The organism is Pseudomonas sp. PME37.24/025 (assembly GCF_055556615.1).
Map to the genome: position 1 here is coordinate 1 of NZ_JBVHNK010000017.1, position 57,671 is coordinate 57,671.

40 protein-coding genes and 2 pseudogenes (1 of these 42 running past the window's edge) are annotated in these 57,671 nt (G+C 59.1%); 28 read left to right on the forward strand and 14 right to left on the reverse strand.

Going from position 1 to position 57,671, the window contains the following annotated elements; all coding sequences use genetic code 11:
- Positions 1-126 precede the first annotated feature (126 nt).
- Complete coding sequence (gene fdhA / locus ACZ3HH_RS26005; protein ID WP_367371581.1) at positions 127-1,326, reverse strand: formaldehyde dehydrogenase, glutathione-independent; 1,200 nt, start codon at positions 1,324-1,326, stop codon at positions 127-129.
- Between the two features lie 448 nt (positions 1,327-1,774).
- On the opposite strand from fdhA, the gene ACZ3HH_RS26010 reads away from it, so the two are divergent.
- Positions 1,775-2,479 (forward strand): TetR/AcrR family transcriptional regulator, encoded by a 705-nt coding sequence (locus ACZ3HH_RS26010; protein WP_465808936.1) that lies wholly within the window; start codon positions 1,775-1,777, stop codon positions 2,477-2,479.
- On the forward strand, positions 2,472-3,245 hold the full coding sequence (locus tag ACZ3HH_RS26015; protein ID WP_465808938.1) for a pyrroline-5-carboxylate reductase family protein: 774 nt from the start codon (positions 2,472-2,474) through the stop codon (positions 3,243-3,245). Before ACZ3HH_RS26010 ends, ACZ3HH_RS26015 begins: the two co-directional genes overlap by 8 nt.
- Before the next feature lie 66 nt (positions 3,246-3,311).
- Here ACZ3HH_RS26015 and ACZ3HH_RS26020 read toward each other — a convergent pair.
- Positions 3,312-3,467, reverse strand: a pseudogene (locus tag ACZ3HH_RS26020) (VOC family protein); the annotation flags it as partial.
- Positions 3,468-3,505: 38 nt separating this feature from the next.
- Positions 3,506-5,542 carry an oxidoreductase gene (locus tag ACZ3HH_RS26025; protein WP_465809094.1) on the reverse strand — a complete coding sequence of 679 codons (2,037 nt, stop codon included), beginning with the start codon at positions 5,540-5,542 and terminating at the stop codon, positions 3,506-3,508.
- 360 nt (positions 5,543-5,902) lie between these two features.
- On the opposite strand from ACZ3HH_RS26025, the gene ACZ3HH_RS26030 reads away from it, so the two are divergent.
- Positions 5,903-6,892: an isopenicillin N synthase family dioxygenase gene (locus ACZ3HH_RS26030; RefSeq protein ID WP_465808940.1), complete on the forward strand. Its 990-nt coding sequence runs from the start codon at positions 5,903-5,905 to the stop codon at positions 6,890-6,892.
- Positions 6,893-7,140: 248 nt separating this feature from the next.
- Here ACZ3HH_RS26030 and ACZ3HH_RS26035 read toward each other — a convergent pair whose 3' ends face one another.
- A complete protein-coding gene (locus tag ACZ3HH_RS26035; protein WP_465808942.1) occupies positions 7,141-7,980 on the reverse strand; it encodes a pirin family protein in 840 nt (279 codons plus the stop codon).
- 109 nt (positions 7,981-8,089) lie between these two features.
- On the reverse strand, positions 8,090-8,473 hold the full coding sequence (locus ACZ3HH_RS26040) for a DoxX family protein (RefSeq protein WP_465808944.1): 384 nt from the start codon (positions 8,471-8,473) through the stop codon (positions 8,090-8,092).
- A 136-nt stretch (positions 8,474-8,609) separates the two neighbouring features.
- Between ACZ3HH_RS26040 and ACZ3HH_RS26045 the strand changes: the two genes are divergently transcribed.
- A complete protein-coding gene (locus ACZ3HH_RS26045) occupies positions 8,610-9,521 on the forward strand; it encodes a LysR family transcriptional regulator (RefSeq protein WP_465808946.1) in 912 nt (303 codons plus the stop codon).
- Between the two features lie 346 nt (positions 9,522-9,867).
- Here ACZ3HH_RS26045 and ACZ3HH_RS26050 read toward each other — a convergent pair whose 3' ends face one another.
- The 4 genes from ACZ3HH_RS26050 to ACZ3HH_RS26065 form a co-directional block, all read right to left on the reverse strand.
- Positions 9,868-10,824, reverse strand: a complete 957-nt coding sequence (locus ACZ3HH_RS26050; RefSeq protein WP_465808948.1) for a 2-hydroxyacid dehydrogenase — start codon at positions 10,822-10,824, stop codon at positions 9,868-9,870.
- A 33-nt stretch (positions 10,825-10,857) separates the two neighbouring features.
- Positions 10,858-11,616, reverse strand: coding sequence for an SDR family oxidoreductase (locus ACZ3HH_RS26055; protein WP_465808950.1), 759 nt, complete (start codon positions 11,614-11,616; stop codon positions 10,858-10,860).
- A gap of 42 nt (positions 11,617-11,658) precedes the next feature.
- The gene (locus tag ACZ3HH_RS26060; RefSeq protein WP_465808952.1) at positions 11,659-12,351 is read right to left on the reverse strand and encodes a fumarylacetoacetate hydrolase family protein; all 693 of its coding nucleotides are present in this window, start codon (positions 12,349-12,351) and stop codon (positions 11,659-11,661) included.
- A gap of 114 nt (positions 12,352-12,465) precedes the next feature.
- Positions 12,466-13,815 carry an MFS transporter gene (locus ACZ3HH_RS26065; protein WP_367371569.1) on the reverse strand — a complete coding sequence of 450 codons (1,350 nt, stop codon included), beginning with the start codon at positions 13,813-13,815 and terminating at the stop codon, positions 12,466-12,468.
- A 584-nt stretch (positions 13,816-14,399) separates the two neighbouring features.
- Between ACZ3HH_RS26065 and ACZ3HH_RS26070 the strand changes: the two genes are divergently transcribed.
- Positions 14,400-15,332, forward strand: coding sequence for a helix-turn-helix transcriptional regulator (locus ACZ3HH_RS26070; protein WP_465808955.1), 933 nt, complete (start codon positions 14,400-14,402; stop codon positions 15,330-15,332).
- Positions 15,333-15,572: 240 nt separating this feature from the next.
- Here ACZ3HH_RS26070 and ACZ3HH_RS26075 read toward each other — a convergent pair whose 3' ends face one another.
- On the reverse strand, positions 15,573-16,487 hold the full coding sequence (locus ACZ3HH_RS26075; protein WP_429426891.1) for a LysR family transcriptional regulator: 915 nt from the start codon (positions 16,485-16,487) through the stop codon (positions 15,573-15,575).
- Between the two features lie 267 nt (positions 16,488-16,754).
- Between ACZ3HH_RS26075 and ACZ3HH_RS26080 the strand changes: the two genes are divergently transcribed.
- The 5 genes from ACZ3HH_RS26080 (at position 16,755) to pgm (ending at position 23,058) form a co-directional block, all read left to right on the forward strand.
- Entirely contained in the window at positions 16,755-17,777 is a 1,023-nt protein-coding gene (locus ACZ3HH_RS26080; protein WP_465808958.1) for a zinc-dependent alcohol dehydrogenase family protein, read from the forward strand.
- Positions 17,778-17,966: 189 nt separating this feature from the next.
- Positions 17,967-18,215, forward strand: coding sequence for a hypothetical protein (locus ACZ3HH_RS26085; protein WP_465808960.1), 249 nt, complete (start codon positions 17,967-17,969; stop codon positions 18,213-18,215).
- A 127-nt stretch (positions 18,216-18,342) separates the two neighbouring features.
- Positions 18,343-19,833 (forward strand): hypothetical protein, encoded by a 1,491-nt coding sequence (locus tag ACZ3HH_RS26090; RefSeq protein ID WP_465808962.1) that lies wholly within the window; start codon positions 18,343-18,345, stop codon positions 19,831-19,833.
- Positions 19,834-19,900: 67 nt separating this feature from the next.
- Positions 19,901-21,301 (forward strand): aminotransferase-like domain-containing protein, encoded by a 1,401-nt coding sequence (locus ACZ3HH_RS26095; protein WP_465808964.1) that lies wholly within the window; start codon positions 19,901-19,903, stop codon positions 21,299-21,301.
- Positions 21,302-21,411: 110 nt separating this feature from the next.
- Positions 21,412-23,058, forward strand: coding sequence for a phosphoglucomutase (alpha-D-glucose-1,6-bisphosphate-dependent) (pgm, locus tag ACZ3HH_RS26100; protein ID WP_460146014.1), 1,647 nt, complete (start codon positions 21,412-21,414; stop codon positions 23,056-23,058).
- 207 nt (positions 23,059-23,265) lie between these two features.
- On the opposite strand, the gene ACZ3HH_RS26105 is transcribed toward pgm, so the two are convergent.
- Positions 23,266-23,961, reverse strand: a complete 696-nt coding sequence (locus ACZ3HH_RS26105; protein ID WP_465808967.1) for a pirin family protein — start codon at positions 23,959-23,961, stop codon at positions 23,266-23,268.
- Positions 23,962-24,240: 279 nt separating this feature from the next.
- On the opposite strand from ACZ3HH_RS26105, the gene ACZ3HH_RS26110 reads away from it, so the two are divergent.
- The 3 genes from ACZ3HH_RS26110 to ACZ3HH_RS26120 all read left to right on the forward strand — a co-directional run bounded on the left by ACZ3HH_RS26110 (position 24,241) and on the right by ACZ3HH_RS26120 (position 29,571).
- Complete coding sequence (locus ACZ3HH_RS26110) at positions 24,241-26,715, forward strand: UvrD-helicase domain-containing protein (RefSeq protein ID WP_465808969.1); 2,475 nt, start codon at positions 24,241-24,243, stop codon at positions 26,713-26,715.
- A gap of 301 nt (positions 26,716-27,016) precedes the next feature.
- Positions 27,017-28,393, forward strand: coding sequence for a pyridoxal-phosphate dependent enzyme (locus ACZ3HH_RS26115; RefSeq protein ID WP_465808971.1), 1,377 nt, complete (start codon positions 27,017-27,019; stop codon positions 28,391-28,393).
- Positions 28,390-29,571 carry a cystathionine gamma-synthase gene (locus ACZ3HH_RS26120; RefSeq protein WP_465808974.1) on the forward strand — a complete coding sequence of 394 codons (1,182 nt, stop codon included), beginning with the start codon at positions 28,390-28,392 and terminating at the stop codon, positions 29,569-29,571. Before ACZ3HH_RS26115 ends, ACZ3HH_RS26120 begins: the two co-directional genes overlap by 4 nt.
- 229 nt (positions 29,572-29,800) lie before the next feature.
- On the opposite strand, the gene ACZ3HH_RS26125 is transcribed toward ACZ3HH_RS26120, so the two are convergent.
- Positions 29,801-30,076 carry a DUF1652 domain-containing protein gene (locus ACZ3HH_RS26125; RefSeq protein ID WP_465808977.1) on the reverse strand — a complete coding sequence of 92 codons (276 nt, stop codon included), beginning with the start codon at positions 30,074-30,076 and terminating at the stop codon, positions 29,801-29,803.
- 280 nt (positions 30,077-30,356) lie between these two features.
- Here ACZ3HH_RS26125 and ACZ3HH_RS26130 point away from each other — a divergent pair.
- From ACZ3HH_RS26130 to ACZ3HH_RS26180, 11 genes and pseudogenes are all read left to right on the forward strand, one after another.
- A pseudogene (locus ACZ3HH_RS26130) lies at positions 30,357-30,444 on the forward strand (DUF4440 domain-containing protein); the annotation flags it as partial.
- Positions 30,445-30,892: 448 nt separating this feature from the next.
- Positions 30,893-32,350 (forward strand): serralysin family metalloprotease, encoded by a 1,458-nt coding sequence (locus tag ACZ3HH_RS26135; RefSeq protein ID WP_465808979.1) that lies wholly within the window; start codon positions 30,893-30,895, stop codon positions 32,348-32,350.
- Between the two features lie 67 nt (positions 32,351-32,417).
- The gene (locus tag ACZ3HH_RS26140; RefSeq protein ID WP_465808981.1) at positions 32,418-32,840 is read left to right on the forward strand and encodes an AprI/Inh family metalloprotease inhibitor; all 423 of its coding nucleotides are present in this window, start codon (positions 32,418-32,420) and stop codon (positions 32,838-32,840) included.
- 211 nt (positions 32,841-33,051) lie between these two features.
- Positions 33,052-34,839, forward strand: coding sequence for a type I secretion system permease/ATPase (locus tag ACZ3HH_RS26145; RefSeq protein ID WP_465808982.1), 1,788 nt, complete (start codon positions 33,052-33,054; stop codon positions 34,837-34,839).
- Positions 34,836-36,185 (forward strand): HlyD family type I secretion periplasmic adaptor subunit, encoded by a 1,350-nt coding sequence (locus ACZ3HH_RS26150; RefSeq protein ID WP_465808984.1) that lies wholly within the window; start codon positions 34,836-34,838, stop codon positions 36,183-36,185. The genes ACZ3HH_RS26145 and ACZ3HH_RS26150 overlap by 4 nt, the downstream gene beginning before the upstream one ends.
- Before the next feature lie 2 nt (positions 36,186-36,187).
- Entirely contained in the window at positions 36,188-37,552 is a 1,365-nt protein-coding gene (locus ACZ3HH_RS26155; RefSeq protein WP_465808986.1) for a TolC family outer membrane protein, read from the forward strand.
- A 276-nt stretch (positions 37,553-37,828) separates the two neighbouring features.
- Positions 37,829-40,786, forward strand: coding sequence for an autotransporter serine peptidase EprS (gene eprS, locus ACZ3HH_RS26160; protein ID WP_465809096.1), 2,958 nt, complete (start codon positions 37,829-37,831; stop codon positions 40,784-40,786).
- 213 nt (positions 40,787-40,999) lie between these two features.
- On the forward strand, positions 41,000-44,095 hold the full coding sequence (locus tag ACZ3HH_RS26165) for an autotransporter domain-containing protein (RefSeq protein WP_465808988.1): 3,096 nt from the start codon (positions 41,000-41,002) through the stop codon (positions 44,093-44,095).
- Positions 44,096-44,118: 23 nt separating this feature from the next.
- Positions 44,119-45,816 carry a polyurethane esterase gene (locus ACZ3HH_RS26170; protein WP_465808990.1) on the forward strand — a complete coding sequence of 566 codons (1,698 nt, stop codon included), beginning with the start codon at positions 44,119-44,121 and terminating at the stop codon, positions 45,814-45,816.
- Positions 45,817-45,915: 99 nt separating this feature from the next.
- On the forward strand, positions 45,916-47,769 hold the full coding sequence (locus ACZ3HH_RS26175; protein WP_465808992.1) for a polyurethane esterase: 1,854 nt from the start codon (positions 45,916-45,918) through the stop codon (positions 47,767-47,769).
- A 211-nt stretch (positions 47,770-47,980) separates the two neighbouring features.
- Entirely contained in the window at positions 47,981-48,355 is a 375-nt protein-coding gene (locus ACZ3HH_RS26180) for a hypothetical protein (protein ID WP_465808994.1), read from the forward strand.
- Between the two features lie 189 nt (positions 48,356-48,544).
- Here the strand turns inward: ACZ3HH_RS26180 and ACZ3HH_RS26185 are convergent, their stop codons facing one another.
- Positions 48,545-48,769: a YgdI/YgdR family lipoprotein gene (locus ACZ3HH_RS26185; protein WP_465808996.1), complete on the reverse strand. Its 225-nt coding sequence runs from the start codon at positions 48,767-48,769 to the stop codon at positions 48,545-48,547.
- A 224-nt stretch (positions 48,770-48,993) separates the two neighbouring features.
- Between ACZ3HH_RS26185 and ACZ3HH_RS26190 the strand changes: the two genes are divergently transcribed.
- The 3 genes from ACZ3HH_RS26190 to ACZ3HH_RS26200 all read left to right on the forward strand — a co-directional run bounded on the left by ACZ3HH_RS26190 (position 48,994) and on the right by ACZ3HH_RS26200 (position 54,954).
- Positions 48,994-50,646 carry a VRR-NUC domain-containing protein gene (locus ACZ3HH_RS26190; RefSeq protein ID WP_465808998.1) on the forward strand — a complete coding sequence of 551 codons (1,653 nt, stop codon included), beginning with the start codon at positions 48,994-48,996 and terminating at the stop codon, positions 50,644-50,646.
- Complete coding sequence (locus ACZ3HH_RS26195; protein WP_465809000.1) at positions 50,643-52,910, forward strand: ATP-dependent DNA helicase; 2,268 nt, start codon at positions 50,643-50,645, stop codon at positions 52,908-52,910. Before ACZ3HH_RS26190 ends, ACZ3HH_RS26195 begins: the two co-directional genes overlap by 4 nt.
- Before the next feature lie 121 nt (positions 52,911-53,031).
- Positions 53,032-54,954, forward strand: coding sequence for a hybrid sensor histidine kinase/response regulator (locus ACZ3HH_RS26200; protein ID WP_465809002.1), 1,923 nt, complete (start codon positions 53,032-53,034; stop codon positions 54,952-54,954).
- A gap of 151 nt (positions 54,955-55,105) precedes the next feature.
- On the opposite strand, the gene ACZ3HH_RS26205 is transcribed toward ACZ3HH_RS26200, so the two are convergent.
- The gene (locus ACZ3HH_RS26205; RefSeq protein ID WP_465809005.1) at positions 55,106-56,254 is read right to left on the reverse strand and encodes a MalY/PatB family protein; all 1,149 of its coding nucleotides are present in this window, start codon (positions 56,252-56,254) and stop codon (positions 55,106-55,108) included.
- Positions 56,255-56,700: 446 nt separating this feature from the next.
- Between ACZ3HH_RS26205 and fdnG the strand changes: the two genes are divergently transcribed.
- A protein-coding gene (fdnG, locus tag ACZ3HH_RS26210) for a formate dehydrogenase-N subunit alpha (RefSeq protein WP_465809007.1) crosses the window boundary here: on the forward strand, positions 56,701-57,671 show its start. 2,095 nt of this gene lie beyond the right edge of the window; 971 of the gene's 3,066 nt are visible here — the first part of the coding sequence; its start codon is at positions 56,701-56,703; the stop codon falls past the right edge of the window.

The following is a 57,671-nucleotide window of genomic DNA, read 5'->3' on the forward strand; positions in this document are numbered from 1 at the left end:
GCTGCGCCTTTTTCCCGTGTTCATTACGTCCTCCTGAGAATGGGTCAGAAGGTGTAAACCTTATTCAGGACGGGACACGGCGATAAAAAAGGGCAGCTCAAAGCTGCCCTTTTCCCAACCTGCTCCTTAGGCGGCGCTAAACAGCTTGTGCGGATCCATGACGAATTTCTTCGGCACCCCGGCATCGAACTCGTGGTAACCGCGCGGCGCGTCGTCCAGGCTGATCACCTGCACGCCAACGACCTCGGCAATGTTGATCCGGTCCCACATGATCGCCTGCATCAGCTGACGGTTGTACTTCATCGTAGGGGTCTGGCCGGTGTGGAAGCTGTGGGACTTGGCCCAGCCGAGGCCGAAACGGATGTTCAGGCTGCCATGCTTGGCGGCTTTGTTGACCGCGCCCGGGTCTTCGGTGACATACAGACCGGGGATGCCGATATTGCCGGCGACCCGCACCACACCCATCAGCGCGTTGAGCACATCGGCCGGGGCCTCGTGCTGCGCGCCGTCATGGCCGTGGCCACGGGCTTCGAAGCCGACCGCATCGACCGCACAATCGACTTCCGGCTCACCGAGCAGGTTGGCGATTTGCTCGTGCAGCGGAGTGTCCTGGGTCAGGTCGGCGATCTCGAAGCCCTGGGCCTTGGCATGCGCCAGACGCAGCGGATTGACGTCACCGACGATCACCACCGCCGCACCCAGCAAACGGGCGGAGGCGGCAGCAGCCAGTCCGACCGGACCGGCACCGGCGATATACACCGTGCTGCCAGGACCGACACCGGCGGTCACCGCGCCGTGGTAGCCGGTCGGCAGGATATCGGAGAGGCAGGTCAGGTCGCGGATTTTCTCCATGGCCTTGTCGCGGTCGGGCAGCTTCAGCAGGTTGAAGTCGGCATACGGCACCAGCACGTATTCGGCCTGGCCGCCAACCCAGTCGCCCATGTCCACATAGCCATAGGCACCGCCGGGGCGCGCCGGGTTGACCGTGAGGCAGACGCCAGTGTGCTGCTCTTTGCAACTGCGACAACGGCCGCAGGCGACGTTGAACGGCACCGAGACCAGGTCACCGATCTGCACGTTCTCCACGTCACGACCCCTCTCGATCACCTCGCCGGTGATCTCATGGCCAAGCACCAGCCCGACCTGGGCCGTGGTCCGGCCACGTACCATATGCTGGTCGGAGCCGCAGATATTGGTCGAAACCACGCGCAGGATCACGCCATGGTCGATGCGCTTGCCGCGCGGGTCTTCCATTTTCGGATAGGGGATGGTCTGCACCTCGACCTTGCCTGCGCCGAGATACACGACACCACGATTACCAGACATGCTTTCACCTCGCTTTTGTTGTTGTGAGAACACGGCCCTCGTACTGCGAAGGGGGGCCGCGGCCTTACAGTGCGGCGGTATATGTCTTGCGTTTGCGCGTGAATGTAGATCGGCTGGAAGTTACCTTCCAACCACGCGTGATTAGCAGTCATCGTATCGATCCTACGCCTGGTATCAGCACTCTGCGAGGGCATTTAGCACCCACCCGATCATGGATGCGAGCGCTGCTGCCTGTGATTATTAACTTAACGCCCAGGCTGCCCAGTCGCTTCGCAATCGCAATGCCAATGCACTTTTTCAATCAGTGAGTTGATTCGGGTCATTGACGGCGTGCTCACTTGATTTGGCGATCGAGCGTCTCGAAAATGTACGCCCATGTACATGCCGTGTACGCCAAAGATCCTGGGGTGTACAGTGTCGAAGAATTTTCAAATAAAGGTGCACCCGAATGTCGCAGACAGGAAGGGCGAAAACCAAAGCGCAGGACGCAGGCTGGCGAGGCTCCGTCGATGGTTGGCTGGACGCCGCCTACGAAGCTCTTAAAGAGTCGGGTGTGGATGCTGTGCGGGTGATGCCGCTGGCCAAACGCTTGAATTTGTCTCGTACCAGCTTCTACTGGTTCTATGAAGATCGAGAGCAGCTGCTCGCCGCGCTCCTGGCTCGATGGCGGGACAAGAACACCGGCGGTATGGTCAGCCAATGTGAGAGCTATGCAGAAAGTATTTCAGAAGCGATTCTCAACGTCTTCGAGTGCTGGCTGAACCCTGAGTTGTTCGACTCGCAGTTCGAATTTGCCGTGCGCAGTTGGGCGCTGCAATCGGACGAGGTCAAAGCTGAAATCGCTTTAGCCGATGAGGCGCGGATGAATGCCCTGGCCGCGATGTTCCGACGGTTTGGCTACGACGCCGAGGGGGCCGATGTTCGAGCCAGGACGATCTACCTCACGCAGATCGGCTACATCTCCATGAAAACCAATGAAGATATTGTCGTACGATTTCGACGGATTCCTCAGTACGTGAGCGTGTTCACCGGCAAAGTACCGAAGCGGCGCGAGCTGGACCGCTTTTATGGAAAGTTCGGCTACGCGGAAAAAGAGCCCGGCGTTTTCGTTCCCTTGGTCGATACATTCGAGGAGTCCACTGCCGATGAATAAAACCCTGGGCATCATCGGCGGCACCGGCTGGCTCGGGCGCGCAATCGCCGAGGCGCTGCTCGATAGCGGGTTCATCAGGCCTGACCGTTTGTTGATCTCGAACCGCTCAGGCGTCAGTACCTTCGAGCCAGGTGTGAAGCTGTTGGCCGACAACCAGCAGTTGGTGGACCTGAGCGATCTGGTCGTGCTGTCCATCCGGCCGGAGCAGTTTCGCGAACTGCTGATCAACGCCCGCGGCAAGGTAGTGGTTTCTCTGATGGCCGGCGTTCCGGCGGCAGCCATCAGCGCGGCAACCGGTGCGGATGTAATAGTGCGGGCCATGCCGAATGCGGCCGTGGAAATCAGGCAGTCGTTCACGCCCTGGTACAGGGTCGGAAACCTTGTTGAACACGACCGCCAGTGGGTGCAGCGGCTGTTCGAGTGCGTAGGTTCGGCGGACGAAGTGCCTGATGAAGACTGTATTGATTACCTCAGCGCGTTGTCCGGGACTGGGCCGGCCTTCCCGGCAATGTTGCAAATGGCACTGACTAATCAGGCGGTGGCTGCGGGAATTCCTCTTGCCATCGCGCAGCGCGCTGCACAAGGCGTAGTGGTGGGGGGCGGCCAGATGCTTGCCAGCCGCGATCCGCGGCAAATGATTGAGTCGTTGATGGCTTACCGTGGCGTGACGGCAGCAGCGCTGCAGTCGATGGCTGATCAGAACATCGAGTCGATTGTGGGACGAGCGGTGCAGGCAGGCGCTGATATTGCCCGCAAAGGCATGTAGCCGAAGAGATAAGCAATGAAGGCCCTTTGAAGGGCCTTCTTTGTTTTAGGCGTCAGACGGTTGAGATTATTCGGCCTTGAAGCAATAGACAGCCAGTTTGTTGCCATCCAGGTCCCGAGCGTATGCGGCATAGGCATTTTCAGCCCAGTTACGCGAACCCGGTTGGCCTTCACAGGTGCCACCGGCAGCGAGTGCAGTTTCGTGGCATGCATGTACCGCAGCTGGCGAGCCGCCGTTCCAACAAAAATGGAGGTTCGGATTCAGATTTCTTTCACCAGGCGCAAAGCGTCGTAGATGGCCGCGTGGGTGTTGCGAGCAGACACGGCGTCGCCGATCCGGAACAGCTGGAAGCGTCCTTCTGGATGGGTGACGATGTTCTGTGCCGTGCCGGCGATCAGGTCATGCTGTTCTACCGCGCCGCCATTGGTGGAGAGAGGACGCAGGTCGAAGTACAAGTCGTCCAGGGGAAGGGTGCCGTGGTTGACGACCACCTGATCGACCACGCGCTGCTTGTGAACCTTGCCGTAATCGCTGCCAAAGGTTGCGACGAGCCCGCCATCACGTTTTTCCACGGTATCGACCCGGTAGGTGACGGTGAAGGTGACGTCCAGGTCCTGCAGGCTGCGCATGTAGGGCACCAGGTTCATGGCCATCACTTCAGGTGCAAACGAGCGATCAGGGGTGACGATTTCGACTCTCGCACCGCTTTGCGCGATGACCTCGGCAGCCTGCAGGGCAGCATGATCCCCCGCATCGTCGAAGATCAGTACGTTGCGACCGGGCTTGATGTCGCCGGAGATGATGTCCCAGGTTGAAACCACGAGTTCGTTGCCTTTGCTGAGTACCTCGGTATCCGGCAGGCCGCCGGTCGCAACGATAACCACGTCAGGCTCAAAGGCTTGCACAGTGTCAGCTTCGGCCCAGGTGTTGAAGTGAAACTTCACCCCGAGCCGTTCGCATTGCGCCATGCGCCAATCAATGATGCTGATCATCTCGCGACGACGTTCGCTCAACGCAGTCAGACGAATCTGCCCGCCAGGTTGGTCAGCCGCCTCAAGCACCGTCACGTCATGGCCGCGCTCACCGGCGACTCGCGCCGCTTCCAGCCCGGCAGGGCCGGTACCGACCACCAGCACCTTGCGCTTGACGGCGGCTTTGGGAATGTCATGAGGCATGGTGGTTTCCCGGCCGGTCGCCGCGTTGTGAATGCAGTAGGCGGCGCCGCCCTGGTAGATGCGATCCAGGCAATAGTTGGCGCCCACGCACGGGCGAATGTCTTCTTCGCGCTTCTCGATGATCTTGCGCACGATGTGTGGATCGGTCATGTGCGCGCGGGTCATACCCACCATGTCCACTTTGCCCGAGGCGATCGCGTAGCGCGCTGTGGCCACGTCGGGAATCTTCGCCGCGTGGAAGGTCGGGAAGCCTGTTGCCGAACGGATCTCGCCGGCGAAGTCGAGGTGGGGTGAGTTGCGCATACCCTGAATCGGGATGACATCGGTCAGGCCTGCGTCCGTATCGATGTGCCCGCGTACCACGTTCAGAAAATCGACCAGCCCGCTGTCCTTGAGCATATGGGAAATCTGCATGCCCTCGCTGGCATTGAAGCCCCCGGGTAATTCTTCGTCACCGGTGTAGCGAACCCCGAGCAGAAAATCTTCGCCGACCCGCTGGCGGATGCCGCGCAGGATGTCGAAGGTAAAGCGCATGCGGTTTTCCAGTGAGCCGCCGTAAGGGCCGTCGAGGTCATTGGTCAGCGGCGACCAGAATTGGTCCATCAAATGCCCGTAGGCCTGAAGTTCCAAACCATCGAGACCTGCCGCCTTCATGCGCTCCGCGGCGTCCACATAGTCCTTGATGATCCGCTCAATGTCCCATTCCTCCATTTTCTTCGGGAAGGAGCGGTGTGAAGCCTCACGACGGTGTGACGGCGACACCACCGGTAACCAATCGGCCTTGTCCCAGCGGGTACGGCGGCCCAGGTGAGTCAACTGGATCATCACCGCCGCACCGTGTTCGTGGCATTCGTCGGTCAGGTCCTTCAACCAACCGACCACTTCATCCTTGTAGGCGAGCACATTGTTGAACACCGGCGGGCTGTCTCGGGATACGGCAGCGGAGCCGGCAGTCATGGTCAGGGCGACACCGGCTTTGGCGCGCTCCACGTGGTAGGCGCGATAGAGATCCTTGGGCATGCCGTCCACAGGGTAGGCCGGTTCATGGGATGTAGTCATGATCCGATTTCTGAGGGTCAGATTCTTGATTTTATAGGGTTGCAGCAAGGGATCGCTGGACATCGTGGTGCGCTCCAAAGTGGGCTTCATCAGGCTCGATGACTTAAAATTAGGATAAATGTACACTGGTGTCAACGACTGATGACACAGGTGTACATTTTGCTTGCGTGCCAAAAAATCCAGGATTAACATCCGTCAAAGCCCGGGCTGATTGGATTCGTACGCGCCTGGCTCCCATCGCATTGAGCGGTCAGTGCCCGCGGCGTGATGAAAGTGCGCGCAGCGGCAAACCGCACTCGTTGAGGCGGGCGTGAAAGTGGGTGTTATAGGTGATGGTTCAGATGTGACTCAGGGGATTGAAGAGGGCACAGTCGTGCTTTCTTAATCTTCTGCCTTATTGATATTTCGGAAAGGAGAGCATAGGTGGCAGAGTTATTTGATATTCGCTTGGCTAGCAAACAGACAGCTTTCACTGAAATTCCAGTCATAGATATATCGTCGCTTATAAACGGCGAAAATCCGCTGAAGGTGGCAAGCCAAATAGGTGATGCATGCGAAAAGGTAGGGTTTTTTTATATAAAAAACCATGGCATTGACCAACAATTAATAGATGAGATGTATGCGCTTACCAAAAGTTTTTTCAAGCTTCCTTATGAGGAGAAGAACAAACTTAATGTCGTGAATTCCGGGCTCACGTTACGCGGCTATATTCCAATGTACGCGGAAAACGTAGACCCTGCTAATACCCGAGATTTCAAAGAGTGTTTTGATTGCGGAGCTCATTACGATGAGGTCTCTCCATTCTTTGGCCCTAATCAAATGCCGTCTGTGCTGCCGCAATTCGAGACGGTTGCCGAAGATTATCATTCCTCAGTATTAGCGCTCGCGCGAATGCTTATTGGCGGGATCGCGCTGAGTTTGGGTTTAGCACAAGATTACTTTGAACATCTTCAGCGTAAGCCCATCACTATTCAGCGAGTTTTGCGTTACCCGCCCCAGATAGGAAGGGTTTCCCAAGAGGAGATTGGTATCGGGGCACACACGGACTACGGTTTCTTGACTGTCTTGTCTCAAGATGCAGTTGGCGGTTTGCAAGTCAGGAACCGTGCAGGGGAATGGGTTACTGCACCTCCCGTTGAAGGCACGTTTATCGTCAATATTGGTGATTTGGTTCAAACCCTCACCAATGATCGCTACACCTCGACAATGCATCGTGTCATCAATACCAGCGGCTTGGAGCGTTATTCAATACCGTTCTTTATTGATTTGGATTTCGATGCGGTTGTTGAACCTGTGCCAACCTGCGTGAGTGAGACTTTACCCGCGAAGTATGAAGCGTACACATGTGGCGAACACAAATTTAAGCGATTTGTTGATAGCTATGCGCATCTGAAAGAAATCGAGAAGGTGTAATCACTGTCAGCGGGAGAAGCGATGTGGCTCGGCAGAACGCCGAGCCTATAGAAAAGACCTAAGCGATTTTTACATTCATCGTGATTCTATACTCGACGCCCGGTGGGCGTCGGTGCATCGCCTTCACCGGCCCGGCTTCGCTGGGGACAAAAGCAGGTCGAGATTGCTCGTGGTCATGATGTCTCTCGTAGGGACTGATAGGTGAGGGGTGATTGTCGAAACGTTTCTCGCCCGGGTTCGAGCAGCCGCTAGTTAAGTCGTCCTTGCTGTCGCAGGCGTGCGCCAATCCGCTGTATTTCGGATTCACCCTGCGCCAAAGCCGTTTCGCTCGTGTGCACCGAGTAGTGCCCCGTGACCAGATCGTGCGGATGCTTCACCGCTGAGCCCATCACGAATGAGCAGTCGCCGTGTGCGACAAAGTCGATGTGTTGCTCGGTCTCTTCGAAAATGGCAAGTTCGCCAGGACTAATCAGGCCTCCTGCGTCCAGGTGTCCTGCATTAACCGCGAGCCAGGCCACGGTGTGACCGGACGGCGGGGAGTATCGCCAGTGCTCGCCGTCCTTCAAATTAACGGCGAGATAGTTCATGTCACTTGGCGCTTCAATCAAGCTTTGCGCGTCGCCATATCGCCCCAGGAGCACGCGTACGGGTCCTGATTGCGGAACTTGGGAGGGTGCAAGATAGGTGCTCAGCGCAGGGGCGTTTTCCAGCGACGGCGGCAGAGCCACCCAGAGCTGGAAACCCTGCATAAAGGACTTGCCGATCAGCGTCGCGTCGTGCCAAACACCGTTGCCGGCGCGCATCCACTCGAGACCTCCAGCAAGCAATACACCTGTCGCACCAGCGGTGTCTTCATAGGCGACTTCGCCTTCGGTCATGAAGGTAACCGTCGCGATCCCGGAGTGCGGGTGCATGCCGAAACTCGACTGGCCGCGACTGGCGTTCATACTGAAAATATCAAGGAAAATGAAAGGTTTCAGACGCTCACCCAGATCACCCGGGCTCATAAGCCGGGTTATCGGGCCATGGGTGCTGCCTTTGGTGCGATGGGTGATAGCGCGTTGCTGCGCTACGATGTTGCTGGTCATGTGTTTTCTCCATGCCGATGTGCACGGCGTACCGGGGCCCGAACCGACGGGGAGGGGGAAGTCATAAGTTGTACCGAAGAGTTGACCGAGTTCATCAGAGACACTCCGCTTAGTCCTCTGCACTGAACAGTGAGAGAGGGCGCAATTGCCAGGCTACAAACGCAGACAGCGCGGCCAAAACCATCGCGGGCGTGGGGTTGCCGCCAATCAGCAGAAGGTGCGTAGCCGCCCCGCAGATCATGGTCATTGTCAATATCAGACCTGCGAGAAACCCCGTGGTACGTTTCAGTAGTAACAGGGCGCCGATTACCTCGACGGCACCGGTCAGATACCTGAACCATTGGCCTATGCCGATGGCTTCGAATACTTGAATCATTTGCGGTGCTCCGGCCAGCTTGGCGATGCCAGCCACAGCGAATGCCAGAATCAGGAGCGCACGCACGCCCCAAACGATTCGACGGTGAGCAGAAGCACGAGAAGTGGATGTAGTCATGGAGCGAGGTCCTTTCTTCGAGGGAGCAGTTGAGGGCTAACAGCAGCCATGCCGGAAAGATAAGCGACTATTGATTGCTTGATTAGATGGCATAATTGGGTTGGACCAATCCATTTAACGAAGTAGTGCATACAAGATGCTTGACCTGAACGACGTCGCCTTGTTTGTTCAAGTGGTGCGCAACGGCAGCTTTGCCGAGACGGCACGGCAGCTTGGAATGCCGTCGAACACCTTGAGCCGGCGAATTCAGCAACTCGAGGCTCAGCTCGGCACGCGGCTGCTACAGCGCTCGACACGCAAACTCACACTGACCCATTCGGGCGAGCTGTTTCATGAGCGGTGTTTTGGCGCGGTAGAGGGCTTGCTCGATGCCGGACAGCAATTGATTACAGGTAGCCAGCAACCAAGCGGCACCGTGCGCGTGGCGGCGATGGCTGATTTTTTCGACTTTTTCCCCATGGAGTGGGTGGCTGAATTCCTGGCCAGGCACCCTCAAGTGCGACTGGATTTCGTGCTAAGTGATGCGCGTGCCGATTTGATCGCCGAACGGATTGACATTGCATTTCGAGGCGGCACTTTGCAGGACTCGGGATACGTCGGTCGACAACTGCTTGGAGCAGGCAATGAACGGTTGGTAGCCAGTCCTGATTACCTCAGTAAACGAAGCGCACCTGTCACGCTAAAGGACTTGGAAAATCACGACTGCGTGAGTTTTGCTCACCCCAGCGCAATTACGACGTGGCGTCTTATGGGGCCCGACGGTGTTGAGGAAGATATTCAGATTACCAGCCGTTTCAATGGCAACACTGCTCAAGCTTTGCGTAAGGCCACTTTGGCTGGGTTAGGTATTGCGTTGCTGCCGCCCACCCTGACTAATCTCGATCTTCAGGCTGGCCGATTGGTGTCTGTGCTCCCGCATTACTATCGCACTGGATATGGTCTGCACTTGCTTTACTCCAGTCGCAAACATTTGCCCTTGGCAGTGTCTGCATTCATCGAGTTGGTGATGAAGAAGCTGAAAGAGCAGACATTCCCGGCGAACGTATAACGATGCAAGGGGGGGATCGCTGGATCGTCGCTTAGCCACACAAACGCTGGCTGGAAAATAGCAAAACCCTACCTCCCAGCCAGCGTTGCATTCACCGTTTCAGGAGATTGACTCAGATCCTCTGGCGCCTTAAAGACTCTCAGGGTCGCCAAAGAACATTTTGACTTGTCTCTAGGACGGTATTATCAGGCCGAGAAAGTTTTGGTTTGCCCCCACTTTTGCCTCCAGCCGCAACCGGTGTGCGAGCGTTCGCGACTGGCGATTTCTGACCGGTTCCAGTATGGATCTGGCTGGCTTTCAGTGCACCTCCATCGAGGAGACGCAAGGTCCCCTCGGTAGCCACCCTTCAGTCAGTCACAGAACCCTGCGGTATTCTCCCGGCGAAACTGTCCACCAGGCTCGCCACCACCATCTCGCCCATCAGCGTGCGGGTCTGCAATGTCGCACTCGCGCGATGGGGCTGCAGCACTACGTTCTCTTTACCAAACAGTGGCTCGGGCACGTTCGGTTCATCGACAAACACATCCAGCGCCGCACCCGCGATCTCACCGGCGGCAAGCGCTGCCACCAGATCGACCTCGTTGACCAGCTTGCCCCGCGCCACGTTGATCAGATACCCACTTGTACCCAACGCTTGCAGCACTTCGGCATTGATGATGGCTTCAGCCTTGTCGGCAGCGGCGGCGAGAATCAGCGCGTCACTGTTGGCCGCGAGTTGCTTCAGATCGGCAACGAAGGTGTGGTTCACATCGCTCATTGGCTGCAAATCGGTGTAACTGATCGGGCAGCCGAACGCTGCGGCCCGGGTCGCCACGGCACGGCCGACCCGGCCCATGCCGACGATGCCGATGCGCATGCCGGACACCTGACGCGCCAACGGCAGCGGGGCCAACGGAGTCGGGCTATGGGGCCATTGCCCCGAACGCACGTAACGATCACTGGTACACAGACCACGGCACACGGCAATCAACAAGCCGATGGCCAGGTCGGCGACATCTTCGGTCAGCGCGCCGATGGTCGCGGTCACGCGGATCCCGCGATCCCTGGCGTAAGCCAGGTCGACCGCATCGGTGCCCACGCCGTTGACCGCCACCACTTCCAGTTTTGGCAGTTGAACCATGAGTGCCTGGCTGATACCGGTATGGCCGCCGGTGATCACCCCGCGAATGTTCGCGCCGTGCGCCTGCAAATAAGCCGGCTTGTCGGCCTGCTGGAAGTAACGTCTGACGGTAAACAGCTCATCGAGCCGCGCGTTGATTTCGGGGATCAGGATCGGGCTGAGCTGCAAGACTTCTGGCTTCATGTAAACCTCGTGTAGCGGAATAAAAAGGCCGGTTCAACCGCGACCGGCAAACGGCATGGCGCTGGCCATGACGGTCATGTTCAAGACGTTCGCCTCCAGCGGCAGAGCGGCGATGTAGCGGACGGCATCGGCCACGTGCTTGACATCTACCATCGGCTCCACGGCGATGGAGCCGTTGGCCTGGCGCACGCCTTTGGTCATGCGCACCGACATCTCGGTGAGGGCGTTGCCGATGTCGATCTGGCTGCAGGCGATGTTGAATTCGCGCCCGTCCAGGGCGAGGGATTTGGTCAGTCCCAACACCGCGTGTTTGCTGGCGGTGTAGGCGCTGCTGAACGGGCGAGGGGTATGGGCTGAGATTGAGCCGTTATTGATGATGCGTCCGCCCTGTGGCTGCTGCCGGCGCATCAGCCCGAAGGCGCCACGGGCACAGAGGAAAACACCGCTCAGGTTGGTGTCGATCACGTTTCGCCACTGCTCGAACGTCAGCTCATCGAGCGGCACGGCAGGGGCGTTGACTCCGGCGTTGTTGAACACCACGTCGAGGCGTCCGTATACCTCGGTGATGGTGGCAAATAGCGCATCGACACTGGCCGGGTCGCGCACATCGGTGGGCACCGCCAACGCTTCGTGTCCCTCGCTGAGCGCCAACTCGACCAATGCCTGCAATGGCTCCGGCCGGCGTCCGGCCAATACCAGGGTGAAGCCGTCGGCCATCAGAGCCAGGGCCACGGCGCGACCGATTCCGCTACCGGCGCCGGTCACCAGGGCCACTTTCAAAGGACTGTTCATGTTGTTATTTCCTTCCTCAATTCACGAGGGCGTATGCCGGGTTCAAGGTCGCTGACTGACGCGCATTTCCAGTTGGCCGATGCCATCGATCCCGGCGTTGATGATGTCGCCGGGTTGCAGCACATCGACGCCTGCCGGGCTGCCGGTCATGATCAGGTCACCGGCCCGCAGCGCCACCGACTGCGAGATGCGGCTGATGATTTCACTCACCGACCAGATCTGGCTGTCGAGGCTGTCGCGCTGGCGCTCTTCGCCGTTGACGTTCAGCCACAAGTCGCCGTCCGGGTGTCCGGCGCGAGTGACTGGCACGATGGCGGTCATCGGCGCGGCGCCGTCGAACACCTTGGCACCTTCCCACGGCAAGCCATTGCTCTTGGCCGCGCGCTGTACATCACGACGAGTCAAGTCAAGCCCGGCGGCGTAGCCCCAGACATAAGCCAGCGCCTGACTCTGCGGAATATTGGCGCCACCTTCACCAATGGCGACGACCAATTCGATTTCGTGGGCAAACTCTTCGGTCAGCGGCGGGAACGCCACTTCACCCAACGCATCCACCACGTTGCTCGCCGGTTTCATGAAAAACACGGGCGGCTGGCGGGACTGGCCCTGGGTGTCTGGCCAAGGGTAGTTGCGGCCGACGCAAAATACCCGGCCAACGGGGAAACGCTGCTGGCTGCCGGCAACTGGCAAGGTCACGGGTAAATCCGGAGTGAAAACGTATTCGGTCATAGTCATTTTTGTCGTGGTCCTGTTGGAAGCATCAGCCTACGGCGGCTTCGTTTTGCGAAGTTGGACGAAAGCCGCCTCGTGTTGGAGAAAAACGCTTTTCGGCGCTCATGTTTTCCGGACTTAGCGTGCCTTGAGCTCGATGCGATACAAGCGACCGAGCAACAACGAATAGGACAGGGTGCCAATCAGTGCCACGCCGCCAATGAACCAGAAGGCGTAGGCAAACGAGCCCGTCGCGTGGACGATGGCGCCAATCACGATCGGAGTGACGATCCCGCCGATGTTGGCGGCGAGGCTGGTGATCCCGCCGGTCAGTCCGATCAGTTCCTTGGGCGCGACTTCCGATACCGCCGCCCACGATGACGAGGCGATGCCTTGGGCGAAGAAGGCAATGGTCAGCACGGCAATGCAGATCACGTTCGAGTCGGTGAAATTCACCAGGACGATCGACATGCCCAGCATTGATCCGACCACCAAGGGCAACTTGCGAGCGAAGGACATCGAATAGCCTCGGCGGATCAGCAAGTCGGAGACGATGCCGGCCAGCAGAATGCCGACTGTTGCGCCCACGAACGGCAGCACAGCGAAGATCCCGGCCTTGATCATGGTCAGCTTGCGTTCTTCAATCAGGTACGTCGGGAACCAGGTCAGGAAAAAGTACAACGCCGAGGTACTGGCGAACTTGCCGATGCAAATCGCCCAGATCTGCCGATAGCTGAACAGCTCGGCGATCTGCCGCCAGTTGAACTTGGTGCGTTCCTGACTGCTCTTGACCAGTCCGCCCCCGGCTTCGATGTACTTCAGTTCTTCCTGGCTGACGTTCTTGCAGCTCAGCGGATCGCGGTACAAGTAGAGCCAGATCACACCGAATACAATGCCGAGAATCCCGGTGCTATAGAACACATGGCGCCAGTCATAGGTCGTCGCCAGCCATAACAGCACGCCGGTAAACAGTGCCGTGCCCAGATATTGGCCGCACACGTAAATGCTGCTGGCCAGGCCTCGTTCGCGGGCCGGGAACCACACGGTGACCGCTCGGCTGTTGGCCGGAAACGCTGGAGCTTCCATGGCACCGACAGCCAGTCGCAGCCCGAACAGCGAAGCGAATCCTGTGGCAAAGCCTTGGCACACGGTGACCGTCGACCAACTGATCAGCGACACCCCGTAAGTGAACCGGGAACCGAAGCGATCGGCGATGAACCCGGCGGGGACCAAGGCCAGTGCGTAGGTCCAGGCAAACGCGGAAAAAATCAGGCCCATTTCGATCTTGTCCAGGCCCAGATCCTTGGCCATGAATGGTGCGGCAATCGAGATGTTTACGCGGTCGATGTAGTTGATGATGGTTGCAATCAGCAGCAACGACAGCATGAACCAGCGCCGACGTGTCGGCAGGCGCTGAGACAGTGCGGCGTCCCGGGCGCCGACGCTCACCGACGGCGCGGTGGACGGGGAGGTTTGCGAATTCGACATGAGTAGACCTTTTTATTGTTAGTAGAATCGAGATGTTTGCGCGCAGCCGAAGCCGTTGCCTCCAGTGTCGGGGCAGAGCAATTGCTACGTGAACGAGAGACGCGGACAGCCGGTGTCAGGCGCTCAGATACGCCTTCGGTCAGAGGCGTTCGGGGGAGGGATCGCGAGGGGAAAAAGCGGGTTCATGGGGGCGCACCTTTTGATTGTTTTTGGACGGGTCGGGCTGCATTGGCTGTCAATGTGGTCGTACAACCTTTAGAAATCAACGGAGGCGTTAGATCGTTTTTCCTCCTGAAAACAGCCGTTAATGGAGGTGTCCAAGAAAAATCGAATCACCAATTTCTACTGTTCTATTCAATATTCTTAATATCTATTTGTTTTTTATAGGTTAATTAATTTTTTGTGAGCTTCTTTTTTTTGGACAGTCGACGGAGCACACACGGATACAATTAATTTCAGGATTATCGTAGTCATCCTATGATGTGTTGATATCAACCATGTCCGCCTACACAATCACCCACGTCGCCGCCTGCCTTCCGGCGTGATGACAGCCTGTCCATGTGCCTGCCGAGGATCCTCAGGAGATGTCGTCACCCAGTCGAGTGCCCACCTATGTCATGCAGCAACGCAGCGAATTGACGGACTTCTACATCCGCGACAAAAAGGGTCGGCGCGCCGAAACCAGTCCGCATCGCCACGAGTATTTCCAGATCCAGGTCAACCTTGGTGGCGATACCGTGCAGCACATCGGCAACGTCGAACGACCGTTTCCGCGCAATACGCTGGCCTTCATCCTGCCACATCGCGTGCACGTGATTCCGCATCCGGCCGACAGCAACTTCATGGTGATCAATTTTTCCCAGACCTTCCTGCTGCCGCATTTGCAGTGTGACCCGATGGATCTGGAGGAAGTCTCGATTCTGCTGGCGCCGGAGTTGTCACCGTTCCGCTTTCAGGAGCATCTGGATTTCATTCTGGCCGATGAGGATTTCAGAAAAGCCTGTGGCTTGATCGAACAGATGCGAGTGCTCGATGAAAACCGTCAGTTCGGTACCCGCGAGATGCTCAAGGGCCTGCTGCTGCAATTGGTGGGGAGTGTCTGCACCCTGTATGCCGAGCCGCTGAAACGGTTGGCTGAAGAGAACGCCGCTGAAGTCAGTCGACGCGACGCATTGAGCCGGATGTCCGAATATTTGCGCAAAAACATCACCGACCCCGACCTCAACCTGATCAAGGTTGCTGCCGCGACCTACCTGTCACCGACGTACCTGACGCATTGGTTGCGCAAGGAAATCGGCAAGACCTTCACCGAGCTGGTACTCGAACGCCGGATGCACGCGGCGCGCAATTATCTGCTCAATGGAACAAGGCCGGTGGGGGAGGTTGCGAGGTTGTGCGGCTTTGCCGACGAGGCTTATTTTTCGCGACGCTTCCGCCAGATCCACGGCCAGCCACCTGGACAATTCAGGCGTCAGCAGCTCAATCCTGATACGCCGCAATCGCCGTCGAATACGTGATTGGGTGGGTATTTTATTAAACGGCGCGACTGTTTCGACTGCGCCAGAACTGGCCCGGCGTAGCGCCCATGATTGACTACATAGCCAACCGCCAACATCCGGTCGTCCGCAATTTTTTTAGTACACAGTGTTTGCCCCCGATAACGCCCCCAAAAGAGGCGCCGGGTAGCCCGGGTCATTGATCGGAAGCAGTGGACTTTTCACCTAACGCCCCTTGAATAATGACGCGACCGTCCACTTTCAGAGACTCTCAGGGTCGCCAAAAAACATCTGAATCCGCGACCTTAACCAACGCTCCCCCGGGTCATTATCCTGCGACCCGCGCCAAGTCATATGCAACTCAAAACTGCGCACCGGCAACGGCGGATCTTCAGCCCGCACACCGCCAGCCGCCGTCAACGCTTCAGCCGTGTAATCAGGCACGGTCGCAACAATATCGGTGCCACTGATGAGCGTACTGAGCCCATTGAACTGTGGCACAGCCAGCACCACATGCCGTTTGCGCCCCAGCTTCTCGAGCTCCTCATCTATAAAGCCGCTCAGGTCGCCCGCGAATGAAACCAACGCGTGGGGGCGGGCGCAGAAGTCATCCAGACTCAACGGCCCCGGCACCGTGTCGGCTCGCAACAGTTTCGGCATGCTGCGACGCAGTACTTTGCGCTTGGCGTTGGCCGGCAGGTCGGCGGTGTAGCTGACGCCGATGGATATCTCGCCCGAGGCCAGCAGGCTCGGCATCAGGATGTAGTTGGCCCGACGCACCACCAGCACGATCCCCGGCGACTCCGCGCGCAGCCGCTTGAGCAGCATCGGCAGCAGCGCGAACTCGACATCATCCGACAAGCCAATGCGGAACACCGCGGTGCTGGTTGCGGGGTCGAATTCCGCCGCACGACTGACCGCGGTGGAAATCGAATCCAGGGCCGGCGAGAGCAGGGCAAAGATTTCCACCGCCCGGGCGGAAGGCTCCATGCTGCGGCCGGTGCGCACGAAGAGCGGGTCATCGAACAGCCCGCGCAGGCGCGAGAGTGCCGCACTGATGGCCGGTTGGCCGAGGAACAATTTTTCCGCAGCGCGGGTCACGCTGCGTTCGTGCATCAGTGTTTCGAAAACGATCAACAGGTTCAGGTCGACACGACGCAGGTCATTACGATTCATCTGGAGTCCTGGCAGATTCAGCAAACTTGACGTGAGCGACCATATGAGAACAATGGCCGGCATGAATCTTACGGGCAAAGGCTGGTACTCTGCACAGGGTAATTCAGTTTTTTCTGAAAGGCGCTTCGGTTTTTACGGCATTGGATGATGTCGCCGTCGCTGCGGAATCAATGACAGGCATGTCGACTATTAATAGCCACTGATGGTCTTGGGTAGAAAGCCCAGATAGAGTTCAGGGCATTAGAGGTTTCTTTGACGAGGTTTGCGATGTCCCGCACGATCCGTTTTCACAAGTTTGGTCCAGCCGAGGTGCTCAAATGCGAAGAGCATGCGGCAGCCCTGCCTGCGCCGGGCGAAGTGCAGGTGCGCGTCGAAGCGATTGGCATCAGCTGGTACGACATTCTCTGGCGCCAGAACCTGGCTTCATCCCATGCTCGTCTGCCTTCTGGCCTCGGTCATGAAATGGCCGGCGTGGTCACGATGGTCGGCGAAGGCGTCGATGACCTGGCCGTTGGTGACAAGGTCGCCAGCTTTCCGGCCGAAAGCCCCAACGACTACCCGGTCTACGGCGAACAGATCGTTCTGCCGCGCTCGGCGCTGACCCGCTATCCGGATGTACTCAGTCCGATCGAGGCCAGCGTGCACTACACGCCGCTATTGATCGCTTATTTTGCCTACGCCGACCTGGCGCGAGTCAAACCCGGGCAATTTGCCCTGGTGACCGACGCCAGCCACTGCGCCGGGCCGTCGTTCGTGCAACTGGGCAAAGCCCTCGGTGTGCGAGTGATTGCCGCGACCAAAACCGCGGATGAGCGTGAGTACCTGCTGTCCCTCGGCGCCGAGAAAGTCATCGTTACCGAGGAAGAAGATCTGCTCATGCGGATCAACAAAATTACCGACAATCGCGGTGTGGATGTTGTGTTCGATGGCCTTGGCGGGCCGCAGATGTCGCTGCTCGGCGATGTGCTCGCGCCTCGCGGCAGCCTGGTGCTCTATGGCCTGCAAGGGGGTAACCAGACGCCATTCCCGGCCTGTGCGGCGTTCCAGAAGAACATTCAGTTTTTCGTGCACTGCATCGGCAACTTCACCGGCAAGCCGGAACTGGGCATCGTCCAGGATCAGGCTGCACTGCAACGTGCCCTGCGCGACATCAACCAGTTGACCGCGGACCGTGTGCTGCTGCCGCTCAAGACTCGGGTCTTCCCGTTTTCCGAGTTTGTTGAAGCACACCGCTATATGGACGAATGCCCATGCCGCGAACGGGTCGCCCTTCAGGTCGAGCCTGCGTAAGTCCTTCCTCTGCAAGAGTCCGTGAGATCACGGACTCTTCTGCTGGCAGTTACTCCCAAATGAGACGTCCATCGATCTGTCGATGGGCCGGTTCAGCAACTGAACTGGTTTTTGCTCTCAATCTGTATCTTCTAATCGTTATATAAGCCCTGATAATTGCGTGATTACTTTCATCTCAAGGAAAGAGTCATGGCCGAGTATCAGGCTGAAACTCCTCAGTGTGCGATGGCAATATATGCTCAACAAATAATGCAGCACCGCTCAGTTGTCTTACATTTATTGGCAACTTCTTTCTTTATTTCCTGTGCTAAGTGTCTGTGGGACGCTGTCGGAAATTTCCTAGGAAATCGCGTGGGAGCGCAAGGCGCCCATTCTGCCGGGCGTTGCGGCAATCTTGATCTTCTTGGGGTGCCCGATAGATCCAATTATTTCAAATAATTACACAGCGCTTAAGTGCTAGCATTTGAACAACAATCCCGGCACTCCATTCATGACAGATAACCTGTTGCGCACTACACCTCGTTGTTTGCGTGGCACTGAACTTATGAGCTACAGGTAAATAATGATGACCGCTACCCATGATCAGGCAATGAACTATGTTTATCAGCAAATGTTGCAGCGTTTGCTGGGTTTTTTCTCTCGCGCCGAGCGCACGGCATTGCAATTGCTGATTCAGCGCCTGGTGATGTCCGCAGGAGGTTTGGAGCGTATTGGCGATTACAAAGTGCTGGCGATCCAGTCCGGGTCTCGCGACAGCTGCTACACCCTGGCGCTACTGCGCGCCGCGCAACTGAGTATCGCCAGTAGGGCTCCGGCGACGTTTCAATTGCGAGTGGCGACCTTACGCTTGAACGGTACTGCTTCGACGGCCCTGGAAAATATTCATCGCAGCTGCTGTGCGTTGTTTCTCTACGACGATCCCCGGGTCGAAGTGTTGATGGTCGATAATCGTGAAGTCCTGCCGTTCAACCATCTGGCGCCGATTTCGGACGCCGGTCGCGAGTCGAATCGGCTCAATCTGCTGATGGTCGGGCACCGCCGTGCCTGGGACGGGCCGCTTGATCTGTGGGATGACGGGTACCTGGCGACCGGCGAGTTTTACGGACAAATCGCCCGCTGGGACAAGGGGGTTGATGCATTGATCAGTAGCGATACGCCCCGTCGGCAGAAGCAGTTTCTCGAGGGATTGAATCGTGCGGCGGCCAAAGCCGGGCTCAAGGCACCGGACCATCATGAAACGGGCTACGAGTGTCTGTTCGCGCGACTCGATGAACTGGGCAGCGATTGCTACCGCGAGTTTTATCCTGAATCTGCCCAGGCTGCGTGGCGTCCCTGCGATCGTTTTGAAGCCTGTCGCCGCACGACCTTCATTGATATTCACGACATGTTGGTCAGTAATCTGGAAGATCGCTGGCCCCTGCTCACCGATTTCCTCGGGTTCCAACCTGACGAGTTGTCGGCTCAGCTCAGTGATAACGACTACGTCAGTCTTTCGATATCCGCGCACCTTCGTGGCTTGCAGGCGTGCTTTGTACACGGTCGCACCTACGAGAGGGGCCTCGGCGAATACCTGCAGCGGGCGCTGGTGATGATGCGTCGTAAACGCGTTCCAGAGCGCTTTTGCGAACAGGCAATGGAGACCTTCGGCAACCCGATGACAATGACCGACCAGCGCGCATTGGCGGCGGCCCAAGCACAAAAGAACCTCGGTTTGAGCGAGGCTCAATTGGTGTGTCTGCTGTTCGCCCCTTTTGCCGATAACGGCGCGGCGCTTGAGCATTTTCTTCGTCAATGCCATCCCGGCATGCTCGTGGCGTTGCCGGACTTGCACCGGGCAATGCAGGGCGGTCCGGCTCCCGAGCAGGTTCTGCAGTGGATGGTCGATGTCAGCGGATTGCCCGTGAGTCTGATCGGTACGCTTTACCGCATGGGTCCGGTGGTTCGGGATGAGGGCAGGGGGCTTGGCATGGAAAACGGCGACGTGGGTGTGCAAGCTGAAACCATGGAACCCGATAGTGGAGCGACCGTGGCTGGCGAATGGTCGACGGGCCGGTGAAAGTGCCAGGCTTGACGGATTCAGCAAGGATGCGTCACGACGTTCGTAGCCTGTTCGGCCGTTACCCATGAAAGGAGCACGGGATACCGATTTTGCCTACCAGGCGGTCTACCGTTACCTGACTAACCTGATCAATGAGCCGGGCAGTGACGTGCAAGTGCGCCTGCCTTCATTGCGACAGTTGGCGCACCGCCTGAGCGTGTCGATTTCAACCATTCAGTACGCCTACTCGCTGTTGGAGAAGGAAGGGCGCGTCTATTCGGTGGCCAAGTCCGGCTATTACGCACTCCCCGTGTCCTCAATCGGCATACCCGGCAGTGGCAAGGACCTGCTCGAAACGGTTTATGTCAATGCCAGACGTCCCGGCATGCTGGTGTTGAGCGCCGATGAACCGGCGTTACTACAACCCCTGGATAGCCCGTTACTGCTGTTGGAGAGAGAACTGCTGCGTCAGTATCCGCGCCAGCCACAACCTTCTTCGCAACCCTGTGGCGAACTGGAACTGCGCACAGCTCTCGCGGCCCGTTACACCACTTCGCCGACCCGTTGCTGGCATGCCGATGATGTTTATATCGGCGCCGACCTGCGGGGAGTCCTGGAAATATTGATCGCCGTGCTTGGTCTCAAAGATGCTGTGGTGGTGGTCGAATCGCCGTGCGACTGGGTGATTCTGCGCCTGTTTCAAGACGCGGACGTGCAGGTGATCGAGCTGCCGTTGCAAGCCGATGGGGGGCTGGATCAGGAGCGATTGAAGGAACTGCTTGAGACCGGGCAGGTGCGACTGGTGATGCTTTCGTCGGGGTTGAACATGCCCCGCGGCAGTGTGGCGCCTGACAGCAACAGGCAATCCACCGCACGGTTGCTGGAACGACATGGCAGTTGGGTGCTGGAAAACGATTGCTATAGCGAGCTTGAATTCGAGCCGAATGGCCTGCGGTTTCGCGATCTGCTGGATCCGGATCAGCTGATTGTGTTTTCCACATTCGAGAAATTCATCGGGTCGGAGGCGCCCTTCGGCTATCTGATGTCGCGACAATTGCGTGCCAAATTGCAACGGCACTTTCTGCTGCGTGCGTTTCGCTTGTCGTTGATTCGTCAGAAAGCCATTGCGCGGCTGTATAGCAACGGACGCATCGATCAACACCTGCTGGTGTTGCGTCGACTGCTCAAGGAACGCATGGTGCAGATGACTCAGTTGCTTGAAGAGCGCCTGCCCGATGCGCTGCACTTCGTCGAACCCCAGGGCGGGGCGACGATCTGGATCCGCTCGTTGCGCCAGGTCGATGTGCATCGAGTGTTCGAGCGTTTGCTCAAGCAGCATGTGGTGATTGCGCCGGGAGAATTGTTCAGCTTGCAGGGCCTGCACGGGCAGCATTTGCGCCTGAGTCACACCTTCGGTGGTCATCATGACCTCGCCGACGCACTGGGGCTTTTGGGGGATGCCTTGCGTCTGGAATCGCTCGACTGAGTCGAGGTGCAAACCCTCCTCGGAACCTGACAATCGATAACATCGCGCCAGAGGCAAACTGTCAGTAAACTGCGTTCTATTCCCGAACCACTCTCTCTCAGAGGTTTTGCATGACACTCAGTCCTTTTGCGGGCAAACCGGCACCGGCAGAACTGTTGGTCGACATCCCGCGACTGGTAACGGCCTATTACACCGGCCAGCCCGATGCAGCCATTTCTACCCAGCGTGTCGCCTTCGGCACGTCCGGACACCGAGGTAGCTCGTTCGACCTGAGTTTCAACGAATGGCACGTTCTGGCCATCAGCCAGGCGATTTGCCTGTACCGCGAAGCCCAGGGCATCGACGGTCCGCTGTTCGTCGGGATCGACACCCACGCGCTGTCCACGCCGGCCGGCGCCAGCGCCCTGGAAGTCCTGGCGGCTAACGGCGTGACGGTGATGATCGCCGAAGGCGACGAGTACACGCCGACGCCGGCCATTTCCCATGCGATTCTTTGCTACAACCGTGGGCGCACTTCGGGCCTGGCGGACGGCATCGTCATCACACCGTCTCACAACCCGCCACAAAGCGGTGGCTACAAGTACAACCCTACCAACGGCGGCCCAGCCGATACCCACATCACCAAGTGGATCGAAGCCAAGGCCAACGAGCTGCTGGCGGCCAAACTCGCCGGCGTCAAACGCATCAGCTACGAGCAGGCGCTGAAGGCCAGCACCACTCATCGTCACGATTACCTCAACACCTATGTCGCCGACCTGATCAACGTGATCGACTTCGACGCCATCCGCGATGCGAAGCTGCGTCTGGGTGTCGATCCGCTGGGCGGAGCAGGGGTGCGCTATTGGTCGGCAATTGCCGAACACTATCGCCTGGACCTGGAGGTGGTGAATAAAGAAGTTGATGCAACATTCCGTTTCATGACCGTCGACTGGGACGGGCAGATCCGCATGGACCCATCGTCCAGCCATGCCATGCAAGGTTTGATCGGTCTGAAAGAGCGTTTCGACGTGGCCTTTGCCTGTGACCCGGATCACGACCGCCATGGCATCGTGACCCCGTCCGGCGGTTTGCTGGCACCCAACAACTACCTCGCGGTGTCGATCGATTACCTGTTCCAGAACCGTCCACAGTGGCGCGCCGATGCGGCCGTGGGCAAAACCGTGGTCAGCAGTGGCTTGATCGATCGCGTTGCCAAGCGTCTGGGCCGTCGCCTGTACGAAGTGCCGGTCGGCTTCAAATGGTTTGCTGATGGCCTGTTCGACGGTTCCCTCGGTTTTGGTGGCGAAGAAAGTGCTGGCGCGTCGTTCCTGCGCAAGGACGGCGGTGTCTGGTGCACCGACAAGGACGGCTTGATTCCAGCATTGCTGGCCGCCGAAATGACTGCTCGCACGGGCCGTGACCCAAGCCAGGCCTATCGCGCATTGACCGATGAGCTGGGCGAACCTTTCTCGGTGCGGGTCGATGCCAAGGCAAACCCTGAGCAGAAAGCGCTGCTGAGCAAACTGTCGCCAGACCAGGTCACCTCCACTCAACTGGCGGGCGAAGCGATCCAGAGCATCCTCAGTCATGCACCGGGTAACGACCAGGCCATCGGCGGTCTGAAAGTCATGACCGAGAACGGTTGGTTCGCGGCACGTCCGTCGGGCACTGAGGATATCTACAAGATCTACGCCGAGAGTTTTGTCAGCGACGACCACCTCAAGCAGTTGGTGGCGGAAGCTCAGACACTTGTGGATGGCGCGATTTCTGCGAAGTGATTGAGGTCCCTGTGGCGAGGGAGCTTGCTCCCGCTGGGGCGCGAAGCGGCCCCAAATCGATTGGCGAGGTGTAACAGCTACACCGTGTCGGTTGGATTACGACTGCTTCGCAGCCGGACGGGAGCAAGCTCCCTCGCCACAAATGAAAAATGAAAAAAAGGGGCAACCATCAACGGTCGCCCCTTTTTTTGCCTCGCATTTACCGCCTCAAGCCACATCCACCAACACAATCTCACTGTCCTCAATCGCGGTCACGCGCAACACCTGCTCATCGGCAATTGCGACACCGTCTCGAGCTTGTGCACGCAAGCCATTGACTTCAATGACCCCAGTGGCTGGAACCAGATAAGCACGACGACCGCTGTCCAGGTGATACTCCGCGGATTCACCGGCCTTCAGATTCGCCGCCACCAGACGCGCATCGGCGCGAATATGCAGGCTTTGATCGTCGCCAGCCTTGCCGCTGGCCAGGGTCACGAAACCTTCGCGCTCACCTTTAGGGAACGGCTTGGCACCCCACGACGGTGCCGAACCGGCTTCGTTGGGGATGATCCAGATCTGAAAGATCCGGGTCTCGGTTGTTTCCAGGTTGTACTCACTGTGGGCGATCCCGGTGCCAGCGCTCATGACCTGCACATCACCCGCTTCGGTGCGTCCTTTGTTGCCGAGGTTGTCTTGGTGGGTAATAGCGCCTTCTCGAACGTAGGTGATGATTTCCATGTCGCGGTGCGGGTGTTGCGGGAACCCGGTACCGGGGGCAATCACATCATCGTTCCATACCCGCAGGTTGCCCCAGTTCATGCGTTTGGGGTCGTGGTACTCGGCGAACGAAAAGTGGTGATGGGCATCCAACCAGCCATGGTGTGCGCCGCCCAGCGAATTGAAAGGTCTGAGTTCAAGCATGATCGTCTCCTGAAAAGGTTCGTCATGGGGCAGAACGCCTGAGCCACAGACGAGAACCGGTGGTTGATGGCGAGCATGATCTATCAGTCATTCATCGATAAAAAGCGTAAAAAATGCCTTAATACAATCGAATTAGTTGATATCAAATAACCTCGAAACATTCTCATCCAGCCTTCAATTCATCGCATAAGCCAATGACCTGTAAGCATTTCACTAGAACTCAACGGCAAATGCAGACACCATAGCCCTCAACAGCCTCACACTCTGGAGTCCGTCAGCGTGCCGCAACACACCCCCGATCTTCCCCCCGAACTTCGTCCCTTGGCCGAAATGCCGCTGCTCAAGCGCCTGGCCGCCCGGTTCTTTGGCCACGGCCTTACCCGTCTGCGCGCGCAACACCGTGCATCCTGGCTGCACGGGCAAGCCGACGGTTTTCGCAGCGGCCACAGCGCCGGTGTGGAGTACGGCTATAAGGAAGGCAAACTCGAGGGGCTGGAGGAAGGTCGGCAGGTTCTGTTGATTCGCGACTCGCGCTCAACCGAGCATCGACCGCCCAACGTCGATGACAATCTGTTCGACGATTGGCGTCTGCCATTGAGTGCTGAACTGAAGAAGCGCATGAAGGCTGACGTGGCGCGGCTGCTTCCCGCGCATGCCCAACCGAGCGCCGCCCAATGGAAGATGATTTTCAGCGACACACCCTCGACCTCGGTGATCGCCGGTGCGGGCGCGGGCAAGTCGACTACCCTGGTGCTGCGAATCCTGCTGCTCAGTCATTACCTGGGGTTTGAGTTGAGCTCGATGACCGTGGTGACTTTCACCCGCGAATCGCGCAAGGACTTCATCAACAAGCTGATCGAGCTGTTTGCAGTCTGGGGCCGGGGAATCAGCCTTAAAGAAGCGCGCGATCTGGTGCGCACTTTCCATTCACGCATCCTGCCGATGGTTCGCAGTCTGCCGGGTTTCGAGCGGCTACAAGCCTTCGAAAACCTCAGTCACCGAGTGCAAAGCGGCGACGAGGAGGTCGACAGCAACCCCTTTGACCTGCGCATCAACGACGCCCAGCGCCAGCAACTCAACGCGTGCTATCACAGCCTGCACACTCGCGATGAGCGTTTTCGCGAACTGATCAAACCTTTGTCTCGTCACGCCTTACAGCTCAAGGAGCTGGAGCGTGATCACCCGGACGTACAGAAACGCATGGCGGTGACTGAACTCGCCGCCATGCGCGATGAAGAACTGTGCGACACAATTGAAGACCTATGGTTTCGCGCCGGTGCCTGGCCGATCAAGGGCATCGAGCCGAATCGTCAGACCTTCGATATCAACGGTTCGACCTTTCATTGCCACGGCTACATTCCGACGCTCGACGCCTGGGTGGTGCTGGGTTTCGATCCCCGGGAAAATCCCCAGGTCAGTCGTCCGAATGCCAAGCTTTCAGTGCGCGCAGAATGGGCGGTAAAGCGCACCCTGTTTCAAGCTTTCTGTCGTAAGCCTTTGATATGGCTAGACAGCTATGAGTCTTCAAAACGTGTGTTGGCCTCTCTTGCCGGAGACGCCAGCGCCGGGCCGGGCTTCGATTACAAGGTCAAGGGCGAGCTCGGCTCCGCGCCGTTGCTGGACTGTTTTGTCGCGGCGGCCGGGTTTATTGAAAACCTCGGCCTGGATGTGCCGAACGCCGTGGGCCAGATGAGTTTCGCCAAGGATGACCCGGACCGGTTCTTCTTTGAGGCTCTGAGCCTGTTCTGGCGTGCGCTGGAAGATCATCTGCTGGATCAATCGCCCCCCGTCATGACTTACAACCGGATGTTCGCTTTGTTCAGTGAACATTCGCCGGAAAATCTCAAGCTGCTGAGCGATGAGCTGCTCAGGCCGATGTCGCACTTGATGATTGACGAGTTTCAGGACGTGTCGCCGCAGATCGTTTCGTGGATTCGCGCCAGCCTGGCAGAGATCCGCAGTCGCGGACCGGCCATGCACGTGGGGCGTGGCGCGCAGCGTTCGTCATTGCTGTGTGTCGGTGATGACTGGCAGTCCATCTATGGCTGGCGCGGCAGTTCCCCGACTTATTTCATGGAGTTCAACAAGGAATTCCCGTCGCCGAGCACGACCAAAGTGATGCTCAGCGACAATTACCGCAGCCATCAGCACATCATCGACGCGGCGGAGCATATCGTCCGCGCGGCTCCGGCGATCGCTGGCAAGAAGGCCAAGGCCAGTGGTGAATCCAAGGCACTGCTGCCGGTGAATGTGCTCGATCGGGATGACCAAGGCATGTCCCAGCGCCTGATCGAGCACTACAGAAAAGGCGATTCAATCTTGATGCTTTATCGAAAAAGCAGCGATAAGTCATTGATAGAAGAGCATATTAAGTCTGTAGTTAATGCAGATTCTAGCTTGCCGTATGAGGCTCGACGGCTCAAACAATTGACCTATCACAGCGCCAAGGGCCTGCAGGCTGATGCGGTATTTTTGCTGGGCGATTGCCAGCACCTGACCAGTTCACCCTACAAGAACCAGGTCTATCGCATGGCCGGGCTCGGCAAGGCTGGCGACAGCGAAGCTTACGACAGCGCACAGAAAGACGAGATTCTGCGACTGGCGTACGTGGGCATCACCCGGGCAGTGAGCCATTGCTACTGGTATGTCGATGGCCAGGATACCTCGGCTGCGAATATGCCCAAGGCCTCGGACCGGATCGGCAAGAGCAAGGCGTTCTTCGTTGATCATCGTCAAGGAAAAGTGCCGGCCTGATCCCTGATGCGGTTCACTGAAAGTCTTGAGTCAGAAAAACCTGTGGCGAGGGAGCTTGCTCCCGCTTGAGTGCGCAGCACTCACAACAACCGGCAGTGGTTGCTGGATTTTTGGGGCCGCTACGCGACCCAACGCGAGCAAGCTCGCTCGCCACCGGGACACTACCGACTGGCTGCGAAAAGTTGCGAGGGACGCAATCCCGGCCTAAGGTCCAAGGCGAGGCTTTGCTTGCGACTGGCGCGCAATGATTCGCCGCAGGTCGCTGTCCATCCAGTGCGGATACATGCAGCGAGGTGACGACATGCCGAACGACTCCCGTCCCGCCGTGCTCGAACTGATCGGCAATACACCGCTGGTGCGCGTCAGCCGCTTCGATACCGGCCCGTGCACGCTGTTTCTCAAACTCGAATCGCAGAACCCCGGAGGCTCGATCAAGGATCGCATCGGCCTGGCAATGATCGATGCCGCCGAGCGCGATGGGCGCCTGCGCCCCGGCGGCACCATCGTCGAGGCCACCGCCGGCAACACCGGTCTGGGCCTGGCCCTGGTCGGCCGAGCCAAGGGTTATCGGGTGGTGTTGGTGGTGCCGGACAAGATGTCCACCGAGAAGGTCCTGCACCTCAAGGCGATGGGCGCCGAAGTGCACATCACCCGCTCCGATGTTGGCAAGGGCCATCCCGATTATTACCAGGATGTCGCTGCGCGGTTGGCGCAGGAAATTCCCGACGCCTTCTTCGCCGATCAATTCAACAACCCGGCCAACCCACTGGCCCACGAGTGCAGTACTGCTCCGGAGATCTGGGCGCAGACTCAGCATGATGTGGATGCCATCGTTGTCGGCGTCGGTTCGGCCGGCACGCTGACCGGGCTGACCCGTTTCTTTCAGCGCGTACAACCGAATCTGGAAATGGTGCTAGCCGATCCGGTCGGCTCGGTGATGGCCGAATACAGCCGCAGCGGCACCCTTGGTATGCCCGGTTCCTGGGCGGTGGAGGGCATTGGCGAAGACTTCATTCCGTCGATTGCCGACCTGTCCAGCGTGCGTAAAGCCTATTCGATCAGCGACGAGGAAAGCTTCGATCATGCCCGCCAACTACTGCGCGCCGAAGGCATTCTCGGCGGCTCTTCGACCGGCACATTGCTGGCGGCGGCACTGCGTTATTGTCGCGAACAAACCGAGCCGAAGCGGGTGGTCAGTTTCGTCTGCGATACCGGCACCCGCTACCTGTCGAAGGTTTACAACGACCAGTGGATGAACGATCAAGGGCTGCTTGCGCGCAAGCGTTACGGTGATTTGCGAGACCTGATCGCGCGGCGCTTCGAGGATGGCCGGGTGGTCAGCGTGGGTCCGGACGACACGTTGCTCACCGCGTTCCAACGCATGCGCCTGGCGGATGTGTCGCAACTGCCGGTGCTGGTGGGCGGGCAGCGACTGGTCGGCGTGATCGACGAGTCCGATATCCTGCTTGGCGTGCACGAAGACGCGTCACACTTCCGTAAGCCGGTGAGCAGTGCGATGACCGACAAGCTGGAAATCCTGCCCCCCGGCGCCAGTCTGGCCGAACTGGAGGCGAAGCTCGACCGTGGATTGGTGGCGATGATCGCCGACGACTCGGGTTTCCATGGGCTGATTACCCGCGTCGACATGCTCAATTACCTGCGGAGATCCCTTGCATGAGTCAGCACGATGAAACCGCCAAGCCACGTGCCTTCGCCACCCGTGTGATCCATGCCGGGCAGACGCCGGACCCTTCCACCGGGGCGCTGATGCCGCCGATTTATGCAAACTCCACCTATCTGCAACAGAGCCCGGGTGTGCACAAGGGCTTCGATTACGGGCGTTCGCACAACCCGACGCGTTTTGCGCTGGAGCGTTGCGTGGCGGACCTTGAGGGCGGTACTCGGGCCTTCGCCTTCGCTTCCGGGCTGGCGGCGATCGCCAATGTGCTCGAGCTGCTAGATGCTGGCGCACACATCGTTTCCGGCAATGACTTGTACGGCGGTACATTCCGGCTGTTCGACAAGGTGCGTCAGCGCAGTGCCGGGCATCGTTTCAGCTTCGTCGATCTGACTGACCTGGCGGCCTTCGAAGCGGCGCTTCAGGATGACACGCGGATGGTCTGGGTCGAGACGCCGAGCAATCCTTTGCTGAGCCTCACGGATCTCGCCGCCGTCGCGCGCACCTGTCGCGAGCGAGGCATCATTTGTGTAGCCGACAACACGTTTGCCAGCCCGTGGATACAGCGTCCGCTGGAGTTGGGCTTCGATATCGTGCTGCACTCGACGACCAAGTACCTGAACGGTCACTCCGACGTGATCGGCGGCATCGCGGTGGTCGGGCAGAATGCTGAACTGGCCGAGCGCCTGGGTTTCCTGCAGAACGCGGTGGGGGCTATCGCCGGGCCGTTCGATGCTTTTCTCACGTTGCGCGGGGTGAAGACCCTGGCGCTGCGCATGGAACGCCATTGCAGCAATGCGCTGGAGCTGGCGCAATGGCTGGAGCGTCAGCCGCAGGTGGCGCGCGTCTACTATCCAGGCCTGCCATCACACCCGCAGCACGAGCTGGCGCGGCGGCAGATGCGTGGATTCGGCGGGATGATTTCCCTCGACCTGAATTGTGATCTGGCCGGCGCCAAGCGTTTCCTCGAGAGTGTGCGGATCTTCGCCCTGGCCGAGAGCCTGGGCGGGGTGGAAAGCCTGATCGAGCACCCGGCGATCATGACCCATGCCAGCATTCCCGCCGAAACTCGCGCGCAGCTGGGCATTGGTGATGCACTGGTGCGTTTGTCAGTGGGGGTCGAGGATGTCGAAGACCTGCGTTCCGATCTGGCACAGGCCCTGTTGAAGGTCGATTAAACACTATCCATGTGGGAGCGGGCTTGTGTGGCGAGGGGGCTTGCCTGTGGCGAGGGGGCTTGCCCCCGTTGGGCCGCGCAGCGGCCCAAAAAAAAACCCACCGCGACCCTCCAGGTAAAAACGCATCAACCGGTTTTGCGACTGCTTCGCAGCCGAACGGGGCGATGCGGCGTTCCGACAAGCCCCCTCGCCACAGGCCGCTCCCACAGGTTTTGTGGCGCGCTGGTCGTCAGGCATAACTTCTGAGGGTCTCCGGTGGAATGAACGCCTCCAGCTCATCTTCCACAGCTTCGATGATTCGTTCTACATCCGCCGCATTCATGACCGTTGCGCAAGGAATGCCGGCAATGGCGATCATGGTCTCGCCACTGGCGCGGTCGAACAGCCGGGCAACCATACTGCCCGGTGCATCCATGGTCGCTTCGAAACCCATGGGATGAAAATGCCAGCGCATCAGCTGGCAGGCATTGGGAAAAGTGACTTTGCTGAAAGACCTTTCATTCATGTGTTGCCCACCTTCATCATCGAGCGCTTCCTTTAGCTCATGTTAGGAGGGAAGAGCCTTCAATGGCTCAACCGGTGACTGTCTTTAAAAGTAGCATCCAGATGTGAAAATCATGTGGATTTTTTCAGTCCGTTTAGCGATTGGTTCATTTTTTTTGACGCAGATCACGAGACCCCCTTTTTTGTGGCGAAAGGCCAATATTGGCGAGGTATTCCACGGGGTCATTGAAGCCCCGAGCCTGAACCTCAGTAAGCTCGGTTTTTTTCTCGTCGAGTCCTTTATTCACGCCGATGATGATGGGCCGTTGCAAACCCAGGTCACGGGCGAGACGGTCATGCGTTACCACCTGCAGCTGGAAACACCGGGATCCGGGTCCCGGAAACTGCTGCTACAAACATCTAGCGCACCGCAGACTTGCAGCAGCAGCCGAAGGCGGCATTTGGCTGCGCAGCAGTCACAACAATACCCATCCAATAAAAATAAAGTTGATAGCAATACACTGGCACTTATATTAAAAATCCCTGAAAAATGAGAACTCATCTACAGAAGACAACTTATCTATATTTAATATTTAGATAGCGCATTGTCAGACAATCCGGCTAAAACCTTCAACTACAAACTATATTTCGACAGCGCATGCACTGTTTGCTGGAGTTCGCCGGAACAGATCAATTTGACGTCAAAAAAAATGTAGACGTTTGATTTCGAATTGTGTCAGTTTTTATACGCCTTCATTGGGCGAGTGATAGGACGATCTCGCCAGAGATTGTCGTATCGGACAAAAACTGTTCCATTGCTAAACAAGGAAGTGTGTTTATGTCGAAAGTAAAAGACAACGCTATTGATCTTGCCGAACAGGGCTTTGCGCCATTGCAAGCGCTGGCTGCACCCAGTTCCGCCTACAACCAGATCGATAGTTTCAGCCATCAGTATGATCGGGGTGGCAATCTCACGGTCAATGGCAAACCCTCCTTCTCCGTCGACGAGGCTGCTACCCAGCTGCTGCGTGACGGCGCTGCCTACCAGGATAAGGACGGCAGCGGCAAAATCGAACTCACCTACACGTTCCTGACCTCGGCTTCGTCGAGCACCATGAACAAGCACGGTATCACCGGGTTCAGTCAGTTCAGTGCGCAACAGAAAGCCCAGGCCGCTCTCGCCATGCAATCCTGGGCCGACGTGGCCAATGTCACCTTCACCGAGAAGTCCTCCGGCGGTGACGGTCACATGACTTTCGGTAACTACAGCGGCGGTCAGGATGGCGCGGCAGCGTTCGCCTACCTGCCTGGCACGGGTGCAGGTTATGACGGTACTTCCTGGTACCTGACCAACAGCAGCTACACACCGAACAAGACGCCGGACCTGAACAATTACGGCCGTCAGACCCTGACCCACGAAATCGGTCATACCTTGGGCCTGGCTCACCCTGGCGACTACAACGCCGGTGAAGGTGCGCCGACTTACAATGACGCGACCTACGGCGAAGACACCCGCGGCTACAGCGTCATGAGTTACTGGAGTGAAAGCAATACCGACCAGAATTTCAGCAAGGGCGGTGTGGAAGCCTATGCGTCCGGCCCGCTGATGGACGATATCGCCGCCATCCAGAAACTCTACGGTGCGAACACCACCACCCGTACCGGTGATACCACCTACGGCTTCAACTCCAACGCCGGTCGCGATTTCCTGAGCGCGTCTTCGTCGTCGGACAAAGTCGTGTTCTCGGTCTGGGATGCGGGCGGCAAGGACACCCTGGACTTCTCCGGCTTTACCCAAAACCAGAAAATCAACCTCAATGAGGCCTCGTTCTCCGACGTTGGCGGCATGGTGGGCAACGTGTCCATTGCCAAGGGTGTCACCGTCGAGAACGCGATTGGCGGTTCGGGTAGCGACCTGCTCATCGGTAACGGCGTGTCCAACGAGCTGAAGGGCGGTGCCGGCAACGACATCCTCTTCGGCGCGGGCGGTGCGGACAAACTGTGGGGCGGTTCGGGCTCGGACACCTTTGTGTTCGCGGCCAGCAGCGATTCCAAGCCAGGTGCCGTCGACCAGATCCTCGATTTTGTCAGTGGCCTGGACAAGATCGACCTGACCGGCATCACCAAAGGCGCGGGCCTGCACTTCGTGAATTCGTTCACCGGTGCGGCAGGCGATGCTGTATTAACCACGTCAGGCGGCAACAGCTTGTTGTCGGTGGATTTCTCCGGGCACGGCGTGGCTGACTTCCTGGTCAGCACCGTTGGCCAGGCGGCGTTCTCGGACGTCGTGGCCTGATTCAAGGCAAAAAGGAGGGTGGCGCTTTACGCGCTGCTCTCTGCCCCGATCCAGAGTAAAACGCCCTATGACCCAGAACGCTTTTACCTGCAAAACAACCGCGTGGCTGTTAGCGACGCTGATGATGTTTCTTGGAGAAGTAGCCATGGCAAGCAGTTTGAAATTAGCCGACCCGTCGGAGCTCGCCGGTAAATGGCAAGCCATTTTGAATGCCGCCCAAGACTCGCCCGAGTCCCAGGCGCTGCAGGACAAACCGTCGAATGTCTGCACGATAGAGCTTAAATCGGACCAGACCCTGGGTGAGGGGGCCGATTGCCTCAGTGTCTGGCTGAACAAATCGGCGATGGGCTGGTTCCCGGAGCCGGATGGCATTGCCGTGACCGGTAAAGAAGGCTCAAGAATTGTGTTCTTCAGCCGACAGCATGAGGGGCTTTATAAAAGTACCTTGAAATCGGGGCTGATTATCACGCTCACGCGCGCAGCGCAATAAGCGAAAAGCGTCGGACCGATAGCAGGTGCTGAATATAAAGACCGTTATTGCAGTTATAAGCAGCAGATCAATAACCGGGACTCTTTAAAGTCCATAAAGAGTTGTTATTAATCTGTCAGCGATAACCGGCAAAAGAATGTCTCGACCCATGTGCGGACAGTTAATTGGAACCTCGCAAGTGATGCGAGGCTTAATACCTCAGGAAAAACCAATGAAGATGGCGAAGAGCCCGGCCACCGCACCGTTATTCAAGGCACTGGGCGACTATAAGAGCATCTTGATCAGCGTCGGCTGCTTTACCGCATTGATCAACGTTTTGATGTTGGTCCCGTCGATTTATATGCTTCAAGTCTATGACCGGGTACTGTCTTCGCAAAACGAAACCACCCTGGCGATGTTGTCGTTGATGGTGGTCGGGTTTTTCGCCTTCATCGGTCTGCTGGAGATCGTGCGCAGCTTCATCGTCATCCGTATCGGCAGCCAACTGGAGCGCCGTTTCAATCTGCGGGTGTATCAGGCCGCTTTCGAGCGCAACCTGTTCAAGGGCGAGGGCAACGCGGGGCAATCCCTGGGCGACCTGACCCATATTCGCCAATTCGTCACCGGCCCGGCGCTGTTTGCCTTCTTCGATGCACCGTGGTTTCCGGTCTATCTGTTTGTGATCTTTCTGTTCAACGTCTGGCTCGGCGTATTGGCCACCGCGGGCGCGGTGCTGCTGATCGGGCTGGCCTGCCTCAACGAGGCAATGACCAAAAAGCCCTTGGGCGAAGCCGCAGGGTTTTCCCAGAAATCCAGCCAACTGGCCACCAGTCACCTGCATAACGCCGAAACCATTCAGGCCATGGGCATGCTCGGTGTCTTGCGCAAGCGCTGGTTCCAGGTGCACTCGCGTTTTCTCGGTTTGCAGAATCAGGCCAGCGACACCGGCGCGGTCATCAGTTCCCTGAGCAAAACCCTGCGCCTGTGCCTGCAATCTCTGGTGCTGGGGCTGGGCGCCTTGCTGGTGATCCAGGGTGACATGACCGCCGGGATGATGATCGCAGGTTCCATCCTGATGGGCCGGGTACTGAGCCCCATCGATCAGCTGATCGCCGTGTGGAAACAGTGGAGCGGCGCCAAACTCGCTTACCGTCGTCTCGACGCCTTGCTGCAAGCCTACCCGCCGGTTGACGAGGCCATGGCGCTGCCGGCGCCGAAAGGTCAGATCACGTTCGAACAAGTCAGCGCCGGCCCGCCAGGGCAACGGGCAGCGACGTTGCACATGGTCAATTTCAACCTGGGTGCCGGGGAAGTGTTGGGCGTGCTCGGGGCTTCCGGCTCCGGTAAATCGACCCTGGCCCGGGTGCTGGTCGGCGTATGGCCGACGCTCGGCGGCACGGTGCGCCTCGACGGCGCGGACATTCATCGCTGGAACCGCGACGATCTTGGCCCCTATATCGGTTATCTGCCCCAGGACATCGAGTTGTTCAGCGGCAGCATCGCCGAAAACATCGCCCGATTCCGTGAGGCGGATCCGCAAAAAGTCGTCGAGGCCGCGCAACAGGCCGGGGTTCATGAACTGATCCTGCGCATGCCGCAGGGCTACGACACGGTGCTTGGCGAGGACGGCAGCGGTTTGTCCGGTGGCCAGAAGCAACGTGTGGCGTTGGCTCGCGCGCTGTATGGCAATCCGAGTCTGGTGGTGCTGGATGAGCCGAACTCCAACCTCGACACCGTGGGTGAAGCGGCATTGGCCGGTGCCATCGCGCACATGAAGGCCCGGGGCACCAGCGTGATTCTGGTTACCCATCGCTCTTCAGCCCTGGCCCAGGCCGACAAGTTGCTGGTGCTCAACGAAGGTCGCTTGCAGGCCTTCGGCCCAAGCCAGGAAGTACTCAAGGCACTTGCCGGTAACCAGTCAGGAGCCCAGGAGCAACAACGTGAAAAACCTGCACAAGCACCGGGCGGGCTCAGCATGAGCCGACAGTATCAGCCCACGACAAGGAATTCGGGTGTATGAGCAGCGCACGCATGAACGATGACAGCGAAGCGACCATGGAACACAACTACATCGCCGAGCGCCCTGAGCGCGACGCGCGTTTCTTCGCCCGCATGGGCTGGATTCTGGCGATTGTCGGCGCCGGCAGTTTCTTCACTTGGGCGAGCCTCGCGCCGCTCGATCAAGGCATTCCGGTGCAAGGGACCGTGGTGGTCTCGGGCAAGCGCAAAGCCGTGCAATCGATGAGCAGCGGCGTAGTCAGCCAGATTCTGGTGCGCGAAGGCCAAGTGGTGAAGCAGGGGCAACCGCTGTTTCGCCTCGACCAGACCCAGGTCGCGGCCGACGTGCAATCGCTGCAAGCGCAATACCGCATGGCGTGGGCCAGCCTGGCGCGCTGGCAGAGTGAACGGGACAACCTCAAGCAGGTGAATTTCCCCGCCGTGCTGAGCAACGATCCTGACCCGCGCCTGGCCTTGGTACTCGAAGGCCAACGGCAATTGTTCAGCAGCCGTCGCGAAGCCTTTTCCCGGGAGCAAGCCGCCCTGCGCGCCAACATTGAAGGCGCCAGCGCGCAACTGGCCGGCATGCGCCGCGCGCGTACCGACCTGACGGCCCAGGCCAGTTCCCTGCAACAACAGTTGAGCAATCTTCAGCCCTTGGCGGACAACGGCTACATCCCGCGCAACCGCTTGATGGATTACCAGCGTCAGTTGTCGCAAGTACAGCAACAACTGGCAGAGAACACTGGCGAAAGCGGCCGCGTGGAGCAGGGCATCCTCGAATCCAGGCTCAAGCTGCAACAGCACAGCGAGGAATACCAGAAGGAAGTCCGCAGCCAACTGGCCGACGCGCAACTCAAAAGCGTGACCCTGGAAGAGCAACTGACTTCCGCCGGCTTCGACCTGCAACACAGCGAAATCATCGCCACCGCCGACGGCATCGCCGTCAACCTTGGGGTCCACACCGAAGGCGCGGTGGTGCGTCAGGGCGACACGTTGCTGGAGATCGTCCCGCAAGGTACCCGCCTGGAAGTGGAAGGGCACTTGCCGATCAACCTGATCGACAAGGTCGGCACGCACTTGCCGGTGGACATTCTGTTCACTGCGTTCAACCAGAGCCGTACCCCGCGAGTCCCCGGCGAAGTCAGTCTGATCTCCGCCGACCAGATGGTCGATGAGAAAACCGGTGTGCCGTATTACGTGCTGCGCAGCAGCGTCAGTGACCAGGCCATGGAAAAACTCAACGGTCTGGTGATCAAGCCCGGCATGCCAGCAGAAATGTTCGTGCGTACCGGTGAACGTTCACTCCTCAACTATCTGTTCAAACCGCTGCTCGACCGGGCAGGCTCCGCGTTGACCGAGGAATAAGGATGTTCGGCTGTATGAATAAGTTTTCTTTGCTCGCAGCGACCGTGGCGTTGCTGACGTGCAACAGCACGATGGCCATGGGGCCGTTCGATATCTATGAGCAAGCGTTACGCAATGATCCGGTGTTCCTCGGCGCCATCAAGGAGCGCGATGCAGGCCTTGAAAACCGCGCCATCGGCCGCGCCGGACTGCTACCGAGGCTGGGTTACAACTACAACAAGGGGCGAAACACCTCCAAGGTCACTCAAATTAATAAGGGGAGACCAGACTTCACTGAGGACCGTAACTACAGCAGTTACGGCTCGACCTTGACCCTGCAACAGCCGCTGCTTGATTACGAGGCTTATGCGGCGTATCGCAAAGGCGTGGCGCAATCGCTGTTCGCCGATGAAAACTTTCGTGGCAAGAGCCAGGAACTGCTGGTTCGAGTGCTGGAGAATTACACCAAGGCGCTGTTCGCTCAGGACCAGATCGACATCGCGCGGGCCAAGAAAAAAGCCTTCGAGCAGCAGTTTCAGCAGAACGAGCAGATGTTCCGCCAAGGGGAGGGCACGCGCACCGATATCCTCGAAGCCGAGTCACGTTACGAACTGGCGACCGCCGAGGAAATCGAGGCGCGCGATGAACAGGATGCGGCCCTGCGTGAGCTGGGCGCACTGATTGGCGTGCCGGCCATCGACATTGGCGACCTGACGCCGCTGGATCAGAACTTCCAGACGTTCACCCTGCAACCGGCCAATTACGACACCTGGCACGAGATGGCGGTGGCCAACAACCCGAACCTGGCCTCCCAGCGTCAGGCGGTGGAAGTGGCGCGCTACGAGGTCGAACGCAACCGCGCCGGCCACCTGCCAAAAGTCAGCGCCTACGCCTCGGTACGCCAGAACGAATCGGAAAGCGGCAACACCTACAACCAGCGCTACGACACCAACACCATCGGCATCGAAGTCAACGTGCCGCTGTATGCCGGCGGCGGGGTCTCGGCCTCGACCCGGCAGGCCAGCCGCACCATGGAACAGGCTGAGTACGAGCTGGACGGCAAGACCCGGGAAACCTTGATTCAGCTGCGCCGCCAGTTCAGCGCCTGCCTGTCGGGGGTAAACAAATTGCGGGCTTATCAGAAGGCTTTGGTGTCGGCCGAAGCGCTGGTGGTTTCGACCAAGCAAAGCATTTTGGGTGGTGAACGGGTCAACCTCGATGCGCTGAATGCCGAACAACAACTGTTTACCACCCGCCGGGATCTGGCCCAGGCGCGTTACGACTATTTGATGGCCTGGACCAAATTGCACTACTACGCCGGCACCTTGGGCGAGCAGGATCTGGCCAAGGTGGATGAGGCCTTCGGCCAGGGCCCGAAAGCTCAGTAGCGCATAGAAAACATGGTGGCAAGGGAGCTTGCTGTGGCGAGGGGGCTTGTCGGAACGCCGCATCGCCCCGTTCGGCTGCGAAGCAGTCGTGAGTCCGGCAGATGCGAAATGTCTGTTGAATCACCGATTCTGGTTTTGGGACGGCTTCGCCGTCCAACGGGTGCAAGCCCCCTCGCCACAGGGTAGCAGGGCACAGGACTTGAGTTAACAACGCAATATCGCCCCAGGACTGGGGACTACAACTCTAAAAACGCCAAAAAAGCGAGAGTCATGAACATGGACGTACAGATCAAGCCGATGTCGGTCGGCACGCTATTGCTCTTGATTTCATCAGTACCAGGCCCAGCCCAGGCGCTTTACCTGGAAACCGGCAAACCCGGCGACCCCGCCAGTTGGCGCTCGACCGAGTTCCAGCGCGATTGGGGCCTGGCGCGCATGCAGGCCGATCAAGCCTATGCCGCCGGCATCACCGGCAAGGGCGTGAAAATCGGCGCGCTGGATTCCGGTTTCGATTCCAGCCATCCCGAATTTGCCGCCGACCGTTATCACGCAGTGACCGCCAGCGGCAGCTATGTCGACGGCTCAGCGTTCAACGTCGACGGCACGCTCAACACCAACAACGACTCTCACGGTACCCACGTCACCGGCACCATGGGCGCTTCCCGGGATGGCACCGGCATGCACGGCGTGGCATACAACGCGCAAATCTACGTCGGCAACACCAACAAGAACGACAGTTTCCTGTTCGGCCCCAACCCCGACCCGCGCTACTTCACCGCGGTCTATAACGCCTTGGCGGATGCCGGTGTCCGTGCGATCAACAACAGCTGGGGCAGCCAGCCGCCGGACGTCAGCTACCGAACCCTCGACGACCTGCACTCCGCCTACGCCCAGCACTGGAACAAAGGCACCTGGCTCGACGCCGCCGCCGATGTTTCGCGCCGTGGCGTGATCAATGTGTTCAGCGCCGGCAACAGCGGTTACCCGAATGCCAGCGTCCGTTCGGCCTTGCCGTATTTTCAGCCGGACCTGGAAGGCCACTGGCTGGCAGTGTCGGGGCTGAATCAAAGCAACCAGCAGAAATACAACCAGTGCGGGATCGCCAAGTATTGGTGCATCACCACGCCGGGCGCGAAGATCGACAGCACCATTCCCGGCGGCGGTTACGCGATCAAGTCCGGCACCTCCATGGCCGCGCCGCATGCCACCGGGGCACTGGCGCTGGTGATGGAACGCTATCCGTATATGAACAATCAGCAAGCGCTTGAGGTGCTGCTGACCACCGCGACCCAGCTCGACGGTTCGGTCACCGAGGCACCGAGCACGCGCATCGGTTGGGGCGTGGCCAACCTTGAGCGGGCGATGCGCGGGCCGGGGCAATTGCTCGGGGCGTTCAACGCCAATCTGGGGGCCGGGCAAAGCGATGTCTGGAGCAATGACATTTCGGACAGGGCGCTGATTCAGCGTCAGGCCGAAGACGCCGCCGAACACAGCGCCTGGCAACAGACGTTGAAGGACAAGGGCTGGGAGAATGGTATCCCGGCCGGTGCCAGTCAGCAGGATCAGACCGATTATGCAGTGGGCACAGCTCGCGACTCCGCCGCCGCCAACCGAGTCTACGAAGGCAGCCTGATCAAGTCCGGTGCGGGGCGGTTGATGCTCACTGGCGACAACACTTATCGCGGCCCGACCACGGTCAACGGCGGGTTGCTGGCGGTGAACGGCTCGCTGACGTCGGCGGTCACCGTCAATGACAGTGGCACTCTCGGCGGTAACGGACGAATCGCTGCCTTGACCGCCAATCCCGGTGGCACCGTGGCACCCGGTAATTCCATAGGTACGTTGCAAGTCAGCGGCGATGTGACATTTGCGCCGGGTTCGACTTATGCCGTCGAACTGTCACCCACCAGCAGCGACCAGATTATTGCGGGCGGTACGGCCACGATCAGCGGCGCCACCGTGAGCCTGTCCCTGGAAAACAGCCCGACCTTGCTCAGCACCCAACAAGTGAAAAGCCTGCTGGGCAATCAGTACAACATCCTGCAAGCGGCGGGCGGCATTCAGGGCCAGTTCGGCGCGGTGTTGCCCAACTACCTGTTCATCGGCGGCAGCCTTGATTACGCCGCGATCGGCATTCAGCTGAGCGTGGAGCGTAACGCCACAACCTTCGCCAGCGTCGGGCAAACGCCGAATCAGCGTTCTGTCGCCGCCGCAGTGGAAGGGCTTGGTGCGGGTAACGCAGTCTACGAAAGCCTGCTGCTGTCGCCGACCGCCAGTTCAGCGCAACAGGCCTTCCAGCAGCTGTCGGGGGAAATCTACCCGGCGCTGGGCTCTGTGCTGATCAATGACAGTCGTTATCTGCGCGATGCAGTGGGTGAGCGTCTCAACGAAGCCAACGGTTCCCGAAACAATGGCTGGATCAAAGCGTTGGGCGCCTGGGGCAAGACCGACGACAGTCACGACACCGCTGGCTACACCACCTCGATTGGCGGTTTGCTGGCGGGTGTCGATGGTGCGGTGGATGACCAAACCCGTGTAGGCCTGGTCGCCGGTTATAGCGACAGCTCGGTCAGCATGGGCTCTGGAACTCATTCATCAGCGCAGGTCGACAGTTATCACCTGGGCGCCTATGCCGGCCACGAAATGGGCGCCTGGCGCCTGAGTGCCGGCGGCGCCTACAGCTGGCATCGGGCCGACGTCAAACGTGACCTGCAATACGGTGACGTCAGCGCCAAACAGAACGCCAAGGTCGATGCCGGGACCACTCAGGTGTTCGGCGAAGCGGCCTATCGCTTGAACCTGCAAGCAATGGCCTTGGAGCCATTCGCCAACCTCGCTTACGCGCATCTCGACACCGAGGGCTTCACCGAAAAAGGTGACGCCGCCGCGCTAAAAAGCAGCGGCGACCGGAGTGATGCAGTACTCAGCACCCTGGGCGTACGCGCATTGAAAACCCTGAGGCTGTCTGGCCAGCAACAACTGGACCTGAGCGGCAGCCTCGGCTGGCAGCACAACTTGAGCAATATCGATTCCGAGGAGCACCTGGCGTTTGCCGGCGGTGGCACTCCGTTCGTGGTGGAAAGCTCGCCGCTGGTTCGCGATGCGGCGCTGGTGGGCGCCCATGCCAGCCTGGCCTTGAGCCGGGATGTTCGGCTGAACCTCGATTACACCGGCCAACTGGCCAGCCGCGAGAAAAGCCACGGCGTCGGGCTGAGTCTCAATTGGCAGTTTTAACGCGGTAAGCGCTGGTTGTGGCAGAAGGCTTGGCGCAATCCATGTGAGAGCGGGCTTGCCCGCGATGAGGGAGTGTCAGTCGACATTAATGTTGCCTGGCACACCGCCTTCGCGGGTAAGCCCGCTCCCACAGGTTCCGCGCCTTGACTGACAGGAATTGGGCAGGCCTTGAGGCACAAGGATTTTGGCAACATAACTAAGGATGGTCGCTGGATGAGAGCTGAAAACAACAATTCGCCCGCTCGGTCGGGCAGCACGTTTACTAGTTTAAAAACCCTCAATCGCGCCTTGCTCTGCGCATTGGCCACCCTGGGCACCGCACACGCGGCGCCCTATGTGGAAAATGGCAGGACAGGCAATCCCGATAGCTGGCGCAGCACGGAGTTCAACGCCGACTGGGGCCTGGGAGCGATCAATGCTCAGGAGGCCTACGCCGCCGGTTACACCGGCAAAGGTGTGAAGCTGGGGATTTTCGACCAACCGGTTTACGCCTTGCACCCGGAATTTTCCGGGGCCAATAAGGTGATCACGCTGGTCACCAGCGGCATCCGCGAATACACCGACCCGTACATTCCGGTCAAAGCCGGGGACGCCTTTCTGTATGACGGTTCACCCTCGGTGGGCTCCAACGGCAAACTCGGTGCCCACGGCACTCACGTTGGCGGGATCGCCGCAGGCAGTCGCGATGGCGGGCCGATGCACGGCGTCGCCTTTGGCGCGCAGATCATCAGCGCCGACAACGGCGACCCGGGTCCTGAAGACGGGATCATTCGCGGCAACGACGGCGCGGTGTACAAGGCCGGTTGGGATGCCCTGATCGCCAGCGGCGCGCGGATCATCAATAACAGTTGGGGCATCGGCATCACCGACCGCTTCGATCTGGGTGGTCGGGACCCGGCGTACCCGCACTTCACCGTGCAGGACGCGCAATTGCAGTTCAACGAGATCCAGACCTTGCTGGGGACCAAACCCGGCGGTGCCTACGACGGCGCCATCGCGGCGGCCCGCAGTGGCATCGTGACGATCTTCGCCGCCGGTAATGACTACAACCTCAACAACCCGGATGCCATTGCCGGCCTCGGTTACTTCGTCCCGGAGATCGCGCCGAACTGGATGACCGTCGCCGCGTTGCAGAGGAACCCGGACACCAGCAGTCCCGACCCTTACAACATCAGCACCTTCTCGTCGCGCTGCGGCTATACCGCGAGCTTCTGCGTGTCGGCACCGGGCAGCCGGATCTACAGCTCGATCATCAGCGGCACCAATGCCGATGACCTGACCACCGGCTACGCCAATTACAACGGCACCTCCATGGCGGCGCCGCATGTCGCAGGCTCAGTGGCGGTGTTGATGGAACGCTTCCCGTACATGACCGGCGCGCAAGTCGCCAGTGTGTTGCGCACCACCGCCACCGACCTCGGCGCACCCGGTGTCGACTCGCTGTACGGCTGGGGCATGATCAACCTGCGCAAAGGCATCGATGGCCCGGCGATGTTCGTGACCGAGCAGGACATTCCCGAGGAATTCCGCATCGAAGGCGCCTACGGTTCCAGCCAGTTTGTCGCGGACTTGCCGGGTATCGGCGCGATCATCGACGCTGGCAAACCCACCGAGCGTGTGTGCAATGACGTGCACTGCGGGCTCGACGTGTGGCGCAACGACATTTCCGGCCATGGCGGCCTGACCAAGCAGGGCATCGGCACACTGGTGCTGACCGGCGCCAACACCTACGCCGGCCCGACCCTGGTCAATCAGGGCCGATTGGCGATCAATGGTTCGCTGCTGTCGGCCGTCACCGTCAATGACAGCGGGATCCTCGGCGGTAACGGCAGCATCGCGGCGCTGACCGCGAAAAGCGGCGGTACCGTGGCGCCCGGCAACTCCATCGGTACCTTGCAGGTGGCGGGCGACGTGACCTTCGAGCCTGGTTCGACCTACGCCGTAGAGCTGTCGCCCACCAGCAGCGACCAGATCATTGCCGGCGGCAAGGCGATCATCGAGGGCGCAACCGTCAGCCTGTCCCTGGAAAACAGTCCGACGCTGCTGACCACCAGCGAAGCGAAAACCCTGCTCGGCAATCAGTACAACATCCTGCAAGCGGCCGGCGGAATCGAAGGCCGCTTCGGTGCGGTGGTGCCGGACTACCTGTTCCTCGGCGGCACCCTCGACTACTCGGCCAGCGGCATTCAACTGGCTGTGGTGCGCAACGCGACGTCCTTCACCAGCGCTGGCCAAACCCCGAACCAACGCGCCGTGGCCGCTGCCGCCGAGCAGTTGGGCGCAGGCAATCCACTCTACGAAACCCTGCTGCTGTCGCCGACCGCCGCTGTCGCGCAACAAGCGTTCCAGCAACTGTCCGGTGAGATTCATCCGGCAATCGGCACGCTGCTGATCAACGACAGCCGTTACCTGCGCGATGCAGTCGGCGAGCGTCTGCGCGAGCACGATCTGTTCAACGCCGGGGCACCCACCGATGACCGCAGCAACGCCTGGCTCAAAGTGCTCGGCGCCTGGGGCAAGAGCGATGGCGGACATGACAACGCCAGTTCCAACAGCTCCATCGGCGGGCTGCTGGCTGGTGTCGATGGCTTGATCACTGAAGATACACGATTGGGTTTCGTCACCGGTTATAGCGACAGCTCGTTGAGCATGGGCGATGGCACGCATTCGTCGGCATCGGTCGACAGCTACCACTTGGGTGCGTACCTGGGCCATGAAATCGACGCGCTGCGCCTGAGCGTCGGTGGCGCTTACAGCTGGCATCGCATCGACGTCAAACGTGACCTGCAATTTAACGGCGTCAGCGGCAAGCAGAAATCCAAACGCGATGCGACCTCCGCGCAACTGTTCACCGAAGCGGCGTATCGCCTGGACCTGCAACCGATCGCTCTGGAGCCATTCGTTAACTTGGCTTACGTGCACCTGAATACTGAAAGCTTCAGCGAAAAAGGTGATGCCGCCGCACTCAAGGGCGGTGAAAACAACCGCGACGTGGTGCTTTCGACCCTTGGCCTGCGGGCGAGCAAAGCCATTGCGCTGTCGGACCAGCAACAGCTGGAACTGTCCGGCACGCTCGGCTGGCAGCACAACCTGAGCAACACCCGTTCCGAAGACCACCTGGCCTTCGTCAACGGCAATACCGCGTTCAGCGTGCAAAGCGTGTCCATGGACCGCGATGCCGCGGTAGTCGGTGCCCGTGCCGGATTGGCGCTGGGCCGCGATACCCGTTTGAACCTGGATTACAACGGGCTGCTCGGCTCCCGGGAAAAAGACCACGGTGTGGGCCTGACCCTGGACTGGCAGTTCTGATCTGACGCTAAGGAAGCAAGAACATGGGACTGTTTGATTACAAAAATGCCGGCACTGAGGCCGGCAAGGCGCTGTACTCCGACGCGATCGCGCTGACGCTCTACGCGTACACACCGACCGGCCAGCCACTGCCGGCGACTGCTTGGGCACCGATTGGCGCGGCAGCGTTGGGCTATCAGGGCAAGGTCGGGACCCAAGGCACCTTCTATGGCGAGAAGGACGGCTTCACCAGCGCCGAAGCCGAAGTGCTCGGTAAATACGACGGGGCAGGGAAGTTGATCGGCATCGGTATCGCCTTCCGTGGCACCGGTGGCCTGGGCTACAGCGACACCTTCGGCGACATGAAAAACAACCTGCTGGCCGCGGTCGGCCCGGTGGATTACGCGACGAACTACGCAAAAAACGCCTTCGATACCTTGCTGAAAAGCGTCGCCGCATTTGCCATCGCCCACGGCCTGAGTGCCAAGGATGTGCTGGTCAGCGGGCATAGCCTCGGCGGGTTGGGGGTCAACAGCCTGGCGGAGTTGAGCGGCAATAACTGGGGCGGTTTTTTCAAGGACGCCAACTACATTGCTTTCGCCTCACCGACTCAAAGCGCTACCGGCAACAACGTGCTGAACATCGGTTATGAGAACGACCCGGTGTTTCGAGTGCTCGACGGCACCACCTTCAGCAGTGGCTCGCTGGGCAAGCACGACGGTCATCAGGATTCGGCGACCAACAACATCGTCAACTTCAATGACCAATACGCCTCCACTGCGCAGAACCTGGTGCCGTTCAGCATCCTCAACCCGCTGAACTGGTCGGCCCACGGTTCGTTGGGTTATGCCGACGGCTTGAACCGGGTGATCGACTCGCGCTTCTACGACCTTACCGACAAGGACTCGACGCTGATCGTGTCCAACCTGTCGGAATCGTCCCGAGGCACGACTTGGGTCGAAGACCTGGGCCGCAGCGGCGAGTCGCATACCGGCGGCACTTTCATCATCGGCACCGACAGCAATGACTTGCTCAAGGGCGGCGCGGGCAATGACTTCATCGAAGGCCGTGACGGTAACGACCGGTTCCGCGATGACGGTGGCTACAACTTGCTGCTGGGGGGCAAGGGCAGCAACACCTTCGAGCTACAGAAGCCGTTGCAGAATTTCAGCGTTGCCAATGACGGCGACGGCACGCTGTATGTGCGCGACGCTTACGGCGGCATCAGCATGACCCACGACATCGGTGCGCTGGTGAGCAAGGAGTCGGGTGCGTGGTGGGGCAGCAAGGACGTCACCTACAACGTCACCGCCAATGGTTTGCTCAATGGCAGCGAACTGACCCACTACAACCATTCGCTCAATGGCGATGCCTACAGCAATACGCTGGTGGCCAGCGTCGACGGTGACTGGCTGTTCGGCAACGCCGGCGACGATCTGCTGCGCAGCGACAAAAGCCACGTGACCTTCGTCGGTGGCGCGGGCAACGACGTGATGCATGCCTCGGGCGGCGGCAATACCTTCCTGTTCAGCGGCGCCTTCGGCTTCGACGCGATCAATGGCTATCAGGGCAGCGACAAACTGGTGTTCATGGGCGTCCAGGGCGCGGGGCAGGGTTATGACTACACCCAGCACGCGTCACAGGCCGGCAACGACACTGTGCTCAAGATTGGCGATTACGCCGTAACGCTGGTGGGCGTGGGTCTGGATAATCTCTCGGCTTCGGGAATTACGTTTGCGTAAAAGCTGCATGCACTAAAGGCTCCGGGGCGCCTCGTCAGTGAGGCGTCCTGGTTGTGAGCTATCTCTGACAATTCCAACAAAGAGAGAGAGGCAATACCAATGGGTGTGTATGACTACAAAAACTTCGGTACAGCAGACTCCAAGGCGTTGTTCAGCGACGCCATGGCGATCACGCTGTATTCCTATCACAACCTCGACAACGGTTTCGCCACCGGTTACCAGCAAAACGGCTTCGGCCTGGGCTTGCCCGCAACACTGGTCACCGCGCTGATCGGCGGCACCGATTCCCAGGGCGTCATCCCCGGCATTCCCTGGAACCCCGATTCGGAAAAGGCCGCACTCGACGCCGTGCAAAAAGCCGGTTGGACGCCAATCACCGCCGCGCAATTGGGCTATGACGGCAAGACCGACGCTCGCGGAACCTTCTTCGGCGAGAAGGCCGGTTACACCAGCGCCCAAGTGGAGATCCTCGGCAAGTACGACGCCCAGGGCCATCTCACCGAAATCGGCATCGCTTTTCGCGGCACCAGCGGCCCGCGAGAAATTCAGATCGGCGACTCCATCGGTGATGTGATCAACGATTTGCTGGCGGCCTTGGGTCCCAAGGATTATGCGAAAAACTACGTAGGCGAAGCTTTCGGCAATCTGCTCGGTGACGTTGCAGCATTTGCTCAGGCCAATGGGTTGTCGGGCAAGGACGTGCTGGTCAGCGGCCACAGCCTCGGCGGGTTGGCGGTTAATAGCCTGGCGGACTTGAGCAGCGAAAAATGGTCCGGGTTCTACCAGGATTCCAACTACATTGCCTACGCCTCGCCGACCCAAAGCAGCACCGACAAAGTGCTGAACATCGGTTATGAAAACGATCCGGTGTTCCGCGCCCTCGATGGCTCCTCGTTCAACCTGTCCTCGGTGGGCGTGCACGATGCCGCCAAGGATTCGACGACTGACAACATCGTCAGCTTCAACGACCACTATGCCTCGACGGCGTGGAACGTGCTGCCGTATTCCATTCTCAACATTCCTACCTGGATTTCGCACTTGCCCACCGGTTACGGCGACGGCATGACCCGGGTGCTGGAGTCGCAGTTCTACGATCTGACCAGCAAAGATTCGACCATCATCGTCGCCAATCTCTCGGACCCGGCGCGCAGCAACACCTGGGTCCAGGACTTGAACCGCAACGCCGAAACCCACAAAGGCAGCACCTTCATCATCGGCAGCGACGGCAATGACCTGATCCAGGGCGGCAAGGGCAACGACTACCTGGAAGGCCGCGACGGTAACGACACCTTCCGCGATGGCGGTGGCTACAACATTCTGTTGGGCGGCAAGGGCAGCAATGTGCTGGACCTGCAGCAGTCGGTGAAGAACTTTGTCTTCGCCAATGACGGTGCCGGCAACCTGTACGTGCGCGATGCCAATGGCGGCATCAGCATCACCCGCGACATCGGCAGCATCGTGACCAAGGAACCGGGTTTTCTCTGGGGGGTGTTCAAGGATGACGTGACCCACAGCGTCACCGCCAATGGCCTCGCAACCGGCAGCAACCTGACCCAGTATGCCTCAAGCGTGAAGGGCACGACCGGCGCCGACACCCTCAACGCGCACGCGACCGGCGACTGGTTGTTTGGCCTCGATGGCAACGACCATTTGATTGGCAGCACCGGCAACGACGTGTTTGTCGGCGGGGCAGGTAATGACCTGATGGAGTCGGGCGGCGGAGTCGATACGTTCCTGTTCAGCGGCGCGTTTGGCCAGGACCGGGTGGTGGGTTATCAAGCCAACGACAAACTGGTATTCCTCGGGGTTCAGGGCGTTGCGCCGAACGACGACTACCGGGCCCATGCCACGGCGGTGGGGCAGGATACGCTGCTGACGTTTGGCAGCGATTCGGTGACCCTGGTGGGTGTCGGGCTGGACGGTTTGTCCGGTAGCGGGATTGTGATCGCCTGAGGGTAGCAGGGCGCCTGTCAGGGCCCTATCACGGGCAAGCCCGCGATGAACGATAACGCGGTAACCCTGGCTGCCTACGTGACTCACCGTTCACTCCCGGACTCCAATACCTGCACCAACAGGAACTGGCACTAAACCATCAGCCCATTCACGCGTTATCCCTATGACGCCGGTGCTGCATGCCGCCATTGAGTACAGGAGATTTTGCAACGTGAGTAACAGCAAGAGGTACACCTTCGGTCTGGCGCTGGCCTTGTTATCGGCAACCGCCGCCGCAGAACTGCCTCAGAGCTCGATTCTGACCCGTTACGGGGTCACCTCCGATCAACTGCCCAAACCGGCTGAGATCGAAGCCACCAAACCCGCCAAACCCATCGAAGAAAAAAGCCGCTTCCAGATCCAGCCAGAACAGCCCTGGGTGACATTGCGCCTGGGTGACGGCAAACAACCGGAGAAGACCGGCAATATCAGCATCGATCGTTCGATGCAGCAGGAACTGGAGCGCTGCCAGCGGACGCAGGAACGACTGATCCGGCGCGGGGGGCAACACATCTCCTGCGATAACAGCATTCCCGGAACTCACTGAGCATCAACGGGGGGCTTTGAGAACAATGCTGTTCACTTAAGAGCGTCTTGAGTCAGAGAAACCTGTGGCGAGGGAGCTTGCTCCCGCTTGAGTGCGTAGCACTCACAAAAATCGGCAATGGTTGTCAGATTTTTGGGGCTGCTACGCAACCCAACGCGAGCAAGCTCGCTCGCCACAAAGAGCGCGAGATCAGTCTTCCTTGCGAACCGTGGCCACGTCATCGGCCCGGACTTTCACCTTCGCCCCGGAAATATCTTCGAATTCAAAGAAGCCGTCCTTGGTGTTGGTGTTCGGCATGTCCTTGGTCAAATACTGGGTGCCGTTCTGCAGGGTCACGACCGTTGGCGTCGAGCAACCGGCCAGGGCCAAAAAGGCCGCTGCTGCCAGGGGCAAACCCAGAGTCTTGATATTCATACACACCTCTCATCACTGAATAAAAACAGCGCGAACGCCTCGCTTGAGGTCAATCGTCGCTGTGCCTCTAACGCGGTTGGTGCGATGGAATGGCAGAAAGTTCGATGGTCACCCGAAAAATGCCGGATAGCGTCGCCACTGATCCTTTTCCGTTTGCACCGGGTGGGGCATAGCTGGTATCTGTACGCATAACCAGTACTCGTTTGCCATGGCCCTGTTGACCCGTGATTGAAAATCCTCTCGATGATCCGTTCTATTACTTGAACAACTTCATGCAAGTGCTTGATTGGCTTGAACATCGTTATGCCGATGTATTGAGCGTCGAGGAGCAGGATTTCATCCGCGACTTCAATCGACTGCCCCGCGAGTCCCAGGCCTTGCTGGTCAGACTGGTGATGCGCAAGGGCGTGCATTTCAGGGCCGGTAAATTGAGTTACGCCGAGATCGGCGACATCGACAACGCTGCGACGCCATTGCTGGCATCGGGCTGGATCGATGAGCAGTCACCGTTGCACATCGAGGATTTGTTCGAGGTGTTGCTCAAGGCCGAGATTCTTCAATGCTTTGGCAGCGCCATCGATCAGCCCAAAGGTAAAAAGACCGATTGGCTGCCGCCCCTGAGCGAGCAGTTTCCCGAAGCACAAAGTTTTGCCCAGTGGTGTCCGGCCCTGAATGACCGGTTGTTCAGCCTGACCGTCATGGGCCTGTGCGACCGGCTGCGGCTGATGTTCTTCGGCAATCTTTACCAGGACTGGTCGGAGTTCGTGCTGGCCGACCTGGGCATCTTCACCTATGAAAAAGTCGAGTTCTGCGCCGAGTCCCGAGGCTTGCGCAGTCGCGAGGACGTCGATGCCTGTCTGTTTCTGCACAGCTGTCAGCAGCATTTCGAGGCCGGTGAAGACGTGGCGACGATTGTCGAGCAGATCAACGGACTGGAACTCGACAATCCCTGGCTGCAAAAACGTCGGGGCAAGCTGCTGTTCCAGATCGGTCAGCATTGCGAGCGCATCGCGGATTTTTCCGCCGCCCTGAGCCTTTACCGCGAATGCGCCTACCCCGGCGCGCGTTTGCGGTTGATTCGGGTGTTGGAACGTTGTGCTGAATATCAACTGGCGATGGACCTGGCCACTCACGCCGAGCAAGCCCCTGAAAGCGCCGCCGAGCATCAGCATCTATCGCGTGTGCTGCCCAGACTGCGGCGCAAATTGGGTGGGCCGCCGATCAAGCGGCCAACTCCGCGGGCCATGCAACGCCTGGACCTGCAACTGCCCAGGCACGATCCGGCGTTATCGGTGGAGTCTTACGTTCAAGCACATCTGGCGGAGGAGTCGGCGCCGGTGCATTACGTCGAGAACAGCCTGATCAACTCGCTGTTCGGGCTGCTGTGCTGGCCGGCGATCTTCGCGCCGTTGCCGGGGGCGTTTTTTCACCCGTTCCAGCGCGGGCCGGTGGACCTGCTCAACGAAGACTTTCATGCACGGCGCGCGGATCTGTTCCAGGCCTGCCTCGCCGAACTCGATGACGGGCGTTATGTGCAAACTGTCCGCGAGCGTTACAGCGCCAAGTGGGGTGTGCAGTCACCGTTCGTCTTTTGGGGCGTGCTGAGCGAGGAACTGCTGGAGCAGGCACTCGACTGTCTGCCCGCCGAACACCTCAAGCACTGGTTCAATCGACTGCTGCTCGACATCAAGGCCAACCGCGCCGGCATGCCGGACCTGATTCAGTTTTGGCCGCAAGACAAAACCTACCGGATGATCGAAGTCAAAGGCCCCGGCGATCGGTTGCAAGACAATCAATTGCGCTGGCTGGAATTCTGTCACGAGCACCAGATGCCGATCGCCGTGTGCTACGTGCAATGGGCGGAGCAGGGCGCGTGAGTTACAGCATGGCGGTGCGGGCGCTGTGTGAATTCACCGCCAAGGTCGGCGACCTCGACCTGCGCTTCACCCCGTCACCGACTGCGCTGGAAGGCATCGTCGGGCATCGCACCGTGGCGTCACGGCGCAGCGAGGGGTACCAGAGTGAGGTCGCGCTTGAGGGCCAGTATCGAACCTTGACCGTGAAAGGCCGGGCGGATGGCTACGATCCGGCGCAAAATTGCCTCGAAGAAGTCAAAACCTACCGTGGCGACCTGAGCAAGCAACCGGCCAACCATCGGCAACTGCACTGGGCGCAGGCGAAGATCTATGGCGGGTTGATGTGCCAGAAACTGCAGTTGGAGCAGATTAATCTGGCGCTGGTGTACTTCGACATTGTCAGCGAAAAGGAAACCTGCCTGGTCGAGGCCTTCAGCGCCGCCGAATTGCAGCTGTTCTTCGAGCACCATTGCGGGTTGTTTCTGCACTGGGCCGAGCAGGAAATGGCCCATCGCGAAGGGCGTAATCTGGCAGCGCAACGGTTGGCATTTCCCCATGCCGATTTTCGTCCCGGGCAACGGCATCTGGCCGAGTCGGTATTCAAAGCTGTCAGCACCGGTCGCTGCCTGATGGCCCAGGCGCCGACCGGTATCGGCAAGACCGTTGGCACACTGTTCCCAATGCTCAAGGCCCTGGCGCCGCAGCAACTGGACAAGGTGTTTTTCCTCACGGCGAAAACTCCCGGGCGCAAATTGGCGCTGGACGCCGCTCAGATCATCCTCGACAGCGCCGATGCTCCACCGTTGCGAGTCCTTGAGATGATCGCCCGGGACAAGGCTTGCGAGCACCCGGACAAGGCCTGCCATGGCGAGTCGTGCCCGTTGGCCCAGGGTTTTTATGATCGTTTGCCGGCCGCGCGTCAGGCCGCCAGCCAATTGAGCCTGTTGAACCAGAGCGCCTTGCGCGAGGTTGCCCTGCAGCATGACATTTGCCCCTACTACCTGAGCCAGGAAATGGCCCGCTGGGCGGACGTGGTGGTCGCCGACTACAACTATTATTTCGACTTCAGTGCGCTGCTGTTCGGGCTGGCCCAGGCCAACAACTGGAGAGTGGCGGTGCTGGTGGACGAGGCTCACAACCTTGTAGAGCGTGGCCGGCAGATGTACAGCGCCAGCCTCGATCAGGCGACGTTGAACAGCGTGCGTAACACCGCGCCTGAGCCACTGAAGAGATCCTTGCAGCGGGTCAATCGTGAATGGAATGCCCTGCATGATCAGCAACTGAGCCCCTATCAAGCCTACGACAAAGCCCCGGAAAAACTGCTTCAGGCGCTGTCCTTATGCTGCGCGAGTATTGGCGACTATCTGAACGATCACCCTCAGGGCCTGGACAGCGGGTTGCAGAGTTTTTACTTCGACATGCTGCAATTCGGCCGCGTGGCTGAACTGTTCGATGAGCACTTCCTGTTCGACATCAGCAAACGTGACCTCGAGCGCAAGCGCAACCTGTCGCAACTGTGCCTGCGCAACGTGGTGCCGGCCGCTTTCATTCGCCCGCGCCTGACTGCTGCGCGTAGCACCGTGCTGTTTTCCGCCACCCTGAGTCCTCGGCATTACTACGCCGATTTGCTGGGAACACCGGCGAATACAGTCTGGATTGATGTGGAGTCGCCATTCAGCGCCGAACAGCTGCAAGTGCATATCGTCAGCCAGATTTCGACCCGCTATGTCCATCGTCAGGCATCCCTTGAACCCATCGTCGAGCTGATCGCCAAACAGTTCACCCAACGCCCCGGTAACTATTTGGCGTTTTTCAGCAGTTTCGATTATTTGCAGCAAGTGGCCCAGTTGCTGGCCGAGCGGCATCCGCACATCACGCTATGGTCGCAGTCCCGGGGAATGGGGGAAGGGCCGCGTCAGGCGTTTCTCGATCAATTCACCGTCCATAGTCAGGGCGTAGGGTTTGCGGTGCTGGGTGGCGCATTCGGCGAAGGCATCGATTTACCCGGCGCGCGGTTGATTGGTGCATTCATTGCCACCCTGGGGCTGGCACAACTGAATCCGGTCAACGAGCAGATGAAACAGCGCATGGCGGCGATTTTCGGCGCCGGTTATGACTACACCTACCTGTTTCCCGGGGTGCAGAAAGTGGTGCAGGCGGCGGGGCGGGTGATCCGCACTCAGCAGGATCAAGGGGTAGTGATGCTGATCGATGACCGGTTTGGCGAGAGCAAGGTCAAGCAACTGCTGCCGCGCTGGTGGTCGATGAAGTCAGCACTTTTTTAGCCCGTCGAGTAATGCCCCAAAAGGTCGCAGCCTGCGGCAGACCAACGTATTGGTTTTTTTGAATTTCCGAACGTGCGGTTTGTCGCATACTCCAGAAGAACAACAATAAGGACAGGGATCCATGAGCGATGACCGGACCAGGATCAATGCCATCGAGGAGATGCGCTTCCGTCTGCTGATCGATGCTGTGATCGACTACGCGATCTACATGATCGACCCCGACGGCATCATCACCAGTTGGAACGCTGGCGCCAAGCGTTTCAAAGGGTATGAGGAAGCGGAGATTCTTGGTCAGCATTTCTCGCGTTTTTATACCGAAGAGGACCGCAAGGCCGGTCTACCCCAGCGCGCCCTTGATACCGCCATTCGTGAAGGACGTTTCGAGGGCGAAGGCTGGCGGGTTCGCAAGGACGGCACGCATTTTTGGTCCCACGTCATCGTAGATCCCATTTTCAGTCCGTCGGGCAAATTGCTGGGTTTTGCCAAGATCACCCGGGATTTGACCGATCGAAAAATGGCCGAAGAAACCCTCAAACAAAGTGAGCAGCAATTTCGGCTGTTGGTGCAAAGCGTCACCGACTACGCCATCTACATGCTCGCCCCGGATGGACGTGTGACCAACTGGAACCTGGGGGCTCAGCGAATCAAGGGTTACCAGCCTGAAGAAATCATCGGCCAACACTTCTCGCTGTTTTATACCCCTGAAGACCGCGAAGCCGGTGAACCGCAGCGGGCGCTGGACATTGCGATTCGCGAGGGTCGATTCGAAAACAAGGCCTGGCGCGTGCGCAAGGACGGTACGCGGTTTCTGGCACATGTCGTGGTCGACCCGATCAGGGGCGACACTGGCAAGTTGCTGGGATTTGCCAAGATCACTCGGGATATTACCGAAGCGACACAAGCCCAACAGGTCCTTGAGAAAACCCGCGAAGCGTTGTTTCAGGCGCAGAAAATGCAGGCCATCGGTCAACTCAGCGGGGGGATTGCCCACGACTTCAATAATCTGCTGACCGTTATCCTCGGCAATCTGGAAATCGTTCGTAAACGTGCGGCAGACGACCCGAGAATTACCCGTTTGCTCGACAACGCCACACAAGGCGCCTTGCGTGGCGTTTCCCTGACCCAGCGTATGCTGGCGTTTGCCAGGCGTCAGGAACTCAAGACCGAACCTGTCGAGATACCGACGCTGATACAGGGGATTACCGGTCTGTTGCGCAGCTCTCTGGGGCCTGCGGTGAGTATAGAAACCCGCTTTGCGCCCGAACTCGAACCGGTCATGGCCGACGTCAATCAGCTCGAACTGGCGATGCTGAATCTGGCGACCAACGCCCGCGATGCCATGCCCGACGGCGGGAAACTCGTCATTAGCGCCCAGACAGAAGAGGTCTGCGATCAGGCGAAGTTATCCCTGCCGCCAGGCCGCTATGTCTGCCTGAGTGTCACGGATACGGGGGAGGGCATGGATAACGCTACCCTGGCCTCGGCAATGGACCCCTTCTTCACCACAAAAGGCGTCGGTAAAGGCACTGGCCTGGGGTTGTCGATGGTTCATGGGTTTACTGAACAACTGGGTGGGCGTTTCATTTTGAAAAGCCAGAAGGATGTCGGCACCACTGCCGAACTCTGGTTACCCGTTGCACTAACCAGCTCGACCACCGAACCCGCTATCGAGGAGACGGCCATGTCGCGGGTGCCTCGTCTGTGTGTGCTGGTTGTGGATGACGACAGCCTGGTGTTGACCAGTACCAGCCTGTTGCTTGAGGACCTGGGCCATCGGGTGATCGGTGCCGCGTCCGGTGCACAGGCACTGGAGCTGTTCGACAGTGAGCACGCAATTGACCTGGTCATTACGGACATGGTCATGCCCAAGATGAGTGGCGCACAACTGGCGCAGGCTATCCGGGCCATGAAACCACACCTGCCGATCATCCTGGCCACCGGTTACGCCGAGCGCCTGGAAGGCTTCGCGTCCAGACTTCCGCGCCTGTCCAAGCCTTTTACCCAACTTAATCTGGTGGAGGTCATTGCTCTGGCGATGAAATGACAGTCTGCGCGTAACCCACACTGCCCCACATTTGAAGGGCGTACACCCTGTAGGAGCTGCCGAAGGCTGCGATCTTTTGATCTTGAAAAGCAAAGTCAAAAGATCGCAGCCTTCGGCAGCTCCTACATCTGATCCTTGTTGCCCGCAGGAATCAGCGGTTACGCAAACTACGCTCCATCCGCGCGATCCCTTCCTCCAGCAGCGCCCGCGGGCAACCGAAGTTCAGGCGCACGAACTGCTGGGCGTTGTCGCCGAAATCCAGCCCTGCGCTCAGCCCGACCTTGGCCTGTTCGAGGAAGAATTGCTGCGGGTTATCCAGCCCCAACGCCGTGCAGTCAAGCCACGCCAGGTAAGTGCCCTGAGGAATGTTCATGGTCACACCCGGCAACCGCGTGCGAACCGCTTCCACCAGATAATCCCGATTGCTTTGCAGATAGGCCATGAGCTCAGTCAACCACGGGCCGCCTTCGCCGTAGGCGACGCGGGTGGCTTCCAGGCCCAGCGGGTTGACGCTGTCGACCATGCCGCAGCGGGCGTTGTTGACCCGATGACGCAGCGCCGCGTCTTGAATGATCATGAACGCCGTCTTCAAGCCGGCGATGTTGTAAGCCTTGCTTGCCGACATCAGGGTGATGGTGCGCTGGGCGATCTGCGGGCTGAGCGAGGCGGTCGGAATGTGTACGCGCCCGTCGAAGCACAGCTCGGAGTGGATCTCGTCGGAGATGATCCAGGCGTCCTGCTCCAGGCAAATGTCGGCGACCGCTTGCAGCTCTTCACGCGGGAAGACTTTGCCCAGCGGGTTATGCGGATTGCTCAGCAGCAACGCGCCGCCCCCTTGCAGCGCCTGGCGCAAGGTGTTGAGTGGCGTCGCATACGTACCATCGGCCAACGCGTCGAAATCCAGTTCGACCTTGTTCAACTGCCAGTGGGCCGGTGCATGGCGCAACGGCGGGTAGTTTGGTGTCTGCACGACCACGTTTTGCTGTGGCTGAACCAGCGCATGCAGGGCCATGTTGAAACCCGATTCGATTCCCGGCAAGAAGACCAGCTCCTGGGGTTGCACACGCCAGGCGTACTTGCTCCACAGGTCGGCGACGATGGCGTCACGCAAGTCATCCTGAGCCACGCTGTAACCGAGCATCGGGTGTTCCAGGCGTTTTTGCAGCGCCTGAATGATCGCTGGCGGCGCGGCAAAGTCCATGTCGGCCACCCACATCGGCAACACGTCGGCCGGGTAGCGGCTCCATTTGGTACTGCCGGTGCCATGGCGGTCGAACACCTGATCAAAATCGAAAGTCATGCTCAGTCTCATAAAAGGCAGGGGGTTAATCCGGCGGTCATGATAAGCGCCAACCTTGATCGCTGGCGAATTGCGCAACAGAGCATGACTGGCAAGCCGCCGACGGTCGGTTTTCAGACGGCGAACGGCAACATTGTCTAAAGTTCTAAGTGGCGGTAGATAGGTTACCGCCACCGTGATCGTCCAGAAAAACCCGGCCAGCGCACAATGCCAGGCAGTTAAGCAAAACCCTTGTGGGAATGGACTGTGGTGAGGGGGCTTGCCCCCGTTGGGTTGCGAAGCGACCCCGGCTTTTTAAAGTCAAACCGCATGTAATGGGTTTACGACTGCTTCGCAGCCGAACGGGGGCAAGCCCCCTCGCCACACAAGCCTCGCTCCCACAGGTTCCGTGACTTGACTGACTGGCCGGCCAACGCACCGGGTTTCCACCTGATCAGGAGTGCACGATGGACCTCAACCGTCGTCAGTTCTTCAAGGTCGCTGGTCTCGGCCTTGCGGGCTCAAGCCTCGGCGCGCTGGGCATGGCCCCGACGCCCGCTTTCGCCGAACAAGTGCGTCATTTCAAGCTCGCCCATACCCATGAAACCCGCAACACCTGCCCGTACTGCTCGGTCGGTTGCGGCTTGATCATGTATAGCCAGGGCGACAACGCGAAGAATGTCGCCCAGAGCATCATCCACATCGAAGGCGATGCCGACCACCCCGTCAATCGTGGCACCCTCTGCCCCAAAGGCGCGGGCCTGCTCGATTTCATTCACAGCCCCAGCCGTCTCCAGTACCCGCAGGTGCGCAAGCCCGGCACCACGGAGTGGACGCGAATCTCCTGGGATGAAGCGCTGGATCGCATCGCCGACCTGATGAAGGCCGACCGCGACGCCCACTTCATCGAGAAGAACGTCCAGGGGCAAACGGTGAATCGCTGGTTGACCACCGGTTTCCTCGCGGCGTCGGCATCGTCCAACGAAGCGGGGTACATCACCCACAAGGTGATTCGCAGTCTCGGCATGCTGGGGTTTGATAACCAGGCACGTGTCTGACATGGCCCGACGGTGGCAAGTCTTGCCCCGACGTATGGCCGTGGTGCCATGACCAACCACTGGACCGATATCGCTAACGCGAATCTGGTTCTGGTGATGGGTGGCAATGCCGCCGAAGCGCACCCTTGCGGTTTCAAATGGGTGACCGAAGCCAAAGCCCACAACAAGGCGCGGCTGATTGTGGTCGACCCGCGTTTTACCCGTACGGCCTCGGTGGCCGACTATTACGCGCCGATCCGCACCGGCACCGACATTGCCTTCATGGGCGGGCTGATCAATTACCTGCTGACCGAAGACAAGATCCAGCACGAATACGTACGCGCCTATACGGACGTGTCATTCATCGTCAAGGCCAACTACGGCTTCGAGGACGGGTTGTT

What these genes read in the sequence shown, in the direction of transcription:
- ACZ3HH_RS26105 (WP_465808967.1), bottom strand. Translation starts at nt 23,961, where the DNA reads ATGCTTGAACTCAGACCTTTCAATTCGCTGGGCGGCGCACACCATGGC.
- ACZ3HH_RS26205 (WP_465809005.1), bottom strand. Translation starts at nt 56,254, where the DNA reads ATGACTTTCGATTTTGATCAGGTGTTCGACCGCCATGGCACCGGCAGT.
- ACZ3HH_RS26170 (WP_465808990.1), top strand. Translation starts at nt 44,119, where the DNA reads ATGGGACTGTTTGATTACAAAAATGCCGGCACTGAGGCCGGCAAGGCG.
- ACZ3HH_RS26185 (WP_465808996.1), bottom strand. Translation starts at nt 48,769, where the DNA reads ATGAATATCAAGACTCTGGGTTTGCCCCTGGCAGCAGCGGCCTTTTTG.
- ACZ3HH_RS26165 (WP_465808988.1), top strand. Translation starts at nt 41,000, where the DNA reads ATGAGAGCTGAAAACAACAATTCGCCCGCTCGGTCGGGCAGCACGTTT.
- ACZ3HH_RS26200 (WP_465809002.1), top strand. Translation starts at nt 53,032, where the DNA reads ATGAGCGATGACCGGACCAGGATCAATGCCATCGAGGAGATGCGCTTC.
- ACZ3HH_RS26065 (WP_367371569.1), bottom strand. Translation starts at nt 13,815, where the DNA reads ATGTCGAATTCGCAAACCTCCCCGTCCACCGCGCCGTCGGTGAGCGTC.
- ACZ3HH_RS26090 (WP_465808962.1), top strand. Translation starts at nt 18,343, where the DNA reads ATGACCGCTACCCATGATCAGGCAATGAACTATGTTTATCAGCAAATG.
- ACZ3HH_RS26175 (WP_465808992.1), top strand. Translation starts at nt 45,916, where the DNA reads ATGGGTGTGTATGACTACAAAAACTTCGGTACAGCAGACTCCAAGGCG.
- ACZ3HH_RS26150 (WP_465808984.1), top strand. Translation starts at nt 34,836, where the DNA reads ATGAGCAGCGCACGCATGAACGATGACAGCGAAGCGACCATGGAACAC.
- ACZ3HH_RS26025 (WP_465809094.1), bottom strand. Translation starts at nt 5,542, where the DNA reads ATGTCCAGCGATCCCTTGCTGCAACCCTATAAAATCAAGAATCTGACC.
- ACZ3HH_RS26075 (WP_429426891.1), bottom strand. Translation starts at nt 16,487, where the DNA reads ATGAATCGTAATGACCTGCGTCGTGTCGACCTGAACCTGTTGATCGTT.
- ACZ3HH_RS26060 (WP_465808952.1), bottom strand. Translation starts at nt 12,351, where the DNA reads ATGACTATGACCGAATACGTTTTCACTCCGGATTTACCCGTGACCTTG.
- ACZ3HH_RS26015 (WP_465808938.1), top strand. Translation starts at nt 2,472, where the DNA reads ATGAATAAAACCCTGGGCATCATCGGCGGCACCGGCTGGCTCGGGCGC.
- ACZ3HH_RS26095 (WP_465808964.1), top strand. Translation starts at nt 19,901, where the DNA reads ATGAAAGGAGCACGGGATACCGATTTTGCCTACCAGGCGGTCTACCGT.
- ACZ3HH_RS26040 (WP_465808944.1), bottom strand. Translation starts at nt 8,473, where the DNA reads ATGACTACATCCACTTCTCGTGCTTCTGCTCACCGTCGAATCGTTTGG.
- ACZ3HH_RS26115 (WP_465808971.1), top strand. Translation starts at nt 27,017, where the DNA reads ATGCCGAACGACTCCCGTCCCGCCGTGCTCGAACTGATCGGCAATACA.
- fdhA (WP_367371581.1), bottom strand. Translation starts at nt 1,326, where the DNA reads ATGTCTGGTAATCGTGGTGTCGTGTATCTCGGCGCAGGCAAGGTCGAG.
- ACZ3HH_RS26035 (WP_465808942.1), bottom strand. Translation starts at nt 7,980, where the DNA reads ATGACCAGCAACATCGTAGCGCAGCAACGCGCTATCACCCATCGCACC.
- ACZ3HH_RS26125 (WP_465808977.1), bottom strand. Translation starts at nt 30,076, where the DNA reads ATGAATGAAAGGTCTTTCAGCAAAGTCACTTTTCCCAATGCCTGCCAG.
- pgm (WP_460146014.1), top strand. Translation starts at nt 21,412, where the DNA reads ATGACACTCAGTCCTTTTGCGGGCAAACCGGCACCGGCAGAACTGTTG.
- ACZ3HH_RS26080 (WP_465808958.1), top strand. Translation starts at nt 16,755, where the DNA reads ATGTCCCGCACGATCCGTTTTCACAAGTTTGGTCCAGCCGAGGTGCTC.
- ACZ3HH_RS26085 (WP_465808960.1), top strand. Translation starts at nt 17,967, where the DNA reads ATGGCCGAGTATCAGGCTGAAACTCCTCAGTGTGCGATGGCAATATAT.
- ACZ3HH_RS26145 (WP_465808982.1), top strand. Translation starts at nt 33,052, where the DNA reads ATGAAGATGGCGAAGAGCCCGGCCACCGCACCGTTATTCAAGGCACTG.
- ACZ3HH_RS26050 (WP_465808948.1), bottom strand. Translation starts at nt 10,824, where the DNA reads ATGAAGCCAGAAGTCTTGCAGCTCAGCCCGATCCTGATCCCCGAAATC.
- ACZ3HH_RS26120 (WP_465808974.1), top strand. Translation starts at nt 28,390, where the DNA reads ATGAGTCAGCACGATGAAACCGCCAAGCCACGTGCCTTCGCCACCCGT.
- ACZ3HH_RS26155 (WP_465808986.1), top strand. Translation starts at nt 36,188, where the DNA reads ATGTTCGGCTGTATGAATAAGTTTTCTTTGCTCGCAGCGACCGTGGCG.
- ACZ3HH_RS26055 (WP_465808950.1), bottom strand. Translation starts at nt 11,616, where the DNA reads ATGAACAGTCCTTTGAAAGTGGCCCTGGTGACCGGCGCCGGTAGCGGA.
- ACZ3HH_RS26140 (WP_465808981.1), top strand. Translation starts at nt 32,418, where the DNA reads ATGACCCAGAACGCTTTTACCTGCAAAACAACCGCGTGGCTGTTAGCG.
- eprS (WP_465809096.1), top strand. Translation starts at nt 37,829, where the DNA reads ATGGACGTACAGATCAAGCCGATGTCGGTCGGCACGCTATTGCTCTTG.
- ACZ3HH_RS26010 (WP_465808936.1), top strand. Translation starts at nt 1,775, where the DNA reads ATGTCGCAGACAGGAAGGGCGAAAACCAAAGCGCAGGACGCAGGCTGG.
- ACZ3HH_RS26045 (WP_465808946.1), top strand. Translation starts at nt 8,610, where the DNA reads ATGCTTGACCTGAACGACGTCGCCTTGTTTGTTCAAGTGGTGCGCAAC.
- ACZ3HH_RS26135 (WP_465808979.1), top strand. Translation starts at nt 30,893, where the DNA reads ATGTCGAAAGTAAAAGACAACGCTATTGATCTTGCCGAACAGGGCTTT.
- ACZ3HH_RS26070 (WP_465808955.1), top strand. Translation starts at nt 14,400, where the DNA reads ATGTCGTCACCCAGTCGAGTGCCCACCTATGTCATGCAGCAACGCAGC.